The organism is Azospirillum halopraeferens DSM 3675 (assembly GCF_000429625.1).
In the GTDB taxonomy this organism is placed as follows: Bacteria; Pseudomonadota; Alphaproteobacteria; order Azospirillales; family Azospirillaceae; genus Azospirillum; species Azospirillum halopraeferens.
Window position 1 is genome coordinate 1 of the sequence record NZ_AUCF01000011.1, and the last position, 56,560, is coordinate 56,560.

The window sequence follows — 56,560 nt, forward strand, 5'->3', positions numbered from 1 at the left end:
TGCCGCCGACCAGGGTGTCGAAGCCGTCGCCGCCCACCAGGGTGTCGTTTCCGGCCCCGCCATAGAGGATGTCGTGGCCGCCGAGCCCGCTGATGAGGTCGTGGCCGTCGCCGCCGAGAATGCTGTCGTTGTTTGCGGTACCGGTCACGGTCACGGCATCGCCGGTGGCCACGACGATGGACTCGATGCCGGTCATGCCGACGTTGGTCAGGTTGTAGGAGCCGCCGCTGTCGATGCGCAGCGTGTCGTTGCCGGCGCCGCCGTCGTACACCTGAAGCGCGCCGCCATAGAGATCGCCGGCCGACGCGAGGACCAGCACATCGTCGCCATCGCCGCCGAACAGGCTGTCGATGCCGGCGTTTCCGTACAGGACATCGTTGCCGGCGCCGCCGTAGATCAGATCGTAGCCGTCGCCGCCGAAGATCGTGTCGTTCCCGCCGGCCCCGTGCAACCGGTCGAAGCCACCGAGACCGGAAATGAGATCGTTGCCGTCACCGCCGGACAAGGTGTCGCCCATGTTGCCGCCGATGACGGAGTACCCCGCGGAATCGAGCCCGGACACATTGATGAACGCAATGGCGGCAAGCGCCGACCCGATCCGGATCTCCTCGATCCCCGACAGGGTGACGGTAGAGAAATCGTAATTCCCGCCCAGCGCTTCGACGCGGTCGTAGCCGGCGCCGCCGCTGATGGTATCGCCGGATAGCTCCGCCGAACTGACATAAAAAAAGTCGTCACCGTCGCCGCCGTCCATGACGTCGGCCCCGACTCCCCCGTTCAGCGTGTCATTGCCGCCGCCTCCCACGAGGCTGTCGTTGCCCACGCCGCCGACGAGGGAATCGTCTCCGCTGCCGCCGATCATCGTGTCGTCCTGAACGCCGCCTCTGAGCGTGTAGGACCCGGTGAAATCGGAAAGGTTGAACAGGACGCTGACATCCTGGCCCACCAGGGGGTCCTCGAAAGTGTTGAGGAGGACTGTGTTCGTTCCCCCCGAACGCAGCGTCCAGGTACCATTGTCGGGAAAAATTTCAAAAGACGCCGTCGTCGACACGTAGTCTGCAAGCAGCGTTTGGAGGTTGTTAATCCTGATGTCGCCCTGCCCATTGCTACCGTTCGGACCCATGTAATAGTAAAATGTTCCGGGCATAGCTTCGGACCCTCCGGTGCGTGGACATGGTTGTGGCGGCGCCCCAAGCTAAAAGAGCGTAACAGGGCGGGCATTAAATTATAAATTGTGGATGCGGACGCATGTACGCCCTGAACGGCGTCCCCTGTCCGTTCAAGGAGGACGCTGCCAAACGCTCACGCCGTACGCACACCCACGTACGTCAGGTTTGACGCATCCAACCTTTGGTGGTCAATGTTCGAATTGAAACGAATTACCACATAAGGCCCCTGCCAAGGGGGCCCGGGGCCGGCCGCGTCATACGGCCGGAAAATGATCACTTCCATCATTTTCCGGCCGTGAAACCCGGCAGATCAATGCCCGGGCATTGATCGAAAGGGTCATACCAACGGCACCCTTCAGGTGCCGTTGGTATCAGTCCGGCGCGTGGCGGATTTCCAGATCCGGCAGGCCCAGGCAGGTGATGCCCATGTCGCGGGCCATCATCGCCAGCCCCTCCGTCTCGATGTAGCCGCGGTAGGGGGCGGGCGGGAAGACCAGCCCGTCGCGGTGCCGGTCGGCGCGCACCAGCAGCATGGTGCCGCCGACTCCGTCCACCGGCACCATCCCCCGCCCGCGGAAGGAGTCGAGGTAGCGCCGTCCCGCCCCGCGCGGCGGCTGGACGAGGCCGTCCACCACATGGGCGGGATCGGCCTCCACCGCCGCGTCGACGATCCGGAAGGTGTTGAGGTCGAAGGTCGGCCCACCGGGGGCGCGCACGCAATGGGGCACCACCACGTCGCCGCCGGTGGCCAGCAGGCGGCGCAGGGTGTCCGGCGGGGCGTCGATGACGTCGGCGTCGATCCACAGCACCCACGTCTCGTCCCGCAGGGCGGCCTGGAGCAGGCGGTTGCGCGCCCGCGCGATGGCGGCGCGGCGCGGACGCTGGATCTCCGGGGCCCAGCGGGGGCCCGGCAGCGTCACGCCGGGGTCGTGTTGCAGCAGCTCGACACGGCGGAACCGGCGGCGCAGGCGCGGCAGCTCCGCGGCGAGGAACGCGTGGGAGCCGTCGTCGCTGCCGCCCTCCAGGAAGGCCAGCGACAGCCGGTCCGGCGGATGGTCGAGACGCTCCAGCATGGCCAGATAGGCCGGCAGATGGCGGCGGGCGTTGCGAACCGGCGTCAGGACCAGCACCGTCGGCGGCCCCTCGGCGGCACGGGCCGCCAGCGCCTGCACGCGTTCGCGCACCACCGCGCCGACCGCGTGCGGGCTGAGCGTCGCGCGGACGTGGTCGGCGGCGCGCCGTCCCCTGGCGCGGGCGGCGCCGGGATCGCCGCGGACGGCCCGCATCAGCGCCGCCGCCGCATCGAGGTCCGGCTCCGTCCACACGGTTCCCGCGGGGTAACAGCCCTCGGCGCGCTCCAGGGTCACCGGACGGCCGGGCACCGGGAAGGACCACGCGTCGGACAGCAGGGGCGCCATCCCCGGACAGGCGGTGGCGATCACCGGCCGCCCGAAGGCCAGGGCCTCGGCCACCGTCAACCCGAATCCCTCCGCCCGGTGAAGCGACACGTACGCGTCGCAGCCCGCGATCAGCGCCAGCGTCCGCTCCCGCGACTCCTCGCCGACGTGCAGGCGGATCGACGGGTGGCCGGCGATTGCGGCCTCCAGCAGCGCCCGGCTGTCCGGCGACAGGGAGCGCGCCTTGATCAGCAGGATCGTGGCCGGATCGGGCTGCGGGAAGGCGCGGCGGAACGCCTCCACCAGGCCAACCGGGTTCTTGCGCGCGAAACCGCTGAGGTCGTCGAAGACGAAGGCGAACAGGAAGGCGCCGTCCGGCAGGCCGAGGTCGGCGCGGGTCGGCGCCGGCACCGCGGGGGCGACCACATGGGTGACCGCGGCCACCGGAACGGGGGCGATGCGGCGCAGCGCATCGGCCGCGAAGGGGCCGGGCGCCCAGATCTCGGCGAAGAGGGTGGCCGCCGCCGCCCAGCCCGCCGGCGCCGTGGTGGGGCTTTCCCAGGCCCAGACGCCGACGCAGGGCCGGTTCTCCATGGCGTCCCGCAGGCGGCGGCCGCGGCCCGGCGCCAGGGCGATGGCGAGCTGGTCGGGGTTGGTGTGGACGATGGTGACGGGGTGCGGGGCCGGCTCGTCCGCCGGCTCGTCCGGATCGTCCAGGTCGTGGGCGGTGAAGGGAATGCCGGCGGCGCGCAGCGCGTCGAGCAGGCCGGACGCCGCCACCCCCAGGCCGATGCCGGCGGAGAAATGGCCGAACACGGTGACGCCGGCCGGTGCCGGCGCCGGCGGTTCCGGCGCCGCGGCGTAGCGCTGCACGAAATGCAGGCTGCGGGTGGTGAAGCCGCACCAGTGGTCGACGACGCTGCCGACGTCCAGGGCGATTCCGCCCAGCGCCCTGATCCGGTCGGCGTAGAGCTTGCCGAGGAAACCGGCGGCGACCAGGAAGACCTCGCCGGGCTCGCGCACCGTCAGGTCCCGCTCCAGGGCGCGGAAGGCGTCGGGGTAGTGGGGGCCGGCGTCGGCATAGCCGAACTGCGCGGCGTAGCGGGCCTCGTGGGGAATGCGCAGGACCTGCCCGACCGCCAGGCCGAAGCGCCGTTCCAGCGCCTGCGGCAGGGCCGGGTGGCAGGTGATCAGCGACACCCGGCGGACGGACGCGAACAGCCGCTCGTACTCGCCCCACGCCGCCAGGTCGGCGTGGATGTGGCAGGAGGTGATGGTCTGCGCGGGCGAGAACAGCGCCCCGTCGCCCCGTTGCGACAGATGGTGCAGGATCACCAGCAGGCCGCGGAAGTCGTGCCAGCTCCGGAACAGGAAGGGCGGGGTGGGGACGGGCAGGCCGTAGCACAGGCGCGACAGGTCGGGCACGCCGACCACGTCGGCGTTGCGCACGGCGCGCACCAGCGCCGCCCCCATGGCGGCGGCCCCGGCGGCGTCCAGCCGGGGGGCGCCCCACCAGATGCACTGGGTGGCGTCACGGTCTGGGCCGGCGTGCTCCTCCTGCTCCGGCGGGTAGGGCAGGAAGTTGCCCTCGCCGTCGCCCAGGCGGATCAGCGCGAAAGGCCGGGCGGACCGGTGGGCGTCGAGGATGCGGTCGGTCACCGCCCGCGCCTGATCGCGGCGCCAGCCGCTGTCGACGGGGAAATCGGGGAAGCGGGCGCGCAGCCGCTCGAACCCGTCGGCGAAGCGGCGCACCGCCTCGTCCCAGTGGCCCATGGGCGCGCGCGGATCGCGGGCCGCGGCGGTGCGGCGCAACGCGGCGACCGCGTCGCCGTCGCCCCGGCCGTGGCGCAGCCCTTCGAACACCGCCAGCAGGCGCAGGCGCACCGTCCGCTCGTCCACCGGCGCCAGGGCCTCCACGGCGTCGAACAGGGCGTGCACGCCGGTATCGCCCTCCGCCTCGCCGATCGCCTGCGCCACCAGCCCCAGCAGGTCGGGCGTCAGGATGCCCGTGCCGTGCGCCCGCCACAGGGCGTACAGCCGCCGCCGACCCTCGACCGCCGCCGGTCCGTGGGCGTAGGCCGCCTCCACCAGGTCGCCCAGCACGGTGCCCGTCGTCGGGGCGGCCGACACGGCGGCGCGTGCGCCGGCCATGTCGCCCTGCGCCTGCAGGACCTGGAAGTGCAGCGCGCGCAGCGCGGCGTTGGCGGCCGCCAGATCGCGGTTGGCGTCGAGCAGGGCCGCCAGCTCGGCGCCGCGCTGGCGGCGTTGCAGCACCGTGGCGAGGGCGAGCACCGCGTCGGTGCGCTCCATCGCCGGGCCGCGCCGCCGCGCCAGCGCCTCGGCCTCGTCCAGGCGGCCGCGCTCCACCAGGGCGGTGACGGTGCCGACGAAAGCGTGCGACGAGGCCGGGGCGAGGGCGACGACGCGGCGCCAGCGCGCCAGCGCGCTCGCCCAGTCGCGCTGGCGCGCCGCCGCTTCCGCCAGGGAGATCGCGCCGGCGGGGTCGTCCGGGGACCGGCGGGCCAACTCGGCGAAATCGGCCTCGGCCTCGGCGAAGCGGCCCAGATCCAGCCGCGCCCAGCCGCGGCCCAGCCGCGCCGGTCCGTGGCGCGGGTCCGCCGCCAGCGCCTCGTCCCACAGGGCCAGCGCCTCCACCGGCCGCTGCGCCCGCACCGCCCTGGCGCGTTCATCCAGGACGGCGGCGATCGCCTGCGGATAGGCCGACAGCGGCAGCCGCTTGGCCAGTTCCGTCAGCACCGCTCCGTAGCGCTCCCCCTCCCAGCGGGGATCGGCGGCCTGCCAGTGCTCGTCGAAATGGGCCGACGGGAAGGTGTTGCGGCCGTGCACGACGTAGAGGTAGAGGCGCGGCTCGTCCAGATGCGCCACCCGGGCGCCGTGCAGCAGCCGTTCGACGACGGGCGTGTCCTCACCCCGCGCCAGTTCGGGATAGCGGGGAAGGACCGCCTTCTCGCACAGCAGCGATCCCTCCCACGGGCGCCGGCGCGACACCGCCAGCCGCCGGGCGCCGGGCCACCAGACCATCCAGCGGTTGAGCAGGCAGGCGTGCGCGCCGGTGCGCTGCAACACCTCCATCTGCATTTCCAGCCGCAGCGGATCGTACAGGTCGTCGTCGTCCCACTGGCAGACGTACGCCCCCGCCGCCAGATCGACGGCGCGGTTGCGCGCCCGCCCCAGGTTGGTCTGCGGGTCCTGCGGCCGCACCAGCCGGATGCGCGGGTCGGCGAGTGTCGCGACGGCGCGGGCCAGGGTGTCCTGCGCCCCGTCGTCAACGATCACCAATTCCCGGTTGGCGTAGGTCTGGCGCCGGAAGGACTCGATGGCGAGCAGAGCCAGGGCGGTGCGGTCGCGGGTTGCCATCAGGCACGACACCAGGGGAGTCCCGTCGCCGGTGGCCGTGGCCGCCGCCACGGGCGATTCAGCGGGGCCGGTGACGGAGACCGACACGGCCGCCGGCCGGCCGTCGTCCGGTGCGGGCATGCCGGGAATCCAGGAGCCGTCCCAGTGGTGCAGGGCGTAGGCGTCGCGGGTGAGACGCTCCCACCGCTCGATGTCGAACAGCCGGCCCTCCAGGCACTCCACCTTGTCGGCGGGATACACCAGGCGCGCCGGCAGCAGGGTGACCGGGTCGGGACCGGTGTACGCCTCATAGGTGCGGGTCAGCAGGTACGGTCCGGTGGCATCCAGCACGTCGGCGGCACCCGCGCTGCGATGCAACGCCGCGACGACGTCGTTCCAGAAGGCATGGCCGGGCACCGACGCGATGAGGGAGGGGCAGAGCAGGCGCGTCAGGCCGGTCCGGGCGGTCTTGTCGAGGTCGAGATGGCTGTCCGGTTCCAGCCCCACCGCCAGCGCGCACCCCGCCAGCAGCGGGTCGAGCGGCTTCAGGCATTCGAAGTCGAGATCGACGTACAGCCCGCCCAGCCGTTGCAGGATCAGGTAGCGCGCCGCGTCGGCGCGGCGGATGGGTTCCTCGTACGCGTCATAGACGGGCAGGAAGTCGGGGGCCTCCCGCGCCACGAAGGCGCGCAGGTCGGCGTCGGTCCACAGCCGATGCTCCCAGTCCGGGTGCAGGCGCCGCCAGGTCGCGCGGAACGCCGCCAGGCGCGGCGGCACGTCCGCGTCCTTCCAGAGATGATGCAGGATTCGGGGGATCATGGGCCCTTCGCGACAATCGACGTGCGATTGTCGACGACGGAGAAGGGATCATCAAGAGTGGAGAGCGCAGGGCTGCGCGGCGGGGGCACCGGCCGGGTCCGCTCAAAAAAACCGCCGCCAACCCATTGGATTGGCGGCGAGTTGAACAGGGAGGCTTCACGTCTGGGAGACGCCGGGCCCGAAGACCCGATCCCGGGAGGGCCCGGGACGGTCGGATGCTGCGTCGCAGCGACCAACGCCCAAGATTTGTGCTCTTGGGTGGTCAATTTCCATTCATTTGTTCTTGATCCTACCATGCGCCGTGTGCATGGCGGCGAAGGTGTTGACCCGCCGGGCGGAATCGGCGCGGCGGGCCGATGCCACGAAAAAGACGGCCCGCGCCGGGGAACCGGGCGGGCTGTCGTGTGGGAGGGAGGATCGGTGCTGCGAAGAGTCAGAACGGGGTTTCCGCGACCTTGCGCACCAGGAAGTCGCGGAACACCGCGATGCGCTTGGAATGGCGCAGCTCCTCGGCGTAGACGAAATAGGCGTCCACCTTGGGGCCGTCGATGTCGGGCAGCACCCGCACGAACTCGCTCTTGCCGTCCAGCAGGAAGTCCGGCATGGCCGCGATGCCCAGCCCGCTCTCGGCGGCCCGGTAGATGGCGTACATGCTGTTGACCTGAAGGATCGGCCGCCGCGACCCGGCGGGGGGGTCGCCCACCTCCAGGATCCAGTTCACGTTGGCGACCGGCGCGCGCACGTCCGGCGGATAGGAGATCAGGTCGTGATCCACCAGATCCGCCGGCGTCTTGGGCACGCCGCGCCGCTTGACGTAGCTCTGGTGTGCGTACAGGTGGAAATGGATGGTCATCAGGTGCCGCTGGATCAGGTCCGGCTGGCGCGGCGTGTTCATGCGGATGGCGATGTCCGCCTCGCGCATCGCCAGGTCCAACTCGTCGTCGTCGATCAGCAGCGTCAACTGCACGTCCGGGTACATGGCCAGGAACTCGTGCAGGCGCGGGGCCAGCCAGGTGGTGCCGAAGGCGACCGTGGTGGTGACGCGCAGGGGGCCCTTGGGCACCTCCTTGCTCTCGGTCAGCATCGCCTCGGTCATCGACAGTTTGGCGAAGACCTCGCGGGCCGTGCGGTGCAGCAGTTCGCCCTGCTCCGTCAGGATCAGGCCGCGGGCGTGCCGGTGAAACAACGGCACCCCGAGGCTCTCCTCCAGTGCGCTGATCTGGCGGCTGACCGCGGACTGGCTCAGGTTGAGCGTCTCGCCGGCATGTGTGAAGCTCCCCGCTTCCGCCACGGCATGGAACACCCGCAGCTTGTCCCAGTCCATCATCCCGTCCCGTTCACCGGAGGCGCGGTGAAAAAACCCCGCCTCTACTGTTGCTTTGTTCGGCGTTATGCGTGCCGCCTCCGTTTATAGCAGGCAACCTGCGGTGAACGCACGCCCAACCGTGTTCGGGCCGGGCAAATCCGACTTTTGCAGGGTGTTTCACCGTCCTCAGCAACCCGGTTGCGGCGGCTGCGGGCCGCGACTCGGGGGCTCCGGCGGCACCGCGGCGCCCGCCGCCGAATCGATTCGCAGGTCGATCACCGCCGGCCGGCGGCTCCACAGCGCCTCCCAGAAGGCGGCAACGAAGCCGGACGGGTGCTCCACCGTCACGGCGAAGGCGCCGTGGCCGCGCGCCCGCTCCGCCGCATCATCCGGGCCGGCGTTGACCACCAGCACCAGGGGTGCGGCCCCCGCCGCGGCGGCGGTCGCCAGGTCCGGGGCGAACGCGGCGAAGCCCGCGCCGTCGCAGATGCCCAGCACGATCCGGCCGGGGTGCAGCAGCTTGGCGGCCACCGCGGCCGGCAGGCCGTACGCGCCGGCGGCGGGGACGAGCAGCCGTCCGGGCCGCCGGAACAGCAGGGGGCGCAGGGCCGGGCCGGACAGCGGGCCGCCGTCGCAGGCGACCACCGCGTCGACCGGCAGCCGCTCCTTCAGCCAGCCGAAGACGGCGCCCGGTCCGGCGGTGCCGGAGAACGGCTCCGGCTCCGCGTGGATCACGCAATCGGCCCGCGCGTCCGCCGCCCAGTCCGCCCATGGCGGAACGCCCGTCTCCGGTCCGGTGGCCACGGCGTCGGCGAGGGCCGCGGTCAGGGCGGGCGGGCCGGCGATCACCGGCACGCCGGCCGGGGGGCCTTCCGGAAGGTCGGCAAGGTCTGCGCCGGCCAGCAGCAGCAGGTCGCAGTCGCCCACGCGGCGCAGCAGGGCAGGGTCGCCCCCCGCATCGAGGGCACCGGCGTAGCAGACGCTCTCGTTGTCGAGGAAGTCGCGGCGGCGCGCGGTGCAGCACACCGGCAGCAGGCCGGCTTCGGCGGCGCGCAGCAGGGTGCCGGCGTCGGCGTCGCTCCATCCGGGGCCGCCGGCCACCACCAGCGGCCGCTGTGCCGCGGCCAGGGCGTCGCGCACCCGGGCGACCATCGCGCCGTCGGGGGGCGGTTCCGCCGCCACCGGCCGGGGCGCCACCGGTGCGGCGCGCGACTCCGCGGCCAGCAGGCGGCGCGGCAGGGCCAGCACCGCCGAACCCGGCCGGGCGGCGGCGGCGTGGAAGGCGTCGGCAACGGCGGCGGGGATGGAGTCGACCCCGGCCACCCGGGCGATCGGGCCGGCCTCCGGCCCCAGCAGGGCGGCGAGGTCGAGGGGGGCGTCCTCGGCCACCAGCAGCACCAGCGGCGTGGCGTCCCGCGCCGCGATGCGCACGCCCTGCGCGGCGTCGGCCGCCACCGTGTCGGCCACCAGGGCCAGCCCCGGCCGTCCGGTCAGCCGGCCGCACGCCTCGGCCATCACCGACGCGGCGGCTGCGGAGGCACAGGGGACGAATCGGATGTCCGGCGCCTCGATGGCACCGGGGAAATGGAAGGCCGGACCGGCGCCGTGGCCGCACAGCGCCTCGATCAGCAGGTGGGCACCGGTGCGGAGCGGGTGGTCGGGCATGGGGCGGGGACATCCGGTGGGTTGCGCCGCGCGCCAGTAAAGGCCGGGGCCGCCGGGCTGTCAACGCGGCCCGCTTCCGGCCGGCGTGCCGGGCGTGCGCCCATTGGCCCCCTTGAATTCGGCGGTGTCCGTCGCTATCCCCGATTCCATCCGTTCCGCCGCAAGGAGAGGCCCGATGACCGGCCAGGAACCGTTCCGGCAACGTCTGACGCGCGACCAGGTGCTCGAAATCTGCGGGCGGCTGGACGACATGCGCATCGCCAACATCATCGCCACCGGCGCCTCGCCGGCGGAGCTGATGGAGGCGCGCACGTGGCTGGCCTCCGACGACTATCTCGGCGGCGACCTGGGCAAGTCGGCCACCGGCCGCATCGCCCGGCTGGTGGAGATTCTGCGCGCCGACGAGACGGAGTGGGACGACCGCTGATGCCGTCTCATACGGTCGGCAATTGATCACTTCCATCAATTGCCGACCGTAAAACCCGGCAGATCAATGCCCGGGCATTGATCGAGAGGGTGATACCGGCGGCATCCTTCAGATGCCGCCGGTATCAGCGCCCGCGGAACACCGGTTTGCGCTTGTCCAGGAAGGCGCGGTAGCCCTCGCGGTAGTCCTCGGTCGCGAAGCAGCGGTAGCACTCGGCGATCTCCGCCGCGCTCAGCGGTGCCGGATCGGCGACCCGGCGCACGAACGCCTTGTGCCAGCGCGCCGCCAGGGGGGCGCCCTCGGCGATGCGGGTGCAGGTGGCGGCCAGCTCCGCCTCCAGCCCGTCGTCGGCGACGATTCGGTTGACCAGGCGCATGTGGTGCGCCAGGTCCGCCCCGAACACGCGGCCTTCCAGCAGGATCTCCAGGGTCGCCGTGCGGCCGGCCACGTCGAACAGCAGCTTCAGTTCCGGCAGGGCCATGGAGATGCCCAGCCGGCTGACCGGCACGCCGAAGCGGCTGCGCCGCGTGCAGATCCGCAGGTCGCAGGCCAGCGCCACCGCCAGCCCGATGCCGCAGCACGGCCCGTCGATGGCCGCCACCGTCGGGTGCGGGCAGTCCCGCAGGGCCTCCATGGTGGCGTCCATCAGCTCGCCGTACGCCTGTGCCCGTTCGGGGGTGTCGCGCTCGCTCTCGAACTCGGAGATGTCGGCGCCGGGGCTGAAGGCGCCGCCCTCGCCGCGCAGCACCACCACGCGCAGCGACGGGTCCGCCGTCACCGCCGCCACCGCCGCCGCCAGCCCGTGCCATTGCGGCTTGTCGAAGGCGTTCAGGCGGCCGGGGTTGCTCAGCCACAGGGTGGCGACGTCGTCGTCGCGGCGAACGGTTGCGTGGCCGGCCATGGAAGCCTCCTGTCGTTGGCGGGGAGGCGATGGACAGCATGGCCGCCCGCCCGCGGTCAAGAGGGCGCGGCACGCGCCGCAGCACCGGCGATCGGCGTCGCGCATCATGCGTCCGGCGGAGTGTGTGTGATTGCTCTTATTCCCCGTACTCTGCTAGGGTCTGTCCGCCGCACCCGCATGCGGCGAACAAAAATCCTATTGGGGGAAACATGAGGACGCTTGCGTATCTTTCGGTTGCCGTCGTCGCCGCCGGTCTGATGTCCGCCGCTCCGGCCGTGGCCGCCGAGTTCGGCTCCGCCGCCGAGGCGAAGGCCATGCTGGAGAAGGCGGTGACGGCCGTGAAGGCCGACAAGGCCAAGGCGCTGGAGATGTTCGTCAAGGGTGAAGGCGGCTTCAAGGACCGCGACCTCTACCCGTTCTGCGGCGGCCCGGACGGCAACTTCACGGCCCACCCGTCGCTCACCGGCAAGAGCCTGAAGGACCTGCAGGACAAGGCCGGCAAGCCGCTGGGGCAGGAGATCTACGCCACCGCCAAGGACGGCGCCATCGGCGAGGTGTCCTACATGTGGCCGCGTCCCGGCAGCACCGATCCGGTGCAGAAGGTCACCTACGTGACCAAGGTCGACGACCAGGTCTGCGCCGTCGGCTACTACAAGTAACCGCCGCCCGCCGCCGCTCCGCGTCGGGGCGGCGGCCGGCATTGCCGGCCGGGTGCGGGTCAGGCGTGGCGGTGGATGACTTCCAGGAAGCTGTCGGCGTAGAGGTCCAGCTTGCGCGCGCCGACGCCCGGCAGGCGGGCGAAGGCATGGCGATCGAGCGGCCGTTCCGCCACCATCTCCAGCAACGTGCTGTCGTGGAAGATGACGTAGGGGGGCACGCCCTGGTCGCGCGCCAGCTCCAGCCGGCAGGCGCGCAGGGCATGCCACAGGGCGTCGTCGGCCGGAGACAGGGTGCCGCGGCCCTCGCCGCGCGAGACGCCCTCACCGCGCCCGCGCCCGGCGGCGGAGCGGCGCAGGGAATCGCGCACGCCCCGGCGCTTTTCCGCCACGGGGTCCTTGCGCAGGCGCACCGGCCGGCCGCCCTTGACCACCGTGACGCCCGTGTCGGTCAGGCGGAAGCCGCCGTAGCCTTCCACGTCCACCGTGAGGAAGCCGGCGGCGACGAGCTGGCGGAACACCGACTGCCATTCCGCCTTCGACAGGTCGTTGCCGACGCCGAAGGTCTTCAGCCGGTCGTGCTGCTGCTGCACCACCTTGTCGGTGGCGTTGCCGCGCAGCACGTCGATCAGGTGGCCGGCGCCGTAACGCTGGCCGGTGCGGTAGACCGCCGACAGGGCCTTCTGGGCGGCCACCGTGCCGTCCCAGGTTTCCACCGGCTCCAGGCAGGTGTCGCAGTTGCCGCAGGGTTCGGCCAGCGTCTCGCCGAAATAGTTCAGCAGCACCTGGCGGCGGCAATGGGCGGTCTCGCAGAAGCCCAGCAGCGCCTCCAGCTTGCCGCGCTCGACGCGGCGGTGGGCGTCGCCCGCCTCCGACTGCTCCAGAAGCTGGCGCAGCCCCACCACGTCGGACATGCCATAGGCCATCCAGGCGCTGGCCGGCAGCCCGTCGCGGCCGGCGCGGCCGGTTTCCTGGTAATAGGCTTCCAGGCTCTTGGGCGGGTCCAGGTGGGCGACGAAGCGCACGTTGGGCTTGTCGATGCCCATGCCGAAGGCGACGGTGGCCACCATCACCATGCCCTCGCTCTTCAGGAACAGGTCCTGGTTGGCCTCGCGCACCTCGGGCGGCAGACCGGCGTGGTAGGGCAGGGCCTCGCGCCCCTGCGCGCTGAGCCAGGCGGCCACGTCCTCCACCTTCGCCCGCGACATGCAATAGACGATGCCGGCGTCCTCGGGGTGGTTGTCACGCAGATAGGCGAGCAACTGCTGGCGCTCGCTGTTCTTGGCCACCACCCGGTAGGTGATGTTGGGCCGGTCGAAGGAGGAAAGGAAAACCCGCGCCTCGGTCAGCCCCAGCTTCTCGGCGATCTCCGCCCGGGTCTGGGCGTCGGCGGTGGCGGTCAGCGCGATGCGCGGCACCGTGGGGTGGCGTTCGTGCAGGATGGAGAGCTGCAGGTATTCCGGCCGGAAGTCGTGGCCCCACTGGCTGACACAGTGCGCCTCGTCCAGGGCGAACAGGGCCAGGTCGGTGCGGTCCAGCAGGTCGAGGAAGCGGGGCGTCACCAGGCGTTCGGGCGCCACGTAGACCAGGTCCAGCTCGCCGCGGGTCATCGCCCGCTCCACCTCGCGCGCCTCGCCGGCGTCGAGGGAGGAGTTGAGGAAGGCGGCGCGCACGCCGAGTTGGCGCAGCGCCGTGACCTGGTCGCGCATCAGCGCGATCAGCGGCGACACCACCACCGCCACCCCGCGGCGCACCAGCGCCGGGATCTGGTAGCACAGCGACTTGCCGCCACCCGTCGGCATCAGCACCAGCGCGTCGTTGCCGGCGATGACGTGGCGGATGATCTCCCCCTGATGGCCGCGGAACGACTCGTAGCCGAACACCGACCGCAGCGCCTCCAGCGCCGCGTCGCCCTCGGGGGAAGGCGGGGAAAACAGCGAATCCAAGCCCATTACACGCTAAATCTGGGGGGCCGCGGGCCGTACTGAGCCCAATGCCTATGATGTCGCACAACACGCCCCACCGGGGCAAGGTCCCATGGCGGCCGGGCGCTAGCGCGGCGGGGCCCTGTCCGGTGTCGCGGGGGCCGGTGCCGGGGCCGGTGCCGGGGCCGCCGCCGCCGCGGTGCGCTGCAGGTTGGCGGCGGCGGCGCGGGCGGCGGTGCCGTCGGGGTCGAGGCGGCGCACCAGCGCCCAATCGTCGCGCGCACCGCGCAGATCGCCGGACAGGGCCTTGACGTTGGCGCGCAGCAGCACCGCCTCCGGGTCGTTGGGGCGCAGCTCCAGCGCGCGGGCCACGTCGGCGTCGGCCCGGGCGTAGTGGGACAGGGCCTTGTGGGCGGCGGCGCGGTAGAGCCAGGCGTCCGCCCGCCGGGGATCGGCGGCGATGGCGGCATCCAGGTCGGCGATGGCGTCCCAGAAGCGCTCCGCCTCGGCGCGGGCGAAGGCACGGTCGATGCGCAGGTCGGGGTCGTCGGGCAGGCGGTCGAGGGCGGCGGTGTAGGCGCGCTCCGCCCGCTCCGCGTCGCCGGCCCGCAGCCATGCCCAGCCGGCGCGGCCGAGCAGCGACGCCGCACCGGCCGGACTGTCGGCGCCCAGGTCCGGCACCAGCGCCTCCAGCCCGCGGGCGGCGTCGGCGAAGTCGCCGCGATGGAACTGCGCCATGGCCCGGCACAGGCCGGCCGGCGCACCGCCGCCGCGGGCGGCCCACGCCAGGGCCTGCTCCATGGCTTTGTCGGGCCGCGTCTCGGCCAGCTTCACGCAGGCTTCCAGCCGGTCGGCCCCGACGGCATCGGCCGCGGCGGCACCGGCCGGCGGGAGTAGGAGCGGGCCGCAAAGCGCGGGGAGGAGAATCGCGAGGAGGTGCGGGAGGGTGTTGCGTCGGGTCATGGCCGGACTACACTCCGCCATCGCGCCCCCCGGATGCAAGGGGCGACGCGCCCACCGACCCCCTTGGGACCCACCCGCCATGACCGCGCCCCGCCTGTTCGTCTTCGGCCTCGGCTACACCGCGTCGGTGCTGGCGCGCCGCGCCCTGGGGCGCGGCTGGCGGGTGGCCGGTACCGGCCGGTCGGAGGAGTCCTGCGCCGCCCTGCGCGCGCGCGGCATCGAGGCGTTCCGCTTCGACCGCTCCACGCCGCTGAAGGACGCGGCGGCGGCGTTGGCCGGGACCAGCCATCTGCTGGTCTCCGCCCCTCCGGACGAGAAGGGCGACTCGGTGCTGGCCTGCCACGCTCCGGTCATCGCCGACCTCGCCGGGCTGGCGTGGGCCGGCTATCTGTCCACCACCGGCGTCTACGGCGACTGCGACGGCGCGTGGGTCGGCGAGGCGGCGTTCCTGAAGCCGACCGGTGAGCGCCAGCGCCGCCGGGTGGAGGCGGAGCGCGGCTGGCTCGACCTCTACCGGCGGTTCGGGGTGCCGCTGCACGTCTTCCGCCTGCCCGGCATCTACGGGCCGGGGCGCAGCGCCATCGACCAGGTGCGCGACGGCACGGCGCGGCGCATCGACAAGCCGGGCCAGGTGTTCAGCCGCATCCACGTGGAGGACGCGGTGGACGCCCTGGAAGCGTCCATGGAACGGCCCACCCCCGGCAGCGTCTTCAACGTCTGCGACGACCATCCCTGTCCGCAGCACGAAGTGGTGGCGTACGCGTGCGAACTGCTGGGCGTCACCCCGCCGCCCCTGGTGCCCTTCGACCGGGCGGAGCTGTCACCCATGGCGGCCAGCTTCTGGGCCGACAACAAAAGGGTGAAGAACGACCGGATCAAGCGCGTTCTGGGTTGGTCTCCCCGGCACCCCGATTACCGGACGGGGCTGAAGGCCCAGCGCGATTCCGAGGCGGCGACAACCTGACGGCGCACCCCCTTCGATTCCCGAACTGTGACCGAAATGCGGCGGGGCTCATGCCAACGCACCTTGGACAGGCGGGCTGCGGACGGCGATCTTTCGGACCGATCGTTCGTACGCCGGCTATTGCCGCCGGCACCCGAAACCCCGTTCCAGCCAAGGAGGGCCAATGGTGGCGCGCACGCTGCTTCTGGTGGACGACGACCCCGCCTTCGGCGGATTGCTGCGCGGCGCGCTGGCATCCTGGCGCATCGTCTGCACCGCCGACCGTGAGAACGCCCGCCGGGTGGCCCGCGCCCACCGGCCGCCGGTGGCGCTGGTGTCCTTCCACATCGCCGCACCGCCGCCGCCGGAGGGGGTGGCCAACGGGGAGCCGCCAAGCGGCGGAGTCATCACCGCATGCCCGCCGGTGGACGGGTTCGATGTCCTGTCCGACATCCTCGACGCCGCGCCGGCGTGCAAGGTGGTGATGCTGGATGACGGCCGGCAGCCGCGCAGCGCCGCGGTGCGCGCGGTGGCGGGCGGCGCGCACGACGTGGTGTGCCGGCCGGGCGACGCGCGCGAACTGGCGTTGCTGATCGATCGCGCCTGGCACCGGCACGAACTGGAGGCGGAGTGCCGGGCCATGGCCGGGGTGGCTGCGGTGCCGTTGCGGGCGGTGCGCGAACAGGCGGAGCGCCGGGCGGTGCAGGAGGCACTGGCGCAGGCCCGCGGCAACCTGTCGGCCGCCGCCCGTCTGCTGGAGGTCAGCCGGCCGACCCTGTACAACCTGATCCGCCAGCACGGCATCCGTGAGGCGTGAGCGCCGGGCTCATACGGTTTCCGCCGGAAGTCGTATCATTCCCCCGCGCGTGAGGAGGGATTGCCGATCATCGACAGGAACTCCCGCCGGGTCGAGGCGTCGCTGCGGAAGGCGCCGAGCATGCGGCTGGTCACCATGGTGACACCGGTCTTGTGGATGCCGCGGGTGGTCATGCACTGGTGCTGCGCCTCGATCACCACGGCGACGCCTTCGGGCTGCAACACCTCGTCGATGGTGTTGGCCACCTGGGCCGTCAGCTTCTCCTGGATCTGCAGGCGCTTGGCGTAGACCTCGACGACGCGGGCAAGCTTGGAGATGCCGACCACGCGGTGACGGGGCAGGTAGGCGACGTGGGCCTTGCCGATGATGGGCACCATGTGGTGCTCGCAATAGGATTCCAGGCGGATGTCGCGCAGCACGACCATCTCGTCGTAGCCGTCGGTCTCCTCGAAGGTGCGCTGCAACAGGTCGACGGGGTCGGCCTCGTAGCCCGCGAAGAACTCCCTGTACGAGCGCACCACGCGGTCCGGCGTCCCCACCAGCCCTTCGCGGTCGGGGTCGTCGCCGGCCCAGCGGATCAGGGTGCGCACCGCCTCCTCCGCCTCCGCGCGGGAGGGGCGGACGACCTCCGCCGCAGCGCGCCGGTCGTGCCCCGGGCCGCGGACGATGTTGTCGGCAAGGGTGGTCTTGGAAGCGGTCACGGGGTCCTCTCTGTCAATCGGACGAGGCCGGGCGGGCGGCACGGCGGCCGCGGCCCTCGAACCTTGCCTCTTGTACGCGCCCGGCACCCCTTCCGGATCACCGGGGGCCGGCGGATCGCGCCGGCGATCGTGCCGGCCACCATGCCGGCGAACGGCGGACCCCCCAGGTCGGGACGGGTACGGCCGTTGTCAAGGCCGTCAGTTCAACTGCATCGGCTGGTGCGGGCTGTCCAGCGAGAAGGCGGGGATGGCGACGTCGAACGTCTCCCCCGCCTCGGTCTCCATCTGGTAGGTGCCCATCATGATGCCCGACGGCGCGGCGAGGGGGGTGCCGCTGGTGTATTCGAACGCCTCGCCCGGTTCCAGCACGGGCTGTTCGCCGACCACGCCGGGACCGCGCACCTCCTGCACCCGCCCCAGGCCGTCGGTGATCTTCCAATAGCGGGTGCGGAGCTGGACGGTCTGGCTGCCCTCGTTCTCGATGCGGACGTGGTAGGCCCAGACGTAGTGGTTCTCCGCGGGGACCGATTGGTCCTCCAGGTAGACCGGGTTGACGGTGACGCGGATGGAGCGCGTGACCTTGCTGTACATGATCTCGTCTCCCCGCCGCTGAACCGCGCGGCGTCTTGCTTTTCCAAGAGAATAGGGGGCGCACGCCCGCGCTGTCCAGGGGGCGGGCGCGTCATGCCGTGCGGTCATGCCACACCCCGTGACCATGCGGGGACCGCGGGGGCAGGGCGTCTTGCACCGGGGGCGGCGCGATGATATATGCGGTGCTCTCCGAAACAGCCTGCGAGCTGTGGTTATGTTGCGTCAGCACGCCATCCGCATCCGACGACGGATCTCCGCGCCGCGTTCCGCGTGCGCGATCGTCTTCGGACCGCGTGCCGACGCCCGGGGTGACCGCCGGACCTGACCGGTCTCCCCTCCCGGCGAAGGCGCGCACCGCCCTTCACGACACCGATCCCTGCCGGGAGACCGCACCGATGATCGTTACCCCCGAGGAGCCGCGGCACGCTGCCGCGATCGAAGCCCTGCTCGACCGCTCGTTCGGTCCCGACCGCCACACAAAGACCGCCTACCGGCTGCGCGACGGCGTTGCCGCTCTGCCCGAGCTGTCGCTGGTCGCCATCGACCACGACGACCTCGGCCGCGAGGTGCTGGAGGGCACGATCCGGTATTGGCCGGTGCTGATCGGCGGTCTGACGCCGTCGCTGCTGCTGGGCCCGATCGCCGTGACCCCGCACTGGCAGGGCGGCGGCCTGGGCAGCAAGCTGATCCGCATGAGCCTGAACAAGGCCGCCGCCGCCGGCCATCGGTCGGTGATCCTGGTGGGTGACGCGCCCTATTACGGCCGTTTCGGTTTCACGCGGGACCTGACGTTGGGCCTGGAGCTGCCCGGCCCGGTCGACCCCGCCCGTTTCCTGGGTCTGGAACTGGTCCCCGGCGCGCTGGCCGGCGCTGCCGGCCCGGTGGGGCGGTGGCACGGCGTCTCTCCGGCCATCGCGGCGCCGGAGGTCGCCCTGGCCACCGCGATCCCTAACCGGCCCCGGCCGGCGTCCGCCGCCGCCGGCCTGTGGTACGCCGGCCGCGCCGCGGCGTCGCCGGCGGCAGCCTGACCGGGGCCGGCAAACGGCCCCTTGCATCGGCCGCGCCGCTTGCCTATAACCATGAAGCCCCGGCCACGGGGCCGTCCGCCAAGCGGCGACGCGGGTGTAGCTCAATGGTAGAGCAGAAGCTTCCCAAGCTTACGACGAGGGTTCGATTCCCTTCACCCGCTCCAAAAATTCTCCTGGAAAATCAGTGAGCGAGCACCGATCCCGGATGCCGGATGGTGCTTCGGCGCGTCTGAATCCGTCCGCAGCCACGGCGCATCGGTGCATACGCAGGGCGTGTGGGACCGGTTTCAGGATGTCCTGACGTCCCGAGCGGTCGGACCCGTGCCCGGCCACCGGGCTACCGGTCGGGCCGGCGCCGCTGGCCGACGTGGTCCGCCGCGATCGCCATGATCGCTGCGGATAGCCCGACGAGCACCAGTGCCTCCAGCGCCACCGTCACCGCCGTCGGAAGGTCGAACGGATCGGCATACCCGAAGCCGGCCAGGGCGGACGCGATGAAGTTCGCATGGAACGCAAGACCCAGCAGCGCGATCATCACCAAACCGACCGTTTCGGCGTTTGCGGATCGTGTGAACATGGTCATCCCTCTCTCATTCCCCAAATCACTCACAAGAATGACGACATCAACAATGACGTTGGAAGCGCCGAATTGCGGCAAAATAATACAATGGTATTCTTGCTGATGTTGCGTAATGTCTTGCGATCATTAAGAGTGTTTGTTGCGCTGTCGGAGTCTTCTGTTGCGTTGCGGAGGTAACAAACTGTCCGGAGAGGCCGCGCAACGCGCACCGGACCATAGCCGACAACACATAAAGATATCTTTATGCTTGAATGTCGTGCGCCGCGCTGCTACATGGGCGCGGCAGGGGCGCCGCCGTGCGGGCGCGCCCGACCGCGTATGCGAACAGCGCTCCAGGAGACATCCATGCCCGACGCCGTCACCTTCACGGATTACAAGGTCAAGGACATCGCGCTTGCCGGCTGGGGCCGCAAGGAGATCGCCATTGCCGAGACCGAGATGCCGGGCCTGATGGCCCTGCGCGAGGAGTACGGCGATTCCAAGCCGCTGAAGGGTGCGCGCATCGTCGGCTGCCTGCACATGACGATCCAGACCGCCGTCCTGATCGAGACGCTGACGCACCTGGGCGCCACCGTGCGCTGGTCGTCGTGCAACATCTTCTCCACCCAGGATCAGGCCGCCGCCGCCATCGCCGCCGCGGGCATCCCGGTCTTCGCCTGGAAGGGCGAGACGGAGGAGGAGTTCTGGTGGTGCATCGAGCAGACGCTGCGCGGTCCCGACGGCTGGACCCCGAACATGATCCTGGACGACGGCGGCGACGTCACCCAGATCATGCACGAGAAGTATCCGGAGATGCTGAACGACGTGCGCGGCCTGTCGGAGGAGACGACGACCGGCGTGCACCGCCTCTATGAGATGATGAAGAAGGGCACGCTGAAGGTGCCCGCCATCAACGTCAACGACAGCGTCACCAAGTCGAAGTTCGACAACCTCTACGGCTGCCGCGAAAGCCTGGTGGACGGCATCAAGCGCGCCACCGACGTGATGATGGCCGGCAAGGTCGCCGTGGTCGCCGGCTACGGCGACGTGGGCAAGGGCTCGGCCGCCAGTCTGCGCAGCCAGGGCGCCCGCGTCATGGTGACCGAGATCGACCCGATCACCGCCCTGCAGGCGGCCATGGAAGGCTACCAGGTGGTGACCATGGACGAGGCCGCCCCCCTCGGCGACATCTTCGTCACGGCGACCGGCAACGTCGACGTCATCACGCTCGACCACATGCGCGCCATGAAGGACCGCGCCATCGTCTGCAACATCGGCCACTTCGACAGCGAGATCCAGATCGATTCGCTGAAGAACCTGGTGTGGGAAGAGGTGAAGCCGCAGGTGGACGAGGTCGTCTTCCCTGACGGCAAGCGCCTGATCGTGCTGGCCAAGGGCCGCCTGGTCAACCTGGGCTGCGCCACCGGCCACCCCAGCTTCGTGATGAGCGCCAGCTTCACCAACCAGGTGCTGGCCCAGATCGAGCTGTGGCAGAACCACGCGACCTACGAGAACAAGGTCTACGTCCTGCCCAAGCACCTGGACGAGAAGGTCGCCCGTCTGCACCTGGACAAGATCGGCGCCAAGCTGACCCAGCTCACCGACAAGCAGGCCGCCTACATCGGCGTCAGCGTCGAAGGCCCGTTCAAGCCGGACCACTACCGCTACTGATCGCCCGCCCGTCGGGGCAGGAACACCGTCGGCCGGCCCGGACACCCGTCCCGGGCCGGCCGATGTCCGTTCCGGCAGCCGTCCCGCACGCTCCGGACCTTGAGGTCCGTCTGCGCATGCGAGGCAAATAGTTTATGCAACAGATTTGCCGCCAGACATGAGTTCTTTTAACAATGAAAATAGTCTATAAGATTACATGGCCAAATGGAAAGATATATATCGGAAGCGATCTCACGGACTCAATAACGTACTTCGGTAGTCCGGATAAGCGCCTTATAGAAGCGGACTTTCCGACTCGCCAGTCGCGGCAAAGTATGACGATACGACGTGATATTCTATGGGAGTCGGGGACGGCGTCCAGAGCAGAGGTGCTGCGGAAGGAAAGAGATTGGATCATTGAGCTGCGATCCAACGATCCTGCGATTGGCTACAACAAAGTTCCTAAAATTTCTTCCGAGTAGTGCCGATTTAGTTCGTCGAGTTCGAAGGCAAATCGAAACGCCAGTGTCGCGACCGTTGCTGTGGGCACCGGCATTACACCGGCCTGCGTCCGTGCGGCGTATCGTGTTCGGGCTTCATCCGCCGTGATCATTGCGCGCCGGACATGCGTCCACAGCACGTTCCCACAGTCCGGCAACCAAAGAACAGGTGCCTGAAAAGGGTATCGGAGGAGAATTTCGGCAGCATCGCTACCGGACTCGTCGAGAACCCACTTCAGTGCGACACCTGCGTCGACGACCGCATTCGCGAGAGTCACCGATAACGCTCTTTCCGAAGGACCTCCTCGCTCGGCGGCAGTTCGCGTCCGCGAGTCTCCGCCCGCAGCCGGCGCATCCGATCCCGCAGGTCCGATTCCGCAGGCGCCCGAACCGGTTCGGGATCGAGCCTGTGGCCTGTCGTCGCGGTCATGGGGTGTTACCGCACCACCATCGGCGCCAGGTCGCGGCGGATGCCGGCGTCGAGGCGGGCGTTGATGTCTTCGGCCAGGCGGCGGGTCAGCTCCTGCAACGCCGCCTCGCGGTCGGCCAGCGAGACGTTCTCCGGCACGGTGGTGGACTGGGTCGCCACCGCCCTGGTGAAGCCGCGGAACACGGCGGTGGCGCCGGGCAGGTCGCCGTGCACCTCCACCTCCAGCCGCCCGTCGTAGCGCTGCGCCTGATCGACGGTGAACAGGCCGCGGATGCCCTCGGTGCGGGCCAGCGGCACCTCGACGATGCCGGCATCCTTGACCACCACGCGCACCTGGCCGGCCGGGCCGGCCGATTGCAGCCGCTCCGCCGCCCAGCGCCGCACCACCTCCGCCGGCGGGGTCGCCATGCGGTCTTCCACATGCACGGCCCCGGCCGACGGCCGGTGGGAATCGACGAAGCCGACGGTGGCCGCGTTCAGGACGATGGGGCTGTAGTGGGAGAAGTCGATGGGCCGGGCCGCGGGGCGCGGCGGCGTGCTCTGGCAGGCGGCCAGGGCCGTCGCGGCGGCGGCCAGGAGGAGGAGTCGGCGGGTGGCGGGCATGGGCACTCGGACGCGCTGTCGGGGGGACGGTGGCCGGCACTATAGCGCCGGCCGCGGTGCGGTGCACCCCTGTCCCTATGTCCCGGTGTCCCTATGTCCCGGTGCCGTACACCCGGTCCAGGTCGGCGTCGCGGAAGTGATAGGCGGTGGAGCAGAACTGGCAGACCACCTCCACCGACCCGTCGGCGACGCGCAGGGACTCCACCTCCGCGCGCGGCAGGCCGGCGAGCATGCCGACCACCCGCTCGCGCGAGCAGCGGCAGCCGAAGCGCAGGTGGTTGGGCGCCCACACGCGCACACCGTCCTCGTGGAACAGGCGGAACAGCAGGTCGCTGGCGGCCAGCCGCAGGTCCAGCAGCTCCCCCGCGGTGGTGCTGGCCATCAGCGCCATGGCGCGGCGCCAGTCGTCCTCGTGGTCGCTGGACAGCCGCGTCCCCGGGTCCGGCGGCAGGCGCTGGAGCATCAGGGCGCCGGCGCGCCAGTGCCCGTCCACCCGGCCGGCGTGGACGGTCAGCCCCGTCTCGATCTGCTCCGACTGGCGGAAATAGTGCTGGACGCAGTCGGCCAGCGTCTTGCCGTACAGGGCGACGATGCCCTGATAGCGGTCGGTGTCGCCGCCCTGGTCGACGGTGAAGGCGATGTGGCCCTTGCCCAGCAGGGCCGGGGCCGGGGCGATGGCGATGTCGTCGGCCGCCGCCTTCACCGCCTCTTCGTCGAACTGGGCATAGCCGCGCACGTCGCCGACCGAGGTGACGTCCGCCACCACCAGGCGGATGGGGCCGTCGCCCTTGGTCTGCAACGTGAAGACGCCCTCGTACTTCAGCATGCTGGCCAGGGCGACGGCGAGCGTCACGGTTTCGGCCAGGAACTGCGCGACCGGCTCGGGATAGGCATGGCGCGTCAGGATGTCGTCCAGCGACGCGCCCAGCTTCACCAGCCGCCCGCGCAGACGGGAGGCTTCGATCTGGAAGGGCTGGACCAGATCGTCGTTGCCGGGGTGGGATACCGGTGCTTCGTTCATGCGTCCCCGAGGGGGCTCCTCAACACTGCGTCAGGCTTCCAGGCACCACGCCAGGATGGCCTTCTGGGCGTGCATCCGGTTCTCCGCCTCGTCCCACACCACGGATTGCGGGCCGTCGATGACGGCGTCCGTCACCTCCTCCCCGCGGTGGGCGGGCAGGCAGTGCATGAACAGGGCGTCCGGCTTCGCCAGCCCCATCAGATGGTCATTCACCTGGTAGGGCGCCAGGGAGTCGAGGCGCGCCTGCTTCTCCACCCCCATGTGGTTCATCGACACCCAGGCGTCGGTGACCACGCAGTCGGCGCCGCGCACCGCTTCGGCCGGGTCCTCGACGCACACCACGCGGCCCTTCTCCGCCGCCGCCCGGGCCAGCAGGGCCGGGGGCAGGGAGAGATGGGCCGGGCTGGCCACCCGCAGCTCGAACCCGAAGCGGACGGCGGCGTGCACCCAGCTCGCGGCGACGTTGTTGGCGTCGCCGCTCCAGGCCACCACGCGGCCGGCGATGGGGCCGCGGTGCTCCTCGAAGGTCATCACGTCGGCCATGATCTGGCACGGGTGCGACTCGTTGGTCAGGCCGTTGATCACCGGCACCGAGGCGTGGGCCGCCAGCTCGTGCAGGCGATCCTCGCCGCCGGTGCGCACCATGATGGCGTCGACGTAGCGCGACAGCACGCGGGCGGTGTCGGCGATGGTCTCGCCGCGGCCGATCTGCATGTCGTCCTGCTTCAGCACCACGGGGTCGCCGCCGAGCTGGCGCATGCCCACCTCGAACGACACGCGCGTGCGGGTGGACGGCTTCTCGAAGATCATCGCCAGCGTGCGGCCGCGCAGCAGGTCGCGGAACGCGTCGCGGTCGCGCTTCATCGCCACCGCGCGGTCCAGGATGCGGCGCAGCGTGACGCCGTCGAGACGGTCGAGGTCGAGGAAATGCCGGGGCGCGGTCATGGCGTCACCTCCTGCGCCACCCGGTCCAGCAGGGTCAGCGCCTCCTCCACCTGCTCCTCGCCGATGATCAGCGGCGGCAGCAGGCGCACCACGTTGTCGCCGGCCGGCACGGCCAGCATGCCGTGGTCGCGCAGGCGCGCCACCACGTCGGTGTTGGCCGGCACGCACTTCAGCCCCTGGATCAGCCCCAGGCCGCGCGCCGCGGCATAGGCGCCCGGCCGGCGCTCGACCAGCGCCTCCAGGCCCCGGTGCAGAAGGGCGCCCATGCGCTCCACGTTCTCCAGCAGGCCCGGCGCCAGCACCAGGTCCATCACCGCGTCGCCCACCGCCATGGCCAGCGGGTTGCCGCCATAGGTGCTGCCGTGGGTGCCGGCGGTCATGCCGACGGCGGCCTTCTCGCTGGCCAGGCAGGCGCCCAGCGGGAAACCGCCGCCGATGCCCTTGGCCACCGCCATGACGTCGGGCGTGATGCCCGCCCATTCATGGGCGAACAGCTTGCCGGTGCGGCCCATGCCGGTCTGGATCTCGTCCAGGAACAGCAGGATGCCGAACTCGTCGCAGACCCGGCGCAGGCCCTTCAGGAAATGCTCGTCGCCGACGCGGATGCCGCCTTCGCCCTGGATCGGCTCGACGCAGATGGCGGCGGTCTCGTCGGTGATGGCGTTGCGCACCTCGTTCAGGTTGCCGAAGGCGACCTGGTCGAAGCCGTCCACCAGCGGCCCGAAGCCCTTGACCAGCTTTTCCTGCCTGGCCGCGGAGATGGCGGTCATGGTGCGGCCGTGGAACGCCTGCTCGAACGTGATGACGCGCCAGCGCTGCGGGTTGCCGGTGGCGGAGTGGTACTTGCGGCAGACCTTCAGCCCGCACTCCCACGCCTCGGCGCCGGAGTTGGTGAAGAACACCGTGTCGGCGAAGGTGCTGGCGGTCAGCCGCTCGGCCAGCCGCTCCTGCCCCGCCACCCGGAACAGGTTGGAGGTGTGCCACACCTTGTTGGCCTGCCGGGTCAGCGCCTCCACCAGATGGGGGTGGGCGTGGCCGAAGGCCGTCACCGCCACGCCGGCGGCGAAGTCCAGGTATCGTCGCCCGGCCGTATCGAACAGATACGGGCCTTCGCCCCGCTCGAACACGACGTCGGCGCGGGCATAGGTGGGCATGACGACCGGAATCACGGCGCGGATCTCCCCAAAGAAAAAGCACCCGGCGGACAGGATGCCCGCCGGGAAACGGCCACTATCGGGAGATAGGGACCGCCTGTCAACTCACGCCTTTTGACGCGGCCGCCTCATCTCACGCCTTGAGGCGGTAGCCGGTGGCCAGCATCCGCCAGGCGAGCAGCCACAGGGCGGCGTTGGTGCCCAGCATGACCGCCACGCCCAGCCCCAGCGTCCCGTCGGAACGGCCGATGAAGCCGTAGCGGAAGCCGTCGATCATGTAGAAGAACGGGTCGAAGTGGGCGATCCACCAGAACACGGTGGGCAGCGTTTCGACCGAATAGAAGGTGCCGGACAGGAACGACAGCGGCGTCACCACGAAGTTGGTGACGGCAGCGATGTGGTCGAACTTCTCCGACCAGATGCCGCCGATGAGGCCGAGCAGCGACAGCAGCATGGACGCCATCACCGCATGGAACAGCACAAAGCCGATGTTGACGATGCCGATGGGCACGAACAGGCGGATGGCCAGCGCCGCCACCAGCCCCACCATCAGCCCGCGCGTCACCCCGCCCATGACGAAGCCCACCACCAGCTCCATCGGCGACAGCGGCGGCATCAGGGTGTCGACGATGTTCCCCTGCACCTTGGCGATCACCACCGAGGAGGAGGTGTTGGCAAACGCGTTCTGCACCATGGACATCATCACCAGGCCGGGCGCCAGGAAGATCATGTAGGGCACGTCCCCCACCGACCGCCCGTCGCCGCCGAGCGCCAGCGCGAACACGGCGTAGAACAGCAGCGTGGTGACCACGGGGGCCCAGATGGTCTGCTGGTGGACCTTGATGAACCGCCGCACCTCGCGCAGGTACAGCGTCCACAGGCCGATCCAGTTGACCGTCCCGACGGTGCGCGGCATGGGGGGAAGAGGAGGTGTCATTTCGCTACGGGCACTTTTCCTGAGGTGGCGACACCCTAGCCTCCCCATGGGAAGCTTGGCAAACTGGCGTTGTGCGCACCGCGCATGCGGCAGGCGGGTGGCTGGTGCGGCCGCCCCGGCGGTGAAGGGGAGGAACTGTTGATCCGGCGCGTGCACATCAAGGGGTATAAATCGCTGCGCGACGTCGAGGTGCGTCTGGAGCCCCTGACGGTCCTGTTCGGCCCGAATTCCGCAGGCAAGAGCAATTTTCTCGACGCTCTGCAACTGCTGTCCGGCATCGTCCGGACGCGCACGCTGCGCGAGGCGTTCGCGCCGCCCTACCGCGGCAAGGCCGTCGAGTCCTTCTCGTTCCCGCCGGGCGGTGTGGAGGAGTTGCTGAAGCAGGAATCGGCGCGGCTCAGCATCGAGGTGGACGTGGAACTGTCGGACGCCGTCGTCGAGACCGTCAATCGGCAGATTCGGCTGCTGAAGGAGCCCGGCGAGCGTGGTGACGGCCAGCTTTCCGATCGTGAGGCCGAACCGGAGGAGAATGCCGTCCGCGAGCGTTACCTGCGCTACCGAATCGAAATCGAGGTCATTCCGAAATTTGGTTTCCTGCGCGTTGCCGACGAAAACGTTTCAGCGCTGGGCCAGGATGGATGTCAAAAGAAAAGCAGAAAACCATTTCTTAGCAAAGAAGGAAACCGCCTTCATCTGCGATTGGAGGGGCAGTCGCATCCTAAGTACCATGAACTCCACCTTGATTACTGCATACTATCGACACCGCTGTACGCGCCGCATTATCCGCACATGGTTGCATTGCGAGAAGAGCTGGCGAACTGGTTCTTCTTCTACCTGGAACCGCGTGAACGGATGCGCGCGCCGACACCGATCAAGGAGGTGCGGCACATCGGCATGATGGGGGAGGAACTGGCGGCGTTCCTCAACACCTTGCAGGGGACCAACGAGAAGCAGTTCCGCCTCGTCGAGCGTGCGCTGAAGGACGTCATTCCCTCCATCGACAAGATCGACGTCAGCATCAACCAGCTTGGCGAGGTGGAGTTGAGGATCTTCGAGGGCCGCACACCGATCCCGGCGCGGCTGATGTCGGAGGGCACACTGCGGATACTCGGCCTGCTGGCGCTGCCCGGCACCGAAAGCCCGCCATCGGTCATCGCCTTCGAGGAGCCGGAGAACGGCATCCATCCCCGGCGGCTTGAACAGGTGATCGATATCCTTCACAACATGGTCGTTTCCGGCGATTCGCAGGTGATCGTCACCACCCATTCGGCGCGCCTTGTCGATCTGATGCCCCGGAACAGTCTTTTTGTCACGCGGCGAAACCGGTACGGGACGGAAATCCGCCCCTTCGGGGACTGGGGGCCGCTGGCCTTGGGCGCCGGGCCGGAAAAGGCCGACGCCATAGACGGCGCCCTCAATGATACCGACGTCGGGGAGACGGTATCGGACCGGCTGCTGCGGGGGGACTTCGATGCGTAGGATCTTCCTGTTCGTGGAGGATTCCGCGCATCTTCGGGTGCTCACCGCGTTCCTCGACCGGCTTGCCCGCGATCATGGTGTTTCCATCGCCTGCACCCCGTACAACGTCCGGCACGGGCATCCGGCCGTTGCCAGGGAACTGCGGCAGTTCGTCCGCGACCTGCGGCGCGGGACACAGGACTTGCCCGACCTTCTCGTCGTTGCCACCGATGGCAATTGCAAGGGCTACGCGGCCCGGCGTGACGAACTGAGCGCGATCGTCGAACCCGTTGCGGAGACGGTCGTGTTCGCCATTCCCGACCCGCACGTCGAGCGCTGGCTGCTGCTCGACTCCCAGGCGTTCCGGACGGTGGCCGGCAAGGGGTGCGATGCGCCGGACCGCAAATGCGAGCGCAGCCGGTACAAGAAGCAGTTGATGGATTCGTTCAGGGCCGCCGATCTCAGGCCGAGCCTGGGTGGCACCGAGCTGGCCGGCGACATCGTCGACGCCATGGATCTGGACCGGGTGAAGATGCTGGACGCGTCGCTCGGCCGGTTTCTCACCGATCTCTCCCGCCGATTCCGCGACTGGAAAGGAGTGGCATGACCGATCGCCCGCCGCCCGCCCGCCGCGAGCCCCGCCGCGTCACGCCGCAGTATCTGGAGAACGCCGCACTGCATTACCTGGAGCGGTTCGCCAGCTCCGCCGAGAATCTGCGGCGGGTGCTGATGCGCAAGGTCGACCGCTCCGTGCGGGCGCACGGCACCGACCGCGAGGAGGCGGCGGGCTGGGTCGATGCGCTGGTGGCGCGCTACCGCACCGCCGGTCTGCTCAACGACACCGCCTACGCCGATCTGCGCGCCGGCTCGCTGCACCGCCGCGGCGCCTCCACCCGCGCCATCCGCGAGAAGCTGGCGGCCAAGGGGGTGGGGCGCGCCGAGGTGGACGCCGCCCTGGAGCGACTCGACGCCGACACCGAGGGCGATCCGGACCTGGCCGCCGCCGCCGCCTTCGCCCGCCGCCGCCGCCTGGGGCCGTTCCGGCCGGCAGAGGCGCGGGCGGACCACCGCGACCGCGACCTGGCGGCGCTGGGGCGTGCGGGTTTCGACTACGCCACCGCCCGGCGGGTGGTGGACGCCGAGGATCCCGACGCGATTGCCGACACCGGCGCGTGACCGGCGGCCAAACGCCGAAAGCCGTCGCAAGCCCCGCGGGACGGGGCCGGACGGCTTCGGAAGGCGCGGCCGAACCGGGTCAGGGGGCGTGAGCCCCCGCACACCTTACGCGGACGCGGCGGCCTTTTCCTGCGCCTTGGCGATGCGGCGCTTCAGGCGGCGCGCGTCGAGGCTGAGGACATCGTCCCGGGAGTCGAGCAGGAAGGCGTCGATGCCGCCCTTGTGCTCGATCGAGCGGATGGCGTTGGTGGACACGCGCAGGCGCACCATCTGGTTCAGCGAATCGCTGAGCATCGAGGTTTCCTGCAGGTTCGGCTGGAAGCGACGGCGGGTCTTGTTGTTGGCGTGGCTGACGTTGTTGCCAAACTGCGTGCCCTTGCCGGTCACGGAGCACCGACGAGACATCGGTCTGTTCCTTTATTGATTAGCACATGAAGCCCGGTTCCGGACGGCGGGCGCCCGAAAGAGGCGGCGTTATAGTCGAACACCCGCGGGCGCGTCAAGGACGGGAAGGGCGGGCTTTGCGAACCCTCCCCCGACCGGAGCCGGGAGAGGGCCCGGCGGTCACTCCACCGACGGGGCCGGCGCGGCCTTGGGGGCGGCTTTGGGGGTGGTCTCGGCCGGCTTCGGCGCTTCCGCCTCGACCGGTGCCGCCTTGGGGGCGGCCTTCGGGGCGGCGGACGCCGCCGACCGGGCGGCCGGCTTGCGGGCGGCCGGGGCGGTCTTGGCCGCCGGGGCAGCGGCGGGCTCGGCGGCCACCGCGATCACCGGGGCGACGGGGGCGGCCGCGGGGGTCGCCTCGGCCTTCGGGGTGTCGGCCTTCGGGGCCTCGATGACCGGGGTTTCGGTCTTTGCGGTCGGGGTTGCAGGGGCCGGGGCCGCGGCGGGGGGCTTGGCGGGCGCGGCGGCGGCGGCCTTGGGGGCCGCCGCGGTCACGGTGCCGGCGACCAGCTTGGCGGACAGGTCGACGATGGCTCGCACGTCGTTGGCGACGCGGGCACCGGTGGACTCCAGCCAATCGCGCTGCACGGCGATCACCTCGGCCGGGGTGCGGGCCTTGGCAAGATCCTCGGCGGTGCGCACGGCCCGGTCCAGGCTGGCGGTGACGCCGTCGGCCCACAGGCGGTAGCCGTCCTGCATGACGCCGGCGACCCGCGCCGACCGCGCGGCGGCCGCTTCGGCGTTGCTCTTCGCCAGTTCCTGCACGGTGGTGCCGACCGACGCGTACATTCCGAAAAGATTGGCGCTCATCCCCACGATCTCCTGGCTTTGAATCCCCTGGCGTTCGGGCGACGCGGCCGCGGCTTGCGTCCGGGCGTCCCGGACACGCCCGAGAGGGGGAGCGCCCAACCGGGGCCTCGGCGCCCCGAAACAACCCGCAGAACCAACCGCCGCCGACGGGTGTCCCCCCGTCCAGTCGCCCGCCGAAGCCTAGGCGCACCGATGCTGCAACGCAACATAAATCTCGCACTGCGGCAAACCGGCCTCACGAATCGGCCGGGAACCCCGCGTCCGGTTCGACGATCAGGTCGGACCGGTCGAAGAGCCACTCCCCCCATCCGCGACGGGGGCGGGGCCCGGTGCGGCGTTCCGTCAATCCACCGTCCCGACCGGACGGCCGAGGAAACGTTCCAGCAGGGTGCGGGCGGCGGCGGCGGGGACCAGGGTGCCGGCGGTGACGCGGGCCTCCAGGTCGGGCAGGGCGGCGCGCACGTCGGGGTGGCGGCGCAGGCTCTCCACCAGGCTCTCGCGGATCTCGCTCCACAGCCAGGCGCGCGCCTGCTCGGCGCGGCGCGCGCTGCGGCGGCCGGCGGCGACCATGGCCGCGCGGTGCTCGCCCACCGTTTCCCACACCGCGTCGATGCCGGCCCGGGTGATGGCGGAGCAGCTCAGCACCGGCACCCGCCAGTCCGCCTCGTGGCGCAGCAGGGTCAGGGCGTGGCGGTAGTCGGCGACCGTGTGGCGGGCGGTGGCGGCGAGGTCGCCGTCGGCCTTGTTGACCACGACCAGGTCCGCCAGCTCCACGATGCCCTTCTTGATGCCCTGCAGCTCGTCGCCGCCGGCCGGCAGCAGCAGCAGCAGGAACAGGTCGACCATGTCGGCCACCGCCGTCTCCGACTGGCCGACGCCCACCGTCTCCACGATCACCACGTCGAAGCCGGCGGCCTCGCAGATCAGCATGGCCTCGCGGGTGCGCCGCGCCACGCCGCCCAGCGTCGCCCCGGCGGGGGAGGGGCGGATGAAGGCGCCGTCGTCGCGCGACAGGTCGACCATGCGCGTCTTGTCGCCCAGGATCGAGCCGCCGGTGCGCTGGGAGGTGGGGTCGACCGCCAGCACCGCCACCTTGTGGCCGCGGCCGATGACGTGCAGCCCGAACGCCTCGATGAAGGTGGACTTGCCCACCCCCGGCACGCCGGAGATGCCGATGCGCACGGAGTTGCCGGTGTGCGGCAGCAGCGCCGTCAGCAGCGCGTCCGCCCGCACGCGGTGGTCGGGGCGGGTCGATTCGATCAGCGTGATGGCGCGGGCCAGCGCGCGCCGCTCGCCGCGCCGCACCGCCGCGGCCAGGGCCGCGGGGTCGTTCAGGGTGGAAGGCGTCGTCATGGCCGCCACCCTAGCGGCCGTCGGCGAGTCCGTCCAGCCAGCGTTCCAGCGCCGCGAACAGACCCGCGGCGGCGGTGCAGGCGGCGGCGCGCGGGGCGGGGTCGGCCAGTTCCGCCTCCAGCCGGTCGAGCAGGACACGCCAGCCATCGGCGGCGCCGGCCGGGGCCAGAAAGCGCGCGCCGCGCGCCGCGTTCCAGCCCAGCGCCGCCGTCACCGCCGGCAGCATCGCCCGCCCGCCGTGGGCCGAGCCGTCCAGCACATAGCGCGCCGCCAGCCGCGCCGGCGCCCCGGACAGGTCCGGCAGCCCGCCCGCCTCCGGCAGGTCGTCCGCCATCACCCCGAGGTCGCCGAGATCGGCGCGCAGCAGGGCCGGGCGCCCCCCGGCACCGGTGCCCAGCGCCCGCTCCACCGGGGCGTGGAAGCCGTACAGGGCGGCCAGCGCGCGGCGGTAGGCATCGCCGGTCAGCCCCGGCCCGGTGAGGGGAAGCAGCAGGGGGTGGACGTGCAGACGCTCGTGCGCGGCGGCGGTGGCGTCGCGCAGCGCGCGGCGGGCAGGACCCATGACGGGGTTCCTTACGTAGCGGGACGGCGGTCGGACGGGTGGTGGTAACAAGGGCGGCCATCCGGCGCAAGCCATGGGGGCCGAGTCGCCGGCACCGCGCCGTCACAGCAGGGTGGTCACCTGTCGGACCAGATGCTCCGCGGCGTGCCGCGCTTGCGTACGGCGGGTCGTCCAGTCATCGTCGACCCGTCCGAGATAGCCGTCCCGGGCAAGGGCGAGGACACCGGCAACGTCGGCGGGAAGGCGGGGAATCGCCCGGTCCGCCGCGGCGTCCTTGGTCACGAATTCCCCCGTCGCCGCCGTCCGCCACATACGGGCGAGTGTCAGCAGCCCATTGCGCTCATCGCCGGCCAGGCAGCCGAGCAGGGCCGGCAGCGCGTCGCGCATGGCCCGGCGGACATCGCCGTCGGGGATGGGCGGCAGCACCGCCGCCGGGTCCGGGCCGACGATCGCCACCGCCTGCCTCCGGGCCTGCGCCAGCACCAGGGTGTGTTCCGGATCGCAGGCGGGCTCCGGGACCGCGCCGGCCTCGAAAGCGCCGCGCAGCCATTCGCCGTACACGAACTCGCAGCACGCCGGGTACGCCGGTGCGGTCAGGCGGGAGGTCAGGAAGACCATCACCTCGATGCAGCGCGGGCCGCCGCGGCGGGCGGGATGGCGGCCGGACCGGCGCAGCAGGGCGGCGAGGAGCCGTTGACGCTCGCCCGCGGTCATCGCCCGGTCGATGACGACCAGCACGTCCACGTCGCTCTGCGGCCGCAGGTGGCCCGAAGCCGCCGAACCGTGCAGACAGACGGCGGCCAGCGAGGTCCCGAACAGCTCCCGGGCGATCCGCGCCACGGCCGCGGCCTCCTTCGGGATCGCTGCGTCGCCCCTGCCCATGCCGCCCTACTGCCGGTGGATACGGTCTTCAGGCCGAGGCCGCGCGCGGCAGGGCGGGGCCGGGATCGGGCGGATCCTCCGCCTCCCCGTCCGCCCCCCCGTCCTCGGCCGCGATGCCGCCGCGGCTTTCCTGCTGGCGGGCCCACAGGGCGGCGTAGGCGCCGCCGGCGGCCAGCAGGTCGGCGTGGCGGCCGCGTTCGACGATGCGGCCCTGCTCCAGCACCAGGATCTCGTCGGCATCCACCACGGTGGACAGGCGGTGGGCGATCACCAGGGTGGTGCGGCCGCGGCTGACCTCGCGCAGGTTGGCCTGGATCTCCCGCTCGGTGTGGGTGTCCAGGGCGCTGGTCGCCTCGTCGAACATGAAGACGGCGGGGTCCTTCAGGATGGTGCGGGCGATGGCGACGCGCTGCTTCTCGCCGCCCGACAGCTTCAGCCCGCGCTCCCCCACCATGGTCTGGTAGCCGTCGGGCAGCCCCATGACGAAGTCGTGGATGTGGGCGAGGCGGGCGGCCTGCTCCACCTCCGCCGGGCCGGCACCGGGGCGGCCGTAGGCGATGTTGTAATAGACCGTGTCGTTGAACAGCACCGTGTCCTGCGGGACGATGCCGATGGCCGCCCGCAGCGACGCCTGGGTCACGGTGCGGATGTCCTGCCCGTCGATGGAGACGCTGCCCCCCGACACGTCGTAGAAGCGGAACAGCAGCCGGCTGATGGTGGATTTGCCCGCACCCGAGGGACCGACGATGGCCACCGTGCGTCCCGCCGGCACGGTGAAGTCCACGCCCTTCAGGATCGGCCGGCGCGGGTCGTAGCCGAAGGACACGGCCTCGAAGCGCACGGCACCCCCCGCCGCCGCCAGCGGCCGGGCGCCGGGGGAGTCCGCCACCTCCCGCTCCACGTGGAGAAGCTGGAACATCGCCTCCATGTCGGTCAGCGCCTGCTTGATCTCGCGGTAGACCATGCCGAAGAAGTTCAGCGGCTGGTAAAGCTGCAACAGATAGGTGTTGACCAGCACGAAGTCGCCGATGGTGAGGTCGCCGGCGGCGATGCCCTGCGCCGCCATGGCCATCACCACCACCAGCCCGACCGAGATGATCACGGACTGGCCGGTGTTGAGGAACGCGAGGCTCTGCTCGCTGCGCACGGCCGCGTCCTCGAAACGGCGCAGCGCCTGGTCGTAGCGGCGCGCCTCGTGCTCCTCGTTGCCGAAATACTTGACGGTCTCGAAGTTCAGCAGGCTGTCGATGGCCCGCGTGTTGGCCCGCCCGTCCAGGTCGTTCATGGCGCGGCGGAACTTGGTCCGCCATTCCGACACCGCGAAGGTGTAGGCGAGATAGAGCGCCACCGTGACCAGCACCGCCAGGGCGTAGCGCAGGCCCAGCATGTTGGCCAGGATCACCGTGACCAGCCCGATCTCCACGATGGTGGGGAAGATGCTGAACAGGGCGTAGGACAGGATGGTCTTGATGGCACGCGTGCCGCGCTCCAGCGCGCGGGTCAGGCCGCCGGTCTGGCGTTCCAGGTGGAAGCGCAGGGACAGCGCGTGCAGGTGGCGGAACACCGACAGGCCGGCCTTGCGCACCGCGCTCTGCTCCACCCGCACGAAGATGGCGTCGCGGATCTCGCCGAAGGCCAGCCCCAGCACGCGCGCCAGCCCGTAGGCGAGGATCACCGCCAGCGGCACGGTCACCGCCGTGACCGGGGCCGACAGGGCGTCCACCGCCTCCTTGAACCAGATGGGGATGGTGACGGTGGCGGCCTTGGCGGCCACCAGGAACAGGATCGCCACGACCACGCGCAGGCGCAGCCCCGGCTCGTCCTTCGGCCAGAGGTGGGGCAGCAGCGTGCGCAGGGCGCCCGTCTCGCCCAGGCGGGGTGCGGGCGCGGCGGCAGGGTCGGCGGGAGCGGTCATCGGGATGGTCGATTCACGAAACGATAAGGAGTGCTGACGCTAACCTAGGCGACGGGCGGGCGTTGGCAAACCCTGCCCCCCGGTATGGCTGGCCCGCGGCCAAACGCCGCAACCCCGCAGGGAGACGTCGCCCATGGTCCGCTTCCTTCTTCTGGTGCCGGTGCTGGCCCTTCTCGCCGGCTGCGGCGTCGCCGGCGGGGTCGTCGGGATCGCCGGCGCGGCGGCGGACGTCGCCGGCACCGCGGTGTCCACCACCGCCCGCGTGGTGACCGCCCCCGTGCGCTGATCTCCCCCTTGCGGTCGGGCCTCCGGAACCGGCGGGCGGTGCGGTGTGTTGTGCAGGCGGTGCCGCGGCGCGAGCGCCGTGCACGCCGCACGCCATCAGCCAACCGCTTCAGCCGGACGGCGGCGCGTCGCCCCCCGCGCGGACGGGCCGGCGCCCGGTCCGGACCCAACGGGGGACTCCATGCGATCCAGACTGACCATCGCCCTGGCCACGGCCGCCGCCCTTGCGTTCGGACTGCCCGCGCACGCGCAGCCGGCACCGCAGGGGCAGGCTCCGGCGCCGGAGCAGGGCGACCGGCGCGCCGAGCGGGCGATGCCCGGCAGCTTCCATTCCCTGGCCAGCGCCCGGCTGCCGGCGGTGGTCAACATCGCCACCACCCGGGGGCAGGAAACCCGCGGTCCCGGTGGTCCCGGCGGCCCCGGTGGTCCGGGCGGCCCCGGGGGACCCGGCGGTCCCGGCATCATTCCCCCGCTGCCCGGCCTTCCCGGTCTGCCCGGCCTGCCGCCGGGCATGGAGGAGTTCTTCGGCCAGCCCCCCAACCAGCCGCCGCCGGGACCGGCGCACGCGCTGGGCTCCGGCTTCGTCATCGACCCGCAGGGTTTCGTGGTGACCAACGCCCACGTGGTGGAGAACGCCGCGGAGATCACCGTCATCCTGCAGGACACCACCGAGCTGCCGGCGGAGCTGGTGGGCCGCGACCCGCGCACCGACCTGGCGCTGCTGCGGGTGAATCCGGCGCAGCCGCTGCCGGCGGTGCAGTGGGGCAACAGCGACGACGCCCTGGTGGGCGACTGGGTCATGGCCATCGGCAACCCGTTCGGGCTGGGCGGCTCGGTGACGGCGGGCATCATCTCCGCCCGCCAGCGCGACATTCAGGCCGGCCCTTACGACGACTTCATCCAGACCGACGCGTCCATCAACCGCGGCAACTCCGGCGGGCCGCTGTTCAACCTGGACGGCGAGGTCATCGGGGTGAACACCGCCATCTTCTCGCCCACCGGCGGCAACGTCGGCATCGGCTTCGCCATTCCCGCCAACATCGCCCGCGGCGTCATCGAGCAACTGCGCGAGACCGGCGCCGTACGCCGCGGCTGGCTGGGCGTGCAGATCCAGCCGGTGACCCCGGAGATCGCCGAGGCCGTCGGTCTCGACACCCCGCGCGGCGCGCTGGTCGCCATGGTCACGCCCGACAGCCCGGCGGCGGCAGCCGGCGTGCAGGTCGGCGACGTGGTGGTCGGTTTCGCCGGCCAGACGATCGACGGGCCGCGCGATCTCAGCCGCGTGGTGGCCGCGACCGAGGTGGGCGCCACCACGCCGCTCACCGTCTTCCGCGACGGCGAGCGCACGGAACTGTCGGCGCACATCGCCCTGCTGGAGGACGAGCCGGCGGTGGCCGCCGCAGCACCCGAGCCCGAGCCGGCAACCTCCGGCCCTCTGGGTCTGGCCCTCGCCCCCCTGACGCCGGAGGCGCGCGCCCGCTTCGACATCGGCGCGGACGTCAGCGGCGTCCTGGTGGCCAACGTCGCCCAGGACGGCATCGCCGCCCGCGAGGGGCTGCGCGCCGGCGACGTCATCACCCGCGTCGGCCGGACCGAGGTGTCGCAGCCGCAGCAGGTGGCCGCGGCGATCGAGGAGGCGCGCAGCCAGAACCGCCGCTCCGTCCTGTTCCTGCGCGAACGCGGCGGCCAGCGTTCCTATGTCGCCATTCCCCTCGACGGCGGGCAGGTCGGCGAAACCCCGCCGTCGGACGGCGGACAGCAGCAATAGGGCCGGCGGGATAGGACGGCGTTACGCCACGGGCGTGTCGGGGAAGCACAGCTCGTGGCGGGCGCGCCATTCCGGGCCCACGTAGTTGACGATGATCGACTTGCGCACGCCCTCGATCGGGCGCCTGGCGAAGCCGTGCCAGGTGTTGGTGCCGGGGATGAAGATCAGCCCCTCGTTGAAGGCGTAGGGCGCGCGGCGCACCAGGTTGCCCTCGGCGTCCAGCACGTCGGTGCCCCAGCCGGCCCCGTTGGGATCGCGCGACAGGTAGATCAGCATCGTGAACTTCTTGACGCCGATGTCGGTGTGCGGCTCCAGCCAGAAACCGTCGGTATCCTGGCAATACTCGATGCGCAGGCTGGTGCCGGTCAGGTCGACGCCGCAGGTGCGCTCGATCGCCTCCGTCACCGCGCGGTCCTGGAAGGCGCGGGCCACGTCGTCGCACACGGGGTGGGCCGCGCGGTTCTCCGCCCCGAAATAGGTGCGCGAGGCGTTGTTCGTCTCCCGCTTGCCGTAGGTCTCCCGCACCGCCGGCGGTTCCCACGGCAGGGCGGCGATGGCGTCGGCCGACTCCTCGGGCAGCGCACCGGACAGCAGCCAGTGGTTGTAGGGGTCGGTGAGCAGCGTGCTGCGCTCCAGGCACGCCAGGAAGCTCTGGCGGACGGCGGCGGGCGAGGTCATGGGTCGGTGCGTCCGGCGATGTGGCTGGACCCGCTGGGTCCCTGTCCCGCGTTATGGCACCACCGCCGGGTGCACGAAAAGCCCGGCCGCCCGGCCCGCCCTGCGCCGTTGTGTCGCAGGGACGGCGCGCCGCGCCCGCGCCCGGACCGGCCGATGACCGGACGGCCGGTGCGCCGGCGTGCCGGAACCTGGACCGGGCACCGGCGCCCCCCTATATCTGACTTTGGATATCCGGTCATGGGGGCTCGTGGAGCGAGCCATGTGGAAGACGCCATCGAGCATCGACAATCTCGTCCTGGGCACCGTCAACGCTCCGTGGAAACGGTCGATTGACGCGGATCAGCTTGCGTGCAGAATCGCGACGGGGGGATCCTGTGGGATGGCTGCCCCATATGGCCACCTTCTTCGGGGAGGTGAGCCCCGTCCTCGTCGTGGCGTTTGCCCGGGCCCACGGCATTGCTCCGGCGGCCCTCACGCGCAGCTATGAAACGGTGAAGGTTCTGACCGGTGAGCGCAACAGGCACCTCGAAGCCGAACTCTCCAAGCTGGCATAGGCTTCTGGAGCGCGCGCTGTCCGCCATCGAGGGGCTGGCGGACCAGGGTACTCCGCTGCGGTGGTGGGCTTTCGGCGGCGGCACCGCACTGATGGTCCAGACCGGCCATCGTAACAGCAGGGACATCGACATCTTCCTGTCCGATCCGCAATACCTGCCGCTGCTGTCGCCGCGTCTGAGTGCATCGATCGTATGGGACTGCGAGGACTAGCTGGAACAGGCCCATTATCTGAAGCTCAGGTACGCCGAAGGTGAGATCGATTTCATCGTCGCCGGCGTGCCGTCGGACCTTCCGGCAATTCCTTTCACGATCCACGGACGAACCGTTCCCATGGAGCCGGGCACCGAGATCGCCCTGAAGAAGCTCTACCATCGAGCGGAGAACCTGAAGCCCCGCGACATCTTCGACGTCGCGGTCGTGCTGTCGACGGAAGAGGGGAACCGACTCCCGGAGACTCTGTGGTGTCTCCGGGACGTCAAGGATCTGCTGAAGACGCGGCTCAACACCATGCCGTTGGCATTCTACGAGGAGGCCATCGAGGAGTTGAGCATCCGACCGGAGTCGGTTCTGATCGGTGCCCGATCACTCCGCCGCTTCGTTCTCCGGTCCCGGATCACCCCGTAAACAGACGGTACAGCGCCGCGTGGTCCAGCCCGCCGTCGCCGCGGTCCACCAGCCGCTCGTAGAGGGTGCGGGACAGGGTCACCGCCGGCAGGTCGATGCCGGACTCGGCGGCCAGGGCGAGCGCCTGGTTGAGGTCCTTGAGCTGGACCGAGGAGCGGCCGCCCGGCGTGTAGTTGCCGGTCACCATGCGTTCACCGTGCAGCTCCAGGATGCGCGACTCCGCGAAGCCGCCGCGGATCGCCTCGCGCACGCGGGCGGGGTCGACGCCGGCGGCGCGGGCCAGGGCCAGGGCCTCGGCGACGGCGCCGATCGACAGGGCGACGATGACCTGGTTGGCCGCCTTGGCCACCTGTCCGGCCCCGGGGCCGCCCACATGGGTGATGCGCCGGCCCATGGCGGCGAACAGCGGCCAGGCGCGCCGCACGGCCGCCTCCTCGCCGCCGGCCATGATGGTCAGCGTCGCCGCTTCGGCCGCCACCGTGCCGCCGGACACCGGGGCGTCCACCAGGGCACCGCCGCGGCCGGCCACAACCTCCGCCAGGCGGCGGGTGGCGGCGACCGCGGTGGTGCCCATGTCGATCACCAGGGCACCGGGGCGCAGCCCCTCCAGAAGGCCGCCGGGCCCTTCCGTCACCGCCTCCACCGCCGGGGTGTCGGTCAGCATCAGCACCACCGTGTCGGCCGCCGCGGCCACGGCCGCGGGCGTGTCCGCGGGCGTCATGCCCTCGCCGGCCAGCTCCTCCACGGGGCCGCGGCTGCGGCTGTGGATCACCGGGCGCGCCCCGCGGGCGGCCAGGTGGCGGACCATCGGCTTGCCCATCAGGCCCAGCCCGATGAAGCCGATGGTGCGGCCGGTCAGGTCGGGACGGTCGGCGTCGTGTGCGGCGGCGGACCCGGGGGTCATGGTCACAGCCGCATGTGGCGGGCGCGGGCGCCGCGTTCGATGGCGGCGGCGCACAGGCGGTCGACGCCCAGCGTGTGGCGCAGCATCTCCAGGAGGCGCAGCTCCTCCTGCGACGCCTTGACGTCGGCGGCGGCGATGTCGCAGGCGACGGCGTAGGCGGTCTCGTACAGCTTGGCCGGCAGGGCGTCCCTGATGCGCTCCAGCGTCCCGTCGAGACCGGATTCCCCGGCCAGCATGTGGGTGCACTCCCGCGTCACCTCGGGCAGGCGGTCGACCTCGAAATCGTCGAAGATCGGCAGGTACTTCACGTTCTCGCCGATGGCTTCCAGCTCCGCGTCCGTCATGTCGCCGTCGGAGGCGGATACGAGAACCATGACGTAGATGAGCGCGCTGTGATGGTCGAGCATCGGACCTCCGGAAGGGAACGGGGAGCCCGCGTATGTTGCCCGGCGGCATCCCGCCGTCAAGCTCCGACTGCGGCACCGGGTCATACTTACCGAACCCGGTATCAGGGGAGGGATGCCGGAATCGGATGGCTGGTGCCCTCGACGGGGCCGGGGGCCTGCCCTATGGTCGGGGCCGCCCACCCAGGAACGGGTCCATGTCCGCCGTCCTCAACGTCGCCCTTCCCGTTTTCGCCATTATCCTCGCCGGCTTTCTCGCGGGAAAGGCGCGCCTGCTCGGCGACGCCTCGTCGGAGGCGCTGAACAAGTTCGTCTACTGGATGGCACTGCCGGCGGTGCTGTTCGTCGGCACCGCGCGGCGGCCGCTGGCGGAGCTGTTCAACGGCCCGTTCATCGGCGCCTTCCTCGGCGCCATGCTCGCGGTCTTCGCGCTGGGCGCCCTGCTGGGCTGGCTGCTGCACCGGGAAAAGCCGCCGGTGCTGTGCATGCAGGGTCTCACGGCCTGCTTCTCCAACACCGGCTACATGGGCATCCCGCTGTTCCTCGCCGCCTTCGGGGCGGATCAACTGGCTCCCGCCATCCTTGCCACCGTGATCATGAGCGCGGTCATGGTGGGCATCGCCGTGATCTGGCTGGAGCTGGTGCAGAGCCGGGGCCGGGGCGTGGGCGGGGCGCTGGCCGACGTGGGCCGGGCGGTGGCCCGCAACCCGCTGATCGTCGCCACCGCCGCGGGGGTGGCCTGGTCGGTGCTGCTGCCGGGGATCGACCTGCCGCGCCCGGTCGTCACCTTCTGCGAACTGGTGGGGGCCGCCGCCGGCCCCTGCGCGCTGGTCGCCATCGGCCTGTTCCTGGCCGGCCGCCCCTTGCGCGCCAGCCCGGCGGAACTGGGCTGGATCGTCGCGCTGAAGCTGGTGCTGCAACCGGCGCTGACCTGGCTGCTGATCGACACCCTGTTTCCCATGGACCCGTTCTGGGCGGCCTCGGCCATCCTGCTGGCGGCCCTGCCGACGGGGGCGCTGACCTTCGTCGTCGCCACCCAGTACCGCGTCTATGTGGAGCGCACCTCGGCCGCCATCCTGGTGTCGACCATCCTCAGCGTGGTGACGCTGAGCGCCCTGCTGGCCGTCTACGCGCCGGGGCCGTGAGGGCCCTCACCACCCCGCCTCGAACAGGCGCAGCAGGTCGATGGCCGTGCGGTCGGCGACCACCCGGTCGGGGTCGCTGTTGGTCAGGGCGACCACACCCCAGCGGTGGGCGCGGGACAGGGCCATATAGGTGTTGAAGCCGCCGGTGGAGCCGCTGTGCCACAGGATGGGCGTGCCGTCGCCGGCGCGGGCCACGAACCAGCCCAGCGCCATGGCGCCGCCGCCCAGCGCACCGGGATCGCTGAGCGCCGTCCCCTCCACCTGCACCGACTGGGCCAGGGCCAGCGTCTGCACCGCATCGGCCGTGCAGCCGCCGGGGCAGTCGCCCAGGTTCACCCGCAGCCAGCGCACCAGATCGTCGGCGGTGGAGTAGAGGCCGAAGGAGGGCAGCATGGCCGGCGCCTCCCAGTCGGGCACCGGCAGGCCGCCGGCGTGGCCCACCGCCTTGCGGGCGCGCTGGTCGGCGTTCAACTCCGCGGTGGTGTCGGTCAGGCCGAAGCGTTCGGTCACCACGCGGCGCAGAAGCTGCCCGTAGCTGGCCCCCGCCGCCTGCTCCAAAGCCTCCCCCAGCACCGCCATGCCGACGTTGGAATAGCTGAAGCGGGTGCCGGGTGCCGTCGCCAGCTCGTACCCGGCCAGCCAGCGGTCCACCTCGGCCGGCGTCAGCGGCTTGTAGGGGTTGCGCGGGTCTTCCAGGCGCGACCACGAGAAGGTCGGCGTTTCCGGCACGTTGGGCAGGCCGGCGGTGTGGGTGGCCAGGTCGACCAGCCGGATCGGCCGGCCGTCGAATTCGGGCACCCGCGCCACGCTGTGCAGGTGCCGGCGCAGCGGGTCGGCGGGGTGGACGCGGCCGGTGCGGATCAGCTCCGCCAGGATGGTGCCGGTGAAGGGCTTGGTCAGCGAGGCGATCTGGTAGACGGTGCGGCCGTCGGGCGGCGCGCCGCCGGCCCCGCCGGTGCTGCCCAGACCGACCACCAGCGACCGCCCGTCGCGCACCACGCCGACCACCAGCCCGCCGTGCCCCGCCTCGGCCAGGCGGCGTTCCGCCACCTGCGTCACCAGCGCGCGCAGCGGGTCGCGGTCCGCCGCCGGGTCGCCCGGTGCCGCGCCGGCCGGCCCCGGGATCAGCCCCGCGATCAGCGCCGCGGCCAGCCCCGCCGACCGTCCCGCCGACCGTGCCGATCCGCACCCGTCCCCGCCCATCCCTGTGTCCCTCCGGCCGATGGCCCGTAAGGGACAGATTGGAAAGGTGCGGGACCCCGTCGCGCGCACTCCCGGCGATCATGCCGAAGCGCCGGCGGCGGCGGCGGGGGCACTTCGCGCGGGTGGCCGGGGTACGTCGCGGCGCGAAGGGGGGACCGCTACTCCTCCGGGCGGGGGCGGCGGTCCTTGACGATGGACAGGGGCACGCCATCGGCCGCGATCTCAATGATCGGCCGGCCGTCCAGCAGGTCGGGACAGATGCGGTCCTGGGTGAAGGTGACGAAGAAGTCAGCCTCGCGCCAGTCGGGCCGGCCGTTCGCCAGCACCAGATGGGGCGGCAGCTCGTAACGGGCCGCCAGGGCGTTGCCGCAGACCATCACGGTGTAGGTGCGCGGCGGTGCTGCGCCGTCGTTCTCCAGCGCCAGGAACTCCTCCAGGCGGCGCACGGCCTCCAGGATGGAGTTGCCCCAGTAGTCCAGCTCGTACCGGCCGTCCGCCCCGGCGGGGCCGCCGACCAGCGTGTTGTAATAGACGTACTCGTTGGGGTGCAGGGACGCGAGCTGCCACGTCCCGTGCACGCCGGCCGCCACCAGCAGCGCGGCGAACCCCCGCGCCGCGGTGCGGCCGCCCCGTTCCGCCAGCCGCCACAGCCCGTCGATGCCGATGGCCGCCAGGACCACCAGGGGCGGCACGACGAACAGGAAATGGCGCACGCCGTTGTAGATGGTCGGGCGCAGCACCATGAACAGCACCACCGGCAGCGTCGCGGCCAGCACCAGGGGCAGCAGGCGCACCGCCGCCGCGGCGCCGGCGCCGGTGCCGGAACGCACGTTGCGCAGGGCCATTGCGGCCAGCCCCGCCGCCGCCGCCAGGCCGACGAGCACCGCTTCCGGCAGCTTCACCGCCAGATAGACCGGCAGGTAGAGCGCCGGCGGGTCCCTGGCCGGCACCAAGTGGCCGTTGAACAGGGTCTCCAGGTTGATCGGGAACTTCGACATGACCTGCAGGGCCTTCAGGATGTTCCCCGGCTCCTGCACCACCCAGGGCCAGAACACCGCCACGATGGCCAGCGTCAGGGGCAGCGCCGGCAGCAGGGCGGCCAGCGTCGCCCCGGCGTCGGACAGGGCGCGGCCGGCGCCGTCGCGCCGCCACGCCAGAACCCACAGGGCAAGCAGCCCCAGCCCGAGATAGCCGACGGCGAGCACGCCGCCGACCCGGGTTGCCAGGGTCAGCCCCAGCACCAGCCCGAACTTGAGCACCGTGGTGCGGCGCGGGCGCGGCGCCTGATCCAGGATGCAGGTGGCGAAATAGAGCGCCCACACCATGCCCGCGGCGAAGGGCACGTCCTTGGTGTTGTTGAACATGGCGCCATAGTAGACGCCGGTCAGCGCCAGCAGCGCCGCCGCCAGGAAGCCCGCGCGGGGGCCGCCCAGCCGGCGGGCCAGCCGCCAGGCGCCGGCGATGCCGATGATGCCGATGGCCGCGCACAGCAGGTGGCGGGTGTCGTATTCCGCGAACGGCGACACCGGCAGCAGCGCCGCCACCGTCAGGTCGAACAGCCCGCCGTAATAGAACAGGTCCTTGAAGACGAAGGCGGAATGGTCGGCAAAGCCGCTGGCGTAATAGGCCAGAAGCTTCTTGCCGTAGAGGTGCTGCACCTCCTCGTCGATGGTGATGCCGTAGTTGCGGAAGGTCAGCAGGGCGAGCACGGCCAGGGCCAGCAGCAGCAGGCGCGTCAGGTCGTCCCATCCCGGCGTTGCCGGCCGGGCGACCGTCATCGGAGTGCCGCGCAGGGCGGCGAAGCCGTCGTGCGGGTGGGCGGGGGCCAGGTCGGTCACGCCGCGACCTCCCGGACCGGCTCGGCGTCATCGACCTTCCCGGCGGCGGTTCCGGTGGCGGCCCCGGCGGCACCGAGTCCGTGGGTGGCGCGGACGATGAACAGCGGGCGCCCCTTCACCTCGGCGAAGACGCGGCCGAGATAGTCGCCGATGATGCCCAGCGTGATGAGCTGGATGCCGCCCATGAAGAGCACCGAGACGATCAGCGATTCATAACCGGGCACGTCGACGCCGAACAGCAGCGTGCGCAGCAGCCGCAGGACGATGTACACGAAGGCCAGGCCGGAAATGGCCAGTCCCACCAGGCTCCACACCTTCAGGGGGAAGTTGGAGAAGGCGGTCAGCCCGTCCGCGGACAGGCGCAGCAGCTTCACGAAGCCCCACTTGGTGTCGCCGCCGGCGCGTTCGCCCTGCTGGTAGAGGACGGCGGTCTGGCGGAAGCCGACCCAGGCGAAGATGCCCTTCATGAAGCGCGTGCGCTCGGGCATGCGGTTGATGACGTCCACCACCCGGCGGTCCATCAGCCGGAAGTCGCCCGCCTCGCGTGGCAGCCTGACGTCCGACAGGGTGTCGAACACCCAGTAGAAGGCGCGGGCGAACAGGCGGTGCTTCAGGCTCTGCCCGACACGGGCGTGGCGCACGGCGACGACGACGTCGTAGCCCTCGCGCCAGCGGGCGATCATGTCGGGCAGCAGCTCCGGCGGGTGCTGGAGGTCGGCGTCCATGGGCACCACGGCGTCGCCGCGGGCGTGGGCCAGGCCGGCCGACAGGGCCGGCTCCTTGCCGAAGTTGCGCGACAGCTCCACCACCTTGATGCGCCCGTCGCGGGCGTTGGCGGCGACCAGGCGGTCCAGGGTGTCGTCGCGGCTTCCGTCGTCGACGCACACCACCTCCCAGGAGAGGCCGAGCCCGTCGAGCACCGGCAGCAGCCGGCTGAACAGGGCCTCGACGTTAGGCCCTTCGTTGTAGAACGGAACGACGACGGAAAGACGGCACCGCCCCGCGGCGCCGGGCGCCGGGATGGGAAGGCCGGAAGTAGCGTCCACGCAGACCATGGGTCCCCGCAGTGAGGAGAAAGTGGTGCAAGCCGGGTCGGGGGCCGGTCCCCGCAGCGGTGATGGCGCCCATGCGCAGTCCGGTCCGGCCACCGATCCGCATATATCATGAGTCACCCCAACAGTGCAAAAGCGCACCCTCGCGTTCGGCATCAACGGAGCGGACCCGGTGTTTATTCCATTCGATATACGGACGGCCGGAGCGAGCCCGTGAAATGTGGCGGCGCCGGCCGGCGTGCCCTTGCGCCGCGCGGGGGTGTTGGGCACAACAGGGCCGTTTTATCCGCAGCTCCCGGCACCCCGATGATCCTGACGCCCGTTCCCGCCGACCGCATGGACGAAGCCATCCGCACCTTCGCCGGCCACCTCGCCGACCGGCCGGCGGCCCTGGCCGCCTTCCGGCGGATCGCTGCGACCTGGCCGGTCACCGGCCCCGCCGATACCCCCGAACAGCGGGCCGACGGCGTCGCCCTGGCCCACGCCCACGGCATCGCCACCCTGGACGAGGAGCCGAGCGCCTGCTTCATGTGGGACGGCCGGGTCATCCGCACCCGGGTCGAGGCCACCGTCATCGTCCACGAGGTGGCGCACTGGCTGTGCGCCGCGCCGGAACGCCGGCCCCTTCTGGAGCACGGCCTCGGCCCCGGGCCGGAGACGACCCGCCGCCGCGAGGCGCGCGCCCAGCAGGTGCTGACCTTCGAGCAGTGCATGCACGAGGAGGCGCAGACCTCCCTGCTCGGCATCCTGTGGGAGGCCGAACTGGGGCACCCCGCCATCCTCGCCTTCCTGGAACAGAACTGGATGGAGGCGTGGGAGCGTCCCGGCACCGCCGACTGGTTCGCCGGCCACGCCCGCGAGTTGCTGGAGCGCGGCCTCATCGACGAGACCGGCCGCCCCGCCACGCTGCGCGGTCGGGCCGCCTGAGGGCGCGGTGATCGACGGGGCGGCCCGGTCCGCTCAGCGCAGGATCAGCCCGGCGACCGCATCGGGGAGCGCCCCTTCGAGCGCCAGCAGGCGGGCCTTCATCAGGCTGGCCACCGCCATGGCGTCGGTGATCTCGCCGCGCATGGCCATGGCATAGGCTTCGGCAAAGGGCAGGCGGCGGAGCCGGAGATCCTCGGTCTCCTCCGGTTCGGCGACACCCTGCTCCAGGTCCCAGGCCAGGAAGCAGTAGGCGGTCTCGTCGGTGATGCTGTTGGACAGGTGCATGGTCAGCAGCGGCATCCACTCCCGCGCGATCAGGCCGGTTTCCTCGGCCAGTTCGCGGCGCGCCGATTCCAGGGGATCGACGCCGGGGTCGCCGCCGCCCTCGGGGATTTCCCAGCTGTAGGACTTCAGCGGAAAGCGGTACTGGCCGACCAGCGTGGTGTACCCGTCGGCGTCGATCGGGATGACCCCGGTGGCGAGGTTCTGCAGGTGCACCACGCCGTAGATTCCGGGCTTGCCGGCGGGGTTGAGCACCTCGTGCTCGACCACGCGGATCCAGCGGTTCTCGTAGATGGGCCGGGTCAGCAGGATGGTCCACGGATTGGCCGTCTTGTTCGGCAAGGGTATTCTCCCGAGAGGGTCAGGCGCCGGGGCCGGCGATCATCACGTCCTGGTAGCTCAGCGCGCCGGGGCGATCGGCCCAGTCGCCGTAGTCGACGCGCAGGGTCGTCAGGCCGGCGGCGGCGAACAGCTCATGCACCACCTCCTCGCGGAAGGCGATGGCAACCTCCGGCAGTTCCCGGGAATGGGACCAGAACCGGGCGGCCCGGTAATCGAAGGCGATGCGGCAGCGGTTCGCGGCAATCGCCCGCTCCGATCCGGCGTTCAGCAGGAAGAAGGTGGCCAGCAGCCGGCCGTCGGGCGCCAGCATCCGGCGGATCTCCCGCAGGTAGGCGAGGATCTCCGGCTCCAGCATATGGGTGAACACCGACAGCAGGACGATGAACCGGAAGGACCGGTCGGCGAACGGGAACCGGTAGTCCAGCGCGTTCGCGGTGCCCCGGGGATTGTAGGCGGCGTTGCGGATGTCGGCGTGGTGGAAGCGGAAATGGGCGTGCCGGGCGGTGATCTGCTGCGTGCACCAGTCGATGTGCGGGCGGTGGATGTCCATCCCTTCGTAGCGGCCGGGCGGGCGGATGTGCCCGGACAGCGCCCGGGCCACCCGGCCGACGCCGCAGCCGATCTCCAGGACGCTGTCGTCGGATCGCAGGCCGCTGTGCTCGATCAGCAGGCGGGCCAGGCTGTCGCCGACGGCGGTAAAATTGTCGGAGCCGCCGACGAGCGCCGTCAGCTCGGGGGGCGGCAGGGGGATCGGCGTGCCCCTGACATCCGTATCGACGGACGGCACGCTGTCGAGCACCTCGGCGCGCAGGCGCGCCATCTCCGCGACCGTGGCGTCGCGAAAGCGCAGGATGGCCGTGTCCTCACATTCGTTGCGGTCATGGAGCGCCAGATCCGCGTCGGTGCGGCGGGCATCCGCTGCGCCGGGTCCCCGGTCGGGGCGACCGCGCGCCGCCTTGATCGCCCATTCCTCCAGTGACTTGGTGACGTAGTGGTTGACCTGGAGCACCGCGACCGATGTGCCGGTGCGCACGCCGCCCCCGGTCAGCCGCACCGGCCGCCGGTCCTCGTCCACGACGGCGCCGGCGCGCAGGAAATGGGCGTGGACCATGGGCTTGGCAGCGTAATCCGCGCGCACGATGCTCTTGACGTGACGGTGCAGCGGGTCGTCGGCCGGGGCACAGCGCCGGAAGCGGTCCATCACCGGTCCGGGTTCGTGCGTTGCGTGCCCCGACGTCCCGAACACCCGCCACGACGCCCCCAGCCCGGTCACGTCGGGGTAGCGGCGCAGGATGGTGGGCACGTCGTCGGCGGCGTTGGGGACCAGGAACTCGTCCAGGTCGATGAACGCCAGCCATTCCGTCAGGTCGCGGAACCGGTGGATGGCATGGTCGTAGGCGGGAATCTGCGGGCCGCCGGAAAACGCAGCCCCCGGCCAGGGCACCACCGTCACGATGCCCTCCGCCGCCAGGCGGGCCAGCATGTCCGGACCGGCGTCGGTGCTCTCGTTGTCGAACACCACGAAATGGTCGACGCCGACCACGCGGTGATAGGCGATCCATTCCAGCAGATACGGACCTTCGTTGCGGGCGATGGCGCAGACGGTCAGGTAATGGGGCTTGGGCCGTTCCACCACGTCGACGGGGGGGCACCGCTCCGCCTCCTCGTCGAGCAGCCAGGCACGGACCTCGCCGCCGATCGGCTCCTCCCCGTCACCGACGGTCACCACGATCCGATGGAAGGCATTGTCGAGCAGGGACCGGGGCAATGCCACGGTAAACCCGTGCCCGCCGTCGCCGATGCCCGACGCCTGCAGGTCCGGGCGCGGCCGGTCGGCGACCGCGCGGGCTACGGGGGTGCCGTCGACCCACACGGTGACCGGTTGCCGGACGTCCGGCTGGTGGGGGTTCCACAGCCAGCCGTGCACGTTTCCCAGTTCCACCGCATCGATCAGGCCGAGCATGCCCGCATCCCTCGTCCGTCCACCCGACGGTGGATTAGAGACGATCGTCGACGGGTGTCAAGCGACGCACCGGCTTCGCAGATCGTGCAGCCGGTGCGGGCGCGGCGGGCAGCGCAGGACACGCCGGTCATGCGCTGAAATAGCCCCCGGACTTTAATTAAAAAACCATTACTTGACTTGCAATTTGGAGATCTCATTATTCAAACGATAGGATTGCCTCAAGTAAAAAGCATTTCTCTAAAATGTCTCTCCAAAGCGAGGGTCGGGTCGTGCACGCGCGGGAACTGGAACGGTGGCTCAATCCTGACTGGAGGGCGCGCCTGATCGCGTGGTGGGAAGGCTATGACATCGACCGCTTGCAGCGCCATGCCCGCTCGCTGCGCTCGCGGCGGGCGGGCGATGGCCGGCCGATGCCGCGGCGCGGTGTCGCAATGGTGCCGGGGCCGGGACCGGATTCCCTTGCCGTTGCCGCTGCGGCTGCGGCCGCCGCGGATGAGCACGCCGACCTCCGGGCGCTGGAAGACCGGCAGCTCGACCGTCGCGGCTGGCCCCTGTGGTCGCTGGACCGGGTGCAGGGTGCGCAACTCCTCTGGGGTGACGATTTCGTGGGTCCGGGCGACGGCGACTGGGCCGTCGACGCGGTCAGCCAATTCGGGCTCAATCCGGCCAAGAGCGTGCTCGACGTGTCAGCTGGCCTGGGCGGGGCGGCGCGCGCCATCGTCGGCGCCTACGACACCTGGGTGACCGGGCTGGAGCCGTCGCCCGTGCTGGCGGGCATGGCCATGAAACGCTCCCGCCTGCTGGGGCTCGATCGCAAGGCGCCGGTCGCCGCATACGATCCGGAGGCGTTCCGGCCGGCCGGCAGCTACGATCTGGTCATGGCCGACCGGATCGTCCACCGCGTGCGGGACAAGGAGCATTACCTGGACCAGCTCTGCACCTGCGTGAAGCCGGGGGGCGGGGTGCTGATGATGGATTACGTCTCCGACGGCATCCCGGCCTCGCCGGAGGCGTGGTCGACCTGGCGCTCGGAGGAGCCGGTGGACCTCTATCCCTGGACCACGCGGCGCCTGACGGAGGAGCTGACCCAGCGCAACATGGATGTGCGCGTCGCCGAGGATCTGACGCTGGCCCACCGCTGGCAGATCCTGGAGCGGGTGCGCGATCTCGCCCGGCGGCTGGAGGGCGCGGCGTCTCCCGACGGCCGAATGCTGTCCGGGCTGGCCCGCGAACTGGCGCTGTGGTGGGCCCGCCTGCGTGTGCTCGGGCGCGGTCTCAGCTTCGTCCGGTTCGTGGCCTTGCGGCCGTCGTGATCCGCCGGGCCTTCCCGGTTCGCGGCATTTGATTTTTTTTATGCTTTGATTTGCCCGTAACCGGTTGGTGTCTGCCACTGTTGGCGACTGTTGCGGAAAAGGCGCTATCATTGCTTCGCTGTAACGCAATAGGGCTTTACGGCCACAGGTAACAACCTATATTGTGCGTTCAGTGCAACACCGACCGAAGGGGCGGAAGCGAGCGGGAGGCTGACATGGGACACTGGACGACGATACGGTTTCCTGAATGGCCGGACCTCGACACGCGCAAGGCGATCATCCGCTGGGCGGAGGAGAGCCTTCCGGGCAAGTTCATCCCGCTGCACGGGCGGGACGTGCTGGGCCGCCGTTTCTTCGGGTTCGATTTCCAGCGCGTGGACGACGCGCATGCGTTCCGTCAGCGCTGGCTCGGCGAGGCGGCGTAACACAGGCGCGCATGCTCCCGGGGCACCGCCCTGCCGCCGCTCACCATTCCATGGAAGAGGTCGCGGTGGCGGGTTCTCGGGCGCCGTCCGTCGCGGTGCCGCGCGGGGCGACGGCCGGGATGCTCAAGGTGAAGTGGGCGCCGCCCCCGTCCGTGCCGACCAGGTCGAGACGGCCGCCCAGGGTCTGCTGCGCCACGTTGAAGGCGATGTGAAGGCCCAGACCGGTGTTGCCGTTGGCGCGCCGGGTGGTGAAGAACGGCTCGAACACGCGCCGCCGCAAGTCGGCCGGAATGCCGCAGCCGTCGTCCCTGACATCGATGCGGATGCCGTCCAGCCCGCTGGCGGCGGCGCTGATGCGCAGGGTTCCGCCGTGACCGGGCGTAAAGGCGTGGTCGAGCGCGTTCATCGCCAGGATCGTCAGGATCTGGCTGAGCCCGCCGGGAAAGCCGTCCAGCACCAGACCCGGCGGGCAGTCCACGCGGATCGCGTGCCCGGCCTTCTCGAACGCGGGCTTGACGCTCAGCACCGTCTGCTCGACCGTTTCCCGCAGGTCAAAGGCACGCCGGCTCTCGCCGGATCGGTCGGCGGCCACCTGCTTGAAGGCCTGGATCAGGGCGGCGGCACGGTTCATGTTGGCCTGGATCAGCCCGGCGATCTCGCGGGCGCGGTCCAGGAACTGCGCCAGATCCGACCGGCGCAGGCCGCCGTCGCGCACCCGCCGGTCCAGTTCAGCAAGTTCCTCGTCCAGCAGGCTGGCACCGGTGAGCGTGATCCCGACGGGGGTGTTGACCTCGTGCGCGACACCGGCGACGACCCCGGCCAGGGCTGCCAGCTTCTCCGCGTGGATGAGCTGTTCCTGCGTTTCGCGCAGGTCGGCCAGAGCCCGCTCCGCCTCCTCGCGGGCCAGGCGCTGCGCCTCTTCGGACGCGGCCAGCGCGCGGGTGCGCTCGGCCAGTGCGGCGGTGGTGTCGCGGAACACCGCGAGCGCGGCGGCGATCTCATGGAACTCGCTGTGGCCGGCCGGCGGGATGGGCGTGTCCGTGGCACCGGCGGCGATGGCGCGGGTGGTCGCGGCCAGCCGCGCCAGCGGCGTCACGATGGAACGGCTGACCGCCAGCCAGACGAAGGCCAGCGGCCCGACGAAGGTCAGCACCGCCACCGCCAGCAGCCAACGTCGCCCCGCCGCGGTCTGTGCGGCGGCATCGGCGCGGATCGCCTCGATCTCGCCATCCACCGTCGCCACCAGCCGCGACACGGCGATGCCCAGGCGGGTGACGATCTCGCGGCCCTGGACGGCGTGGCGGTCGATGGCCCCGCGGACGTCCAGCATCGCCTCGCGCACGGCGAAAACACCCGACGGACCGGTTGCCAGGGAATCGATCCGGGACGGCAGGGCGAACGGCCCCGCCCGCGCCGCGTCATAGGCGGCCCGGGCGGCCGACAACGCTCCGGGTCGGTCCGCCTGCGCCGCCTCGTACAGGCGCAGCATCAGGCCCACCGCGGCCGCTTCCGGTGGGTGCAGGCCGGGATCGTTCCGGTCCGGACGCGACCACAGCCCGTCCAGTTCCGCCTGAGCCCTGGCGATGGCGGCGCGGTTGCGCCGTTCCAGCGCCTCCAGGTCGATTCGCCGCTCCACCAGACGGTTCATCTCGTAGAGGTTCTCCTCCATCGCCACCACCAGGCGCTCGATCGCCTCCATCTGCGCTGCCGCCGGATCGACCCGGCGCAGGGCGGCGATCGCCTCATGCAACCCCTGAGCGTGCTGGGCGAGGGCGACCGTGGCGTTCTGCCGCTGGAGCTGGTTGGTTGCCGCCTCCACCTCGCTGCCGCCCGCGGCGAAGCGGTTGGCCGTTTCGGCGAGCCGCAGGGCCAGCGCCAGGGTGGTCGACCGCTCCTGCGCCACCGTCATGAGCAGCGACTCGATTCGCGCGTAGAAGTACCAGCTCACCGCGCCGGCGACGACCGTCATCGCGGCGACGGCGCAGGCTGCGGCCACCACGGCGGCCCGGACGCTGGTCATGCGGCGGCGTGGCTCCATGCGCTCCCGTTTCCCTTTCCGACCGGTGCAGCCTTCCGCACGGCAGCGGCGTGTCGCAAGGGTTGGGACACGATCGCAGTGTGCGGCGGGGCGTGGCATCCTATCATCACGGGAGCGGGGATCACCCCAAATCTCGCGGTTCCAAAGGTAAGGGGCTGAAGTATGCACGTACTGCTTGCCGTATTGTTCCTGCTGTCCGCGATGCCTGCGGCGGCCACGGAACTGCGCCTGCTGACCTGGGCGGATTACATCGCTCCGGCGGTGCTCGAAACCTTCCGACGGGAAACGGGCATCCGGGTGACGGTTGATCCCGTGGTGTCGATCACCGGGATGCGCGAGAAGCTGCGCGCCGACCCCGGCGCCTACGACCTGATCAATCCGCCCGATTACGACATCCCGCAGCTTGCCCGCGACGGGTTGCTGGAGCCGATCGACGCGTTCCGCATGCCGGGCTACGCCAACATCCTCGACGGCTGGCGGTCTCCCCCCTATGACCGCAAGAACGAGTGGAGCGTGCCCTTCCACTGGGGGACCACGTCGCTGGTGGTCGACACCGCCGTGTGGTCCGGCCCCCTGGACAGCATCGCGCTGCTGTTCGATCCGCCCGACGCGCTGCGGGACAAGGTCGGCTTCCTGGTGGGGGCCGAGGAGACGATGCGCCTGGCCCTGCTGCACCTGGGCCTGCCCCAGTGCACGACCGACCCCGACCATCTCGACCGGGCCCTGGCGCTGGTCCGCCCCCTGCTGGCACGCGAGCGCATCTACACCATCTCCGACGCCGTCGAGGCGCTGTCCGGCGACCGCATCGCCGTCGGCATCGCCTGGAACGGCGACGCGCTGCGGGCGCGCGAGCGCAAGCCGTCCCTGCGCTACGTCTATCCCGCCGAGGGGCTGATCATCTGGTCCGACGCCCTGGCGGTGCCGCGCGGCGCGCGCAACCGGGCGGCGGCGCTGCGCTTCATCGACTTCATCCTGCGCCCGGAGAACGCCGCGCTGCAGAGCAATTTCTCCCGCTACGCCAACGCCGTGCGCGGGTCGGATGCGTGGATGGAGCCGGACCTGCTGTCCGCCCCCGAGGTGATCGTGCCGTCCCATGTGCGCATCCGGTCGTTCCGCACCTGCGACAGCGAGCAGCTCGCCCTCTACGCCCGGATCTGGGACCCGGTGCTGCTGGAGCTGGCGCGCTGAGCGCGGGGGCGACGCGGACGGTGCGGTTTGAACCGGCGGCGGCGCGCGCCATATCAGCAGCGTGACGGCCGCGGTTGCGGCTGCCGGTCCGCCCCGTCGAACAAGCCCCATCGAGCATAAGGAGGCGCAACCGTGACCACCTTCACCGGTCAGGATTCGTTGAAGACCCGCCGCACGCTGACCGTCGGCGGACGGAGCTACGACTATTTCAGCCTGACGGCGGCCGGCGAGGCCGGCGCCGGCGACCTGTCGCGGCTGCCCTTCTCGCTGAAGGTGCTGCTGGAGAACCTGCTGCGCTTCGAGGACGGGCGCTCGGTCACCGTGGACGACGTGCGGGCGCTGGCCGACTGGCTGAAGGAGCGGCGCTGCGACCGGGAGATCGCCTACCGTCCCGCCCGCGTCCTCATGCAGGATTTCACCGGCGTGCCCGCCGTCTGCGACCTGGCCGCCATGCGCGAGGCGATGGCCGACCTGGGCGGCGATCCCCGCCGGATCAACCCGCTGGTGCCCGTCGACCTGGTCATCGACCATTCCGTCATGGTCGACGTGTTCGGCACGCAGGACGCCTTCCGGCGCAACGTCGCGTTCGAGTTCGAGCGCAACCACGAACGCTACGCCTTCCTGCGCTGGGGCCAGAAGGCGTTCGACAATTTCCGCGTCGTCCCCCCCGGCACCGGCATCTGCCACCAGGTCAACCTGGAGTACCTGGCGCGCGCGGTGTGGACCGACACCGACCCGTCGGGGCGGATGGTGGCCTATCCCGACACGCTGGTCGGCACCGACAGCCACACCACCATGGTCAACGGGCTGGGCGTGCTGGGCTGGGGCGTGGGCGGCATCGAGGCGGAGGCGGCCATGCTGGGCCAGCCCATCTCCATGCTGATCCCCGAGGTCATCGGCTTCCGGCTCTCCGGCCGCCTGCGCGAGGGCTCCACCGCCACCGATCTGGTGCTGACCGTCACCCAGATGCTGCGCAGCCGCGGCGTGGTCGGCAAGTTCGTCGAGTTCTTCGGCCCCGGCCTGGACCATCTGTCCCTGGCCGACCGCGCCACCATCGGCAACATGGCCCCCGAATACGGCGCCACCTGCGGCATCTTCCCCATCGACGCGGAGACGGTGCGCTATCTGAAGTTCAGCGGCCGTGACCCCGAAGGGGTGGCGCTGGTCGAAGCCTACGCCCGGGCGCAGGGCATGTGGCGCGAGGCCGGCGTCCCCGATCCGGTGTTCACCGACACCCTGGACCTGGACCTCGGCGACGTGGAACCGTCGCTGGCCGGCCCGCGCCGGCCGCAGGACCGCGTCGCCCTGTCCGGCGTGGCGGACTCCTTCACCCGCGACCTGACCGCCACCTTCAAGGCGGACGACCCCGGCCGCGCCGTCCCGGTGGAAGGCACCGACTACGCGCTGGAGCAGGGGGCGGTGGTGATCTCCGCCATCACCTCGTGCACCAACACCTCCAACCCCGCCGTGCTGATGGCCGCCGGACTGGTCGCGAAGAAGGCCGTGGAGAAGGGCCTGACCAGCAAGCCGTGGGTGAAGACCTCGCTGGCGCCGGGCTCGCAGGTGGTGACCGACTATCTCGAGGACGCGGGGCTGCAAACCTATCTCGACCGGCTGGGGTTCACGCTGGCCGGCTATGGCTGCACCACCTGCATCGGCAATTCCGGCCCGCTGCCCGAACCGATCGCGGCGGCGGTGGAGGAGGGCAACCTGGTGGTCGCCGCCGTGCTGTCGGGCAACCGCAACTTCGAGGGCCGCGTCAACCCGCACACCCGCGCCAACTATCTGGCCTCGCCGCCGCTGTGCGTCGCCTACGCCCTGGCCGGCAACATGCGGATCGACCCGGTGAAGGACCCGCTGGGCACGGGCAGCGACGGGCAGCCGGTGTTCCTGAAGGACATCTGGCCGACGGCCCGGGAGGTGAACGACGCCATCGCCGCCCACGTCACGCCGGAGATGTTCCGCACCCGCTATTCCAATGTCTTCGAGGGCCCGCCGGAGTGGCGGTCCATCGCCACCGCCGAGGGGCAGACCTACGCCTGGCAGGACGGCTCCACCTACGTCAAGCTGCCGCCGCTGTTCGCCGACATGCCGCGCACCCCGGCGCCGGTGCAGGACGTCCACGGGGCGCGGCTGCTCGCCCTGCTCGGCGATTCCATCACCACCGACCACATCTCGCCCGCCGGCTCGATCAAGAAGACCAGCCCGGCCGGCGAGTACCTGCTGAGCTACCAGGTGCGGCCGCAGGACTTCAATTCCTACGGCTCGCGCCGCGGCAACCATGAAGTCATGATGCGCGGCACCTTTGCCAACATCCGCATCCGCAACGAACTGCTGCCCGGCGTCGAGGGCGGCGAGACCCGGCATCATCCGTCGGGCGACCGTCTGCCCATCTACACCGCCGCCATGCGCTACGCCGACGAGGGGGTGCCGCTGGTGGTGGTGGCCGGCAAGGAGTACGGCACCGGTTCCTCCCGCGACTGGGCGGCCAAGGGCACCATGCTGCTGGGGATCAGGGCGGTGATCGCCGAGAGCTTCGAGCGTATCCACCGCTCCAACCTGGTG

At 71.1% G+C, this 56,560-nt stretch carries 50 protein-coding genes and 1 tRNA gene (1 of these 51 cut by a window edge); 21 read left to right on the top strand and 30 right to left on the bottom strand.

Translation table 11 applies throughout. From position 1 onward, the window contains the following. The 4 genes from G472_RS32640 to G472_RS32645 form a co-directional block, all read right to left on the bottom strand. The coding region (locus G472_RS32640; protein WP_281173334.1) for a calcium-binding protein at positions 1-1,147 on the bottom strand (1,147 nt) is incomplete at its 3' end. 393 nt (positions 1,148-1,540) lie between these two features. Beyond that, on the bottom strand, positions 1,541-6,742 hold the full coding sequence (locus G472_RS0111710; RefSeq protein WP_029008558.1) for a glycosyltransferase: 5,202 nt from the start codon (positions 6,740-6,742) through the stop codon (positions 1,541-1,543). 433 nt (positions 6,743-7,175) lie between these two features. Beyond that, complete coding sequence (locus tag G472_RS0111715) at positions 7,176-8,066, bottom strand: LysR family transcriptional regulator (RefSeq protein WP_035692155.1); 891 nt, start codon at positions 8,064-8,066, stop codon at positions 7,176-7,178. Positions 8,067-8,234: 168 nt separating this feature from the next. Next, positions 8,235-9,713 (bottom strand): thiamine pyrophosphate-binding protein, encoded by a 1,479-nt coding sequence (locus G472_RS32645; protein WP_035692118.1) that lies wholly within the window; start codon positions 9,711-9,713, stop codon positions 8,235-8,237. A gap of 175 nt (positions 9,714-9,888) precedes the next feature. Here G472_RS32645 and G472_RS0111725 point away from each other — a divergent pair, with 175 nt between their 5' ends. Next, the gene (locus G472_RS0111725; protein ID WP_035692119.1) at positions 9,889-10,140 is read left to right on the top strand and encodes a hypothetical protein; all 252 of its coding nucleotides are present in this window, start codon (positions 9,889-9,891) and stop codon (positions 10,138-10,140) included. A 124-nt stretch (positions 10,141-10,264) separates the two neighbouring features. On the opposite strand, the gene G472_RS0111730 is transcribed toward G472_RS0111725, so the two are convergent. Continuing rightward, complete coding sequence (locus tag G472_RS0111730; protein ID WP_029008561.1) at positions 10,265-11,041, bottom strand: enoyl-CoA hydratase/isomerase family protein; 777 nt, start codon at positions 11,039-11,041, stop codon at positions 10,265-10,267. 209 nt (positions 11,042-11,250) lie between these two features. On the opposite strand from G472_RS0111730, the gene G472_RS0111735 reads away from it, so the two are divergent. Further along, positions 11,251-11,700 (top strand): cache domain-containing protein, encoded by a 450-nt coding sequence (locus G472_RS0111735; RefSeq protein ID WP_029008562.1) that lies wholly within the window; start codon positions 11,251-11,253, stop codon positions 11,698-11,700. Positions 11,701-11,759: 59 nt separating this feature from the next. Here G472_RS0111735 and recQ read toward each other — a convergent pair whose 3' ends face one another. Next, complete coding sequence (recQ, locus tag G472_RS0111740; protein WP_245593464.1) at positions 11,760-13,643, bottom strand: DNA helicase RecQ; 1,884 nt, start codon at positions 13,641-13,643, stop codon at positions 11,760-11,762. 105 nt (positions 13,644-13,748) lie between these two features. After that, positions 13,749-14,585 (bottom strand): tetratricopeptide repeat protein, encoded by an 837-nt coding sequence (locus G472_RS32650; RefSeq protein ID WP_211100179.1) that lies wholly within the window; start codon positions 14,583-14,585, stop codon positions 13,749-13,751. 79 nt (positions 14,586-14,664) lie between these two features. Here G472_RS32650 and G472_RS0111750 point away from each other — a divergent pair, with 79 nt between their 5' ends. Next, complete coding sequence (locus tag G472_RS0111750; RefSeq protein WP_029008564.1) at positions 14,665-15,549, top strand: SDR family oxidoreductase; 885 nt, start codon at positions 14,665-14,667, stop codon at positions 15,547-15,549. Positions 15,550-15,715: 166 nt separating this feature from the next. Then, on the top strand, positions 15,716-16,345 hold the full coding sequence (locus tag G472_RS0111755) for a helix-turn-helix domain-containing protein (RefSeq protein ID WP_211100180.1): 630 nt from the start codon (positions 15,716-15,718) through the stop codon (positions 16,343-16,345). Between the two features lie 35 nt (positions 16,346-16,380). Here the strand turns inward: G472_RS0111755 and folE are convergent, their stop codons facing one another. Together folE and apaG are read right to left on the bottom strand one after the other, a co-directional pair. Then, complete coding sequence (folE, locus tag G472_RS0111760; protein ID WP_029008566.1) at positions 16,381-17,013, bottom strand: GTP cyclohydrolase I FolE; 633 nt, start codon at positions 17,011-17,013, stop codon at positions 16,381-16,383. 231 nt (positions 17,014-17,244) lie between these two features. Continuing rightward, entirely contained in the window at positions 17,245-17,637 is a 393-nt protein-coding gene (apaG, locus tag G472_RS0111765; protein ID WP_029008567.1) for a Co2+/Mg2+ efflux protein ApaG, read from the bottom strand. Positions 17,638-18,032: 395 nt separating this feature from the next. On the opposite strand from apaG, the gene G472_RS32655 reads away from it, so the two are divergent. Both G472_RS32655 and G472_RS0111775 read left to right on the top strand, forming a co-directional pair. Further along, on the top strand, positions 18,033-18,665 hold the full coding sequence (locus tag G472_RS32655) for a GNAT family N-acetyltransferase (RefSeq protein ID WP_084536587.1): 633 nt from the start codon (positions 18,033-18,035) through the stop codon (positions 18,663-18,665). Positions 18,666-18,755: 90 nt separating this feature from the next. Next, positions 18,756-18,829 (top strand) — tRNA-Gly (locus G472_RS0111775). 173 nt (positions 18,830-19,002) lie between these two features. Here G472_RS0111775 and G472_RS0111780 read toward each other — a convergent pair. Beyond that, positions 19,003-19,248 (bottom strand): hypothetical protein, encoded by a 246-nt coding sequence (locus tag G472_RS0111780; protein ID WP_029008568.1) that lies wholly within the window; start codon positions 19,246-19,248, stop codon positions 19,003-19,005. Positions 19,249-19,590: 342 nt separating this feature from the next. Between G472_RS0111780 and ahcY the strand changes: the two genes are divergently transcribed. Continuing rightward, complete coding sequence (gene ahcY / locus G472_RS0111785; protein ID WP_029008569.1) at positions 19,591-20,895, top strand: adenosylhomocysteinase; 1,305 nt, start codon at positions 19,591-19,593, stop codon at positions 20,893-20,895. Between the two features lie 915 nt (positions 20,896-21,810). Here ahcY and G472_RS0111790 read toward each other — a convergent pair. The 5 genes from G472_RS0111790 to G472_RS0111810 all read right to left on the bottom strand — a co-directional run bounded on the left by G472_RS0111790 (position 21,811) and on the right by G472_RS0111810 (position 26,464). After that, positions 21,811-22,407, bottom strand: coding sequence for a hypothetical protein (locus G472_RS0111790; protein WP_029008570.1), 597 nt, complete (start codon positions 22,405-22,407; stop codon positions 21,811-21,813). A 91-nt stretch (positions 22,408-22,498) separates the two neighbouring features. Beyond that, positions 22,499-23,428, bottom strand: a complete 930-nt coding sequence (gene hslO / locus G472_RS0111795) for an Hsp33 family molecular chaperone HslO (protein WP_029008571.1) — start codon at positions 23,426-23,428, stop codon at positions 22,499-22,501. Positions 23,429-23,458: 30 nt separating this feature from the next. Continuing rightward, positions 23,459-24,373 (bottom strand): ornithine carbamoyltransferase, encoded by a 915-nt coding sequence (gene argF / locus G472_RS0111800; protein ID WP_029008572.1) that lies wholly within the window; start codon positions 24,371-24,373, stop codon positions 23,459-23,461. Continuing rightward, positions 24,370-25,542 carry an aspartate aminotransferase family protein gene (locus G472_RS0111805; protein ID WP_029008573.1) on the bottom strand — a complete coding sequence of 391 codons (1,173 nt, stop codon included), beginning with the start codon at positions 25,540-25,542 and terminating at the stop codon, positions 24,370-24,372. Before G472_RS0111805 ends, argF begins: the two co-directional genes overlap by 4 nt. Positions 25,543-25,660: 118 nt before the next feature. After that, positions 25,661-26,464: an ABC transporter permease gene (locus tag G472_RS0111810; protein ID WP_029008574.1), complete on the bottom strand. Its 804-nt coding sequence runs from the start codon at positions 26,462-26,464 to the stop codon at positions 25,661-25,663. 138 nt (positions 26,465-26,602) lie between these two features. Here G472_RS0111810 and G472_RS0111815 point away from each other — a divergent pair, with 138 nt between their 5' ends. The 3 genes from G472_RS0111815 to G472_RS0111825 are packed head-to-tail and all read left to right on the top strand — an operon-like array spanning position 26,603 to position 29,098. Next, positions 26,603-27,943, top strand: coding sequence for an AAA family ATPase (locus tag G472_RS0111815; protein WP_029008575.1), 1,341 nt, complete (start codon positions 26,603-26,605; stop codon positions 27,941-27,943). Next, positions 27,936-28,529 (top strand): hypothetical protein, encoded by a 594-nt coding sequence (locus G472_RS32660; protein ID WP_051340713.1) that lies wholly within the window; start codon positions 27,936-27,938, stop codon positions 28,527-28,529. Before G472_RS0111815 ends, G472_RS32660 begins: the two co-directional genes overlap by 8 nt. Beyond that, positions 28,526-29,098: a regulatory protein RecX gene (locus tag G472_RS0111825; protein WP_029008576.1), complete on the top strand. Its 573-nt coding sequence runs from the start codon at positions 28,526-28,528 to the stop codon at positions 29,096-29,098. The genes G472_RS32660 and G472_RS0111825 overlap by 4 nt, the downstream gene beginning before the upstream one ends. 105 nt (positions 29,099-29,203) lie before the next feature. Here the strand turns inward: G472_RS0111825 and rpmB are convergent, their stop codons facing one another. The 6 genes from rpmB to G472_RS32670 all read right to left on the bottom strand — a co-directional run bounded on the left by rpmB (position 29,204) and on the right by G472_RS32670 (position 35,061). Then, a complete protein-coding gene (rpmB, locus tag G472_RS0111830; protein ID WP_029008577.1) occupies positions 29,204-29,503 on the bottom strand; it encodes a 50S ribosomal protein L28 in 300 nt (99 codons plus the stop codon). Positions 29,504-29,662: 159 nt separating this feature from the next. Then, on the bottom strand, positions 29,663-30,349 hold the full coding sequence (locus G472_RS32665) for a phasin family protein (RefSeq protein ID WP_051340714.1): 687 nt from the start codon (positions 30,347-30,349) through the stop codon (positions 29,663-29,665). Between the two features lie 342 nt (positions 30,350-30,691). After that, complete coding sequence (meaB, locus tag G472_RS0111845; protein WP_029008578.1) at positions 30,692-31,702, bottom strand: methylmalonyl Co-A mutase-associated GTPase MeaB; 1,011 nt, start codon at positions 31,700-31,702, stop codon at positions 30,692-30,694. A 10-nt stretch (positions 31,703-31,712) separates the two neighbouring features. After that, entirely contained in the window at positions 31,713-32,264 is a 552-nt protein-coding gene (locus tag G472_RS0111850) for a biliverdin-producing heme oxygenase (protein WP_029008579.1), read from the bottom strand. Positions 32,265-32,366: 102 nt separating this feature from the next. Continuing rightward, positions 32,367-33,104 (bottom strand): aminoglycoside adenylyltransferase domain-containing protein, encoded by a 738-nt coding sequence (locus G472_RS0111855; protein WP_169732805.1) that lies wholly within the window; start codon positions 33,102-33,104, stop codon positions 32,367-32,369. 70 nt (positions 33,105-33,174) lie between these two features. Next, entirely contained in the window at positions 33,175-35,061 is a 1,887-nt protein-coding gene (locus tag G472_RS32670) for an ABCB family ABC transporter ATP-binding protein/permease (protein ID WP_084536589.1), read from the bottom strand. 133 nt (positions 35,062-35,194) lie between these two features. On the opposite strand from G472_RS32670, the gene G472_RS38800 reads away from it, so the two are divergent. Both G472_RS38800 and G472_RS32675 read left to right on the top strand, forming a co-directional pair. Then, positions 35,195-35,347, top strand: a complete 153-nt coding sequence (locus G472_RS38800) for a hypothetical protein (RefSeq protein WP_156927085.1) — start codon at positions 35,195-35,197, stop codon at positions 35,345-35,347. 180 nt (positions 35,348-35,527) lie between these two features. After that, positions 35,528-37,114 carry a Do family serine endopeptidase gene (locus G472_RS32675; RefSeq protein ID WP_035692124.1) on the top strand — a complete coding sequence of 529 codons (1,587 nt, stop codon included), beginning with the start codon at positions 35,528-35,530 and terminating at the stop codon, positions 37,112-37,114. A 21-nt stretch (positions 37,115-37,135) separates the two neighbouring features. Here G472_RS32675 and G472_RS0111875 read toward each other — a convergent pair whose 3' ends face one another. Next, entirely contained in the window at positions 37,136-37,792 is a 657-nt protein-coding gene (locus tag G472_RS0111875; RefSeq protein ID WP_029008581.1) for a 2OG-Fe(II) oxygenase, read from the bottom strand. 392 nt (positions 37,793-38,184) lie between these two features. On the opposite strand from G472_RS0111875, the gene G472_RS38805 reads away from it, so the two are divergent. The 3 genes from G472_RS38805 to G472_RS37080 all read left to right on the top strand — a co-directional run bounded on the left by G472_RS38805 (position 38,185) and on the right by G472_RS37080 (position 38,971). Then, positions 38,185-38,346: a hypothetical protein gene (locus tag G472_RS38805; RefSeq protein WP_156927086.1), complete on the top strand. Its 162-nt coding sequence runs from the start codon at positions 38,185-38,187 to the stop codon at positions 38,344-38,346. Continuing rightward, positions 38,300-38,557 (top strand): nucleotidyl transferase AbiEii/AbiGii toxin family protein, encoded by a 258-nt coding sequence (locus G472_RS38810; RefSeq protein WP_156927087.1) that lies wholly within the window; start codon positions 38,300-38,302, stop codon positions 38,555-38,557. The genes G472_RS38805 and G472_RS38810 overlap by 47 nt, the downstream gene beginning before the upstream one ends. Positions 38,558-38,677: 120 nt before the next feature. Beyond that, complete coding sequence (locus G472_RS37080) at positions 38,678-38,971, top strand: hypothetical protein (protein WP_029008582.1); 294 nt, start codon at positions 38,678-38,680, stop codon at positions 38,969-38,971. Here the strand turns inward: G472_RS37080 and G472_RS0111895 are convergent. Together G472_RS0111895 and G472_RS0111900 are read right to left on the bottom strand one after the other, a co-directional pair. Then, complete coding sequence (locus G472_RS0111895; protein WP_051340743.1) at positions 38,961-39,875, bottom strand: NAD(P)-dependent oxidoreductase; 915 nt, start codon at positions 39,873-39,875, stop codon at positions 38,961-38,963. The two genes, G472_RS37080 and G472_RS0111895, sit on opposite strands and share 11 nt — an antisense overlap. Before the next feature lie 2 nt (positions 39,876-39,877). Beyond that, positions 39,878-40,282, bottom strand: coding sequence for a tellurite resistance TerB family protein (locus G472_RS0111900; protein ID WP_029008584.1), 405 nt, complete (start codon positions 40,280-40,282; stop codon positions 39,878-39,880). A gap of 194 nt (positions 40,283-40,476) precedes the next feature. On the opposite strand from G472_RS0111900, the gene G472_RS0111905 reads away from it, so the two are divergent. Next, positions 40,477-41,424, top strand: coding sequence for an AEC family transporter (locus G472_RS0111905; protein ID WP_029008585.1), 948 nt, complete (start codon positions 40,477-40,479; stop codon positions 41,422-41,424). Between the two features lie 6 nt (positions 41,425-41,430). Here G472_RS0111905 and G472_RS32685 read toward each other — a convergent pair whose 3' ends face one another. The 3 genes from G472_RS32685 to G472_RS32695 all read right to left on the bottom strand — a co-directional run bounded on the left by G472_RS32685 (position 41,431) and on the right by G472_RS32695 (position 45,520). Beyond that, entirely contained in the window at positions 41,431-42,627 is a 1,197-nt protein-coding gene (locus G472_RS32685; RefSeq protein ID WP_084536590.1) for a serine hydrolase, read from the bottom strand. Positions 42,628-42,785: 158 nt separating this feature from the next. Beyond that, positions 42,786-44,465, bottom strand: coding sequence for a glycosyltransferase family 39 protein (locus G472_RS32690; protein WP_245593465.1), 1,680 nt, complete (start codon positions 44,463-44,465; stop codon positions 42,786-42,788). Then, the gene (locus tag G472_RS32695) at positions 44,462-45,520 is read right to left on the bottom strand and encodes a glycosyltransferase family 2 protein (RefSeq protein WP_084536591.1); all 1,059 of its coding nucleotides are present in this window, start codon (positions 45,518-45,520) and stop codon (positions 44,462-44,464) included. The genes G472_RS32690 and G472_RS32695 overlap by 4 nt, the downstream gene beginning before the upstream one ends. A 303-nt stretch (positions 45,521-45,823) precedes the next feature. Between G472_RS32695 and G472_RS32700 the strand changes: the two genes are divergently transcribed. Further along, positions 45,824-46,444: a hypothetical protein gene (locus tag G472_RS32700; protein ID WP_035692127.1), complete on the top strand. Its 621-nt coding sequence runs from the start codon at positions 45,824-45,826 to the stop codon at positions 46,442-46,444. Positions 46,445-46,477: 33 nt separating this feature from the next. Here the strand turns inward: G472_RS32700 and G472_RS0111930 are convergent, their stop codons facing one another. Together G472_RS0111930 and G472_RS37085 are read right to left on the bottom strand one after the other, a co-directional pair. Further along, on the bottom strand, positions 46,478-47,068 hold the full coding sequence (locus G472_RS0111930) for an NUDIX domain-containing protein (protein ID WP_029008586.1): 591 nt from the start codon (positions 47,066-47,068) through the stop codon (positions 46,478-46,480). 19 nt (positions 47,069-47,087) lie between these two features. Continuing rightward, on the bottom strand, positions 47,088-49,031 hold the full coding sequence (locus G472_RS37085) for a glycosyltransferase family 92 protein (RefSeq protein WP_051340715.1): 1,944 nt from the start codon (positions 49,029-49,031) through the stop codon (positions 47,088-47,090). 269 nt (positions 49,032-49,300) lie between these two features. Between G472_RS37085 and G472_RS0111940 the strand changes: the two genes are divergently transcribed. Continuing rightward, complete coding sequence (locus G472_RS0111940) at positions 49,301-50,344, top strand: class I SAM-dependent methyltransferase (RefSeq protein ID WP_029008588.1); 1,044 nt, start codon at positions 49,301-49,303, stop codon at positions 50,342-50,344. 215 nt (positions 50,345-50,559) lie between these two features. Next, on the top strand, positions 50,560-50,769 hold the full coding sequence (locus G472_RS0111945) for a hypothetical protein (protein WP_029008589.1): 210 nt from the start codon (positions 50,560-50,562) through the stop codon (positions 50,767-50,769). A gap of 40 nt (positions 50,770-50,809) precedes the next feature. Here the strand turns inward: G472_RS0111945 and G472_RS37090 are convergent, their stop codons facing one another. Continuing rightward, positions 50,810-52,807: an ATP-binding protein gene (locus G472_RS37090; protein ID WP_051340717.1), complete on the bottom strand. Its 1,998-nt coding sequence runs from the start codon at positions 52,805-52,807 to the stop codon at positions 50,810-50,812. A 162-nt stretch (positions 52,808-52,969) separates the two neighbouring features. On the opposite strand from G472_RS37090, the gene G472_RS32710 reads away from it, so the two are divergent. Together G472_RS32710 and acnA are read left to right on the top strand one after the other, a co-directional pair. Further along, on the top strand, positions 52,970-53,995 hold the full coding sequence (locus G472_RS32710) for an extracellular solute-binding protein (RefSeq protein WP_084536592.1): 1,026 nt from the start codon (positions 52,970-52,972) through the stop codon (positions 53,993-53,995). Between the two features lie 132 nt (positions 53,996-54,127). Next, positions 54,128-56,560, top strand: partial view of an aconitate hydratase AcnA gene (gene acnA / locus G472_RS0111960; RefSeq protein WP_029008590.1) — the 5' portion only. Its footprint extends 264 nt past the window's final position; only the first 2,433 of its 2,697 coding nucleotides appear in the window; the start codon lies at positions 54,128-54,130; its stop codon lies off the right edge, out of view.

Coding starts and splice junctions, on each gene's coding strand:
- G472_RS0111710 (WP_029008558.1), bottom strand. CDS start 6,742: ATGATCCCCCGAATCCTGCATCATCTCTGGAAGGACGCGGACGTGCCG.
- G472_RS0111715 (WP_035692155.1), bottom strand. CDS start 8,066: ATGGACTGGGACAAGCTGCGGGTGTTCCATGCCGTGGCGGAAGCGGGG.
- G472_RS32645 (WP_035692118.1), bottom strand. CDS start 9,713: ATGCCCGACCACCCGCTCCGCACCGGTGCCCACCTGCTGATCGAGGCG.
- G472_RS0111725 (WP_035692119.1), top strand. CDS start 9,889: ATGACCGGCCAGGAACCGTTCCGGCAACGTCTGACGCGCGACCAGGTG.
- G472_RS0111730 (WP_029008561.1), bottom strand. CDS start 11,041: ATGGCCGGCCACGCAACCGTTCGCCGCGACGACGACGTCGCCACCCTG.
- G472_RS0111735 (WP_029008562.1), top strand. CDS start 11,251: ATGAGGACGCTTGCGTATCTTTCGGTTGCCGTCGTCGCCGCCGGTCTG.
- G472_RS32650 (WP_211100179.1), bottom strand. CDS start 14,585: ATGACCCGACGCAACACCCTCCCGCACCTCCTCGCGATTCTCCTCCCC.
- G472_RS0111750 (WP_029008564.1), top strand. CDS start 14,665: ATGACCGCGCCCCGCCTGTTCGTCTTCGGCCTCGGCTACACCGCGTCG.
- apaG (WP_029008567.1), bottom strand. CDS start 17,637: ATGTACAGCAAGGTCACGCGCTCCATCCGCGTCACCGTCAACCCGGTC.
- G472_RS32655 (WP_084536587.1), top strand. CDS start 18,033: ATGATCGTTACCCCCGAGGAGCCGCGGCACGCTGCCGCGATCGAAGCC.
- G472_RS0111780 (WP_029008568.1), bottom strand. CDS start 19,248: ATGACCATGTTCACACGATCCGCAAACGCCGAAACGGTCGGTTTGGTG.
- ahcY (WP_029008569.1), top strand. CDS start 19,591: ATGCCCGACGCCGTCACCTTCACGGATTACAAGGTCAAGGACATCGCG.
- G472_RS0111790 (WP_029008570.1), bottom strand. CDS start 22,407: ATGCCCGCCACCCGCCGACTCCTCCTCCTGGCCGCCGCCGCGACGGCC.
- hslO (WP_029008571.1), bottom strand. CDS start 23,428: ATGAACGAAGCACCGGTATCCCACCCCGGCAACGACGATCTGGTCCAG.
- argF (WP_029008572.1), bottom strand. CDS start 24,373: ATGACCGCGCCCCGGCATTTCCTCGACCTCGACCGTCTCGACGGCGTC.
- G472_RS0111810 (WP_029008574.1), bottom strand. CDS start 26,464: ATGACACCTCCTCTTCCCCCCATGCCGCGCACCGTCGGGACGGTCAAC.
- G472_RS32660 (WP_051340713.1), top strand. CDS start 27,936: ATGCGTAGGATCTTCCTGTTCGTGGAGGATTCCGCGCATCTTCGGGTG.
- G472_RS0111825 (WP_029008576.1), top strand. CDS start 28,526: ATGACCGATCGCCCGCCGCCCGCCCGCCGCGAGCCCCGCCGCGTCACG.
- rpmB (WP_029008577.1), bottom strand. CDS start 29,503: ATGTCTCGTCGGTGCTCCGTGACCGGCAAGGGCACGCAGTTTGGCAAC.
- G472_RS32665 (WP_051340714.1), bottom strand. CDS start 30,349: ATGAGCGCCAATCTTTTCGGAATGTACGCGTCGGTCGGCACCACCGTG.
- meaB (WP_029008578.1), bottom strand. CDS start 31,702: ATGACGACGCCTTCCACCCTGAACGACCCCGCGGCCCTGGCCGCGGCG.
- G472_RS0111850 (WP_029008579.1), bottom strand. CDS start 32,264: ATGGGTCCTGCCCGCCGCGCGCTGCGCGACGCCACCGCCGCCGCGCAC.
- G472_RS32670 (WP_084536589.1), bottom strand. CDS start 35,061: ATGACCGCTCCCGCCGACCCTGCCGCCGCGCCCGCACCCCGCCTGGGC.
- G472_RS38800 (WP_156927085.1), top strand. CDS start 35,195: ATGGTCCGCTTCCTTCTTCTGGTGCCGGTGCTGGCCCTTCTCGCCGGC.
- G472_RS32675 (WP_035692124.1), top strand. CDS start 35,528: ATGCGATCCAGACTGACCATCGCCCTGGCCACGGCCGCCGCCCTTGCG.
- G472_RS0111875 (WP_029008581.1), bottom strand. CDS start 37,792: ATGACCTCGCCCGCCGCCGTCCGCCAGAGCTTCCTGGCGTGCCTGGAG.
- G472_RS38805 (WP_156927086.1), top strand. CDS start 38,185: ATGGCCACCTTCTTCGGGGAGGTGAGCCCCGTCCTCGTCGTGGCGTTT.
- G472_RS37080 (WP_029008582.1), top strand. CDS start 38,678: ATGGAGCCGGGCACCGAGATCGCCCTGAAGAAGCTCTACCATCGAGCG.
- G472_RS0111895 (WP_051340743.1), bottom strand. CDS start 39,875: ATGACCCCCGGGTCCGCCGCCGCACACGACGCCGACCGTCCCGACCTG.
- G472_RS0111900 (WP_029008584.1), bottom strand. CDS start 40,282: ATGCTCGACCATCACAGCGCGCTCATCTACGTCATGGTTCTCGTATCC.
- G472_RS0111905 (WP_029008585.1), top strand. CDS start 40,477: ATGTCCGCCGTCCTCAACGTCGCCCTTCCCGTTTTCGCCATTATCCTC.
- G472_RS32685 (WP_084536590.1), bottom strand. CDS start 42,627: ATGGGCGGGGACGGGTGCGGATCGGCACGGTCGGCGGGACGGTCGGCG.
- G472_RS32695 (WP_084536591.1), bottom strand. CDS start 45,520: ATGGTCTGCGTGGACGCTACTTCCGGCCTTCCCATCCCGGCGCCCGGC.
- G472_RS32700 (WP_035692127.1), top strand. CDS start 45,824: ATGATCCTGACGCCCGTTCCCGCCGACCGCATGGACGAAGCCATCCGC.
- G472_RS37085 (WP_051340715.1), bottom strand. CDS start 49,031: ATGCTCGGCCTGATCGATGCGGTGGAACTGGGAAACGTGCACGGCTGG.
- G472_RS0111945 (WP_029008589.1), top strand. CDS start 50,560: ATGGGACACTGGACGACGATACGGTTTCCTGAATGGCCGGACCTCGAC.
- G472_RS37090 (WP_051340717.1), bottom strand. CDS start 52,807: ATGGAGCCACGCCGCCGCATGACCAGCGTCCGGGCCGCCGTGGTGGCC.
- G472_RS32710 (WP_084536592.1), top strand. CDS start 52,970: ATGCACGTACTGCTTGCCGTATTGTTCCTGCTGTCCGCGATGCCTGCG.